The sequence below is a fragment of the Streptomyces viridochromogenes DSM 40736 genome, from assembly GCF_000158955.1.
Lineage (GTDB): Bacteria > Actinomycetota > Actinomycetes > Streptomycetales > Streptomycetaceae > Streptomyces > Streptomyces venetus.
Genome location: NZ_GG657757.1, coordinates 1 through 56278, shown reverse-complemented (window position 1 = coordinate 56278; position 56278 = coordinate 1). Strand labels below are relative to the sequence as shown.

55 protein-coding genes and 8 pseudogenes (1 of these 63 cut by a window edge) are annotated in these 56278 nt (G+C 68.7%); 39 read left to right on the top strand and 24 right to left on the bottom strand.

The window, feature by feature from the left end:
- A protein-coding gene (locus SSQG_RS00290) for a radical SAM protein (RefSeq protein ID WP_003987627.1) crosses the window boundary here: on the top strand, nt 1-705 show its 3' portion. The gene continues 372 nt to the left of window position 1, outside the view; only the last 705 of its 1077 coding nucleotides appear in the window; the start codon falls outside the window, past its left edge; its stop codon occupies nt 703-705.
- Between the two features lie 548 nt (nt 706-1253).
- On the opposite strand, the gene SSQG_RS42050 is transcribed toward SSQG_RS00290, so the two are convergent.
- Nucleotides 1254-1565 (bottom strand): hypothetical protein, encoded by a 312-nt coding sequence (locus SSQG_RS42050; protein ID WP_039931685.1) that lies wholly within the window; start codon nt 1563-1565, stop codon nt 1254-1256.
- Here SSQG_RS42050 and SSQG_RS43835 point away from each other — a divergent pair.
- A pseudogene (locus SSQG_RS43835) lies at nt 1521-1619 on the top strand (IS982 family transposase); the annotation flags it as partial. The gene SSQG_RS42050 and the pseudogene SSQG_RS43835 overlap by 45 nt on opposite strands.
- Nucleotides 1620-1658: 39 nt before the next feature.
- Here the strand turns inward: SSQG_RS43835 and SSQG_RS38635 are convergent.
- The 3 genes and pseudogenes from SSQG_RS38635 to SSQG_RS41245 all read right to left on the bottom strand — a co-directional run bounded on the left by SSQG_RS38635 (nt 1659) and on the right by SSQG_RS41245 (nt 3563).
- Nucleotides 1659-2502 (bottom strand): annotated as a pseudogene (locus SSQG_RS38635) (IS5 family transposase).
- A gap of 55 nt (nt 2503-2557) precedes the next feature.
- Nucleotides 2558-2818, bottom strand: coding sequence for a hypothetical protein (locus SSQG_RS00265; protein ID WP_003987623.1), 261 nt, complete (start codon nt 2816-2818; stop codon nt 2558-2560).
- 181 nt (nt 2819-2999) lie between these two features.
- Nucleotides 3000-3563 carry a hypothetical protein gene (locus SSQG_RS41245; protein WP_158680967.1) on the bottom strand — a complete coding sequence of 188 codons (564 nt, stop codon included), beginning with the start codon at nt 3561-3563 and terminating at the stop codon, nt 3000-3002.
- Between SSQG_RS41245 and SSQG_RS40250 the strand changes: the two are divergent.
- Together SSQG_RS40250 and SSQG_RS00250 are read left to right on the top strand one after the other, a co-directional pair.
- Nucleotides 3497-3671, top strand: a pseudogene (locus SSQG_RS40250) (isochorismatase family protein); the annotation flags it as partial. The gene SSQG_RS41245 and the pseudogene SSQG_RS40250 sit on opposite strands and share 67 nt — an antisense overlap.
- A 717-nt stretch (nt 3672-4388) precedes the next feature.
- A complete protein-coding gene (locus SSQG_RS00250; protein WP_003987621.1) occupies nt 4389-4685 on the top strand; it encodes a hypothetical protein in 297 nt (98 codons plus the stop codon).
- Nucleotides 4686-4769: 84 nt separating this feature from the next.
- Here the strand turns inward: SSQG_RS00250 and SSQG_RS00245 are convergent, their stop codons facing one another.
- From SSQG_RS00245 to SSQG_RS42310, 5 genes and pseudogenes are all read right to left on the bottom strand, one after another.
- Complete coding sequence (locus tag SSQG_RS00245; protein ID WP_039931680.1) at nt 4770-5966, bottom strand: pentapeptide repeat-containing protein; 1197 nt, start codon at nt 5964-5966, stop codon at nt 4770-4772.
- An 853-nt stretch (nt 5967-6819) separates the two neighbouring features.
- Nucleotides 6820-7535 (bottom strand): annotated as a pseudogene (locus SSQG_RS00240) (transposase).
- Entirely contained in the window at nt 7489-7605 is a 117-nt protein-coding gene (locus SSQG_RS42315; protein ID WP_244298996.1) for a DUF6207 family protein, read from the bottom strand. Before SSQG_RS42315 ends, SSQG_RS00240 begins: the two are co-directional and overlap by 47 nt.
- 489 nt (nt 7606-8094) lie before the next feature.
- Nucleotides 8095-8514, bottom strand: coding sequence for a peptidase inhibitor family I36 protein (locus SSQG_RS00235; protein WP_039931679.1), 420 nt, complete (start codon nt 8512-8514; stop codon nt 8095-8097).
- A gap of 67 nt (nt 8515-8581) precedes the next feature.
- A complete protein-coding gene (locus tag SSQG_RS42310; protein WP_003987617.1) occupies nt 8582-8803 on the bottom strand; it encodes a hypothetical protein in 222 nt (73 codons plus the stop codon).
- Nucleotides 8804-9752: 949 nt separating this feature from the next.
- Between SSQG_RS42310 and SSQG_RS41240 the strand changes: the two genes are divergently transcribed.
- Together SSQG_RS41240 and SSQG_RS00225 are read left to right on the top strand one after the other, a co-directional pair.
- A complete protein-coding gene (locus SSQG_RS41240) occupies nt 9753-10130 on the top strand; it encodes a hypothetical protein (RefSeq protein ID WP_003987615.1) in 378 nt (125 codons plus the stop codon).
- A gap of 372 nt (nt 10131-10502) precedes the next feature.
- On the top strand, nt 10503-11036 hold the full coding sequence (locus SSQG_RS00225) for a hypothetical protein (protein ID WP_003987614.1): 534 nt from the start codon (nt 10503-10505) through the stop codon (nt 11034-11036).
- 8 nt (nt 11037-11044) lie between these two features.
- Here the strand turns inward: SSQG_RS00225 and SSQG_RS00220 are convergent.
- Nucleotides 11045-11215, bottom strand: a pseudogene (locus tag SSQG_RS00220) (transposase); the annotation flags it as partial.
- A gap of 3 nt (nt 11216-11218) precedes the next feature.
- Between SSQG_RS00220 and SSQG_RS38630 the strand changes: the two are divergent.
- A pseudogene (locus tag SSQG_RS38630) lies at nt 11219-11561 on the top strand (transposase); the annotation flags it as partial.
- Nucleotides 11562-11613: 52 nt separating this feature from the next.
- Here SSQG_RS38630 and SSQG_RS00215 read toward each other — a convergent pair.
- Both SSQG_RS00215 and arsM read right to left on the bottom strand, forming a co-directional pair.
- Complete coding sequence (locus SSQG_RS00215) at nt 11614-12312, bottom strand: alpha/beta fold hydrolase (protein ID WP_003987611.1); 699 nt, start codon at nt 12310-12312, stop codon at nt 11614-11616.
- A gap of 724 nt (nt 12313-13036) precedes the next feature.
- Entirely contained in the window at nt 13037-13930 is an 894-nt protein-coding gene (arsM, locus tag SSQG_RS00205; protein WP_003987610.1) for an arsenite methyltransferase, read from the bottom strand.
- A 107-nt stretch (nt 13931-14037) separates the two neighbouring features.
- On the opposite strand from arsM, the gene SSQG_RS00200 reads away from it, so the two are divergent.
- The 3 genes from SSQG_RS00200 to SSQG_RS00190 are packed head-to-tail and all read left to right on the top strand — an operon-like array spanning nt 14038 to nt 15594.
- Nucleotides 14038-14412 carry an ArsR/SmtB family transcription factor gene (locus SSQG_RS00200; RefSeq protein ID WP_003987609.1) on the top strand — a complete coding sequence of 125 codons (375 nt, stop codon included), beginning with the start codon at nt 14038-14040 and terminating at the stop codon, nt 14410-14412.
- The gene (locus SSQG_RS00195; RefSeq protein ID WP_039931675.1) at nt 14409-15140 is read left to right on the top strand and encodes an aquaporin; all 732 of its coding nucleotides are present in this window, start codon (nt 14409-14411) and stop codon (nt 15138-15140) included. The genes SSQG_RS00200 and SSQG_RS00195 overlap by 4 nt, the downstream gene beginning before the upstream one ends.
- A gap of 31 nt (nt 15141-15171) precedes the next feature.
- On the top strand, nt 15172-15594 hold the full coding sequence (locus SSQG_RS00190) for an arsenate reductase ArsC (RefSeq protein ID WP_039931674.1): 423 nt from the start codon (nt 15172-15174) through the stop codon (nt 15592-15594).
- A 212-nt stretch (nt 15595-15806) separates the two neighbouring features.
- On the opposite strand, the gene SSQG_RS00185 is transcribed toward SSQG_RS00190, so the two are convergent.
- Complete coding sequence (locus SSQG_RS00185; RefSeq protein ID WP_003987607.1) at nt 15807-17177, bottom strand: FAD-binding oxidoreductase; 1371 nt, start codon at nt 17175-17177, stop codon at nt 15807-15809.
- A complete protein-coding gene (locus SSQG_RS00180) occupies nt 17174-17875 on the bottom strand; it encodes a FadR/GntR family transcriptional regulator (protein WP_003987606.1) in 702 nt (233 codons plus the stop codon). The genes SSQG_RS00185 and SSQG_RS00180 overlap by 4 nt, the downstream gene beginning before the upstream one ends.
- 111 nt (nt 17876-17986) lie before the next feature.
- On the opposite strand from SSQG_RS00180, the gene SSQG_RS00175 reads away from it, so the two are divergent.
- The 3 genes from SSQG_RS00175 to SSQG_RS00165 all read left to right on the top strand — a co-directional run bounded on the left by SSQG_RS00175 (nt 17987) and on the right by SSQG_RS00165 (nt 23856).
- The gene (locus tag SSQG_RS00175; protein ID WP_039931673.1) at nt 17987-18601 is read left to right on the top strand and encodes a cysteine hydrolase; all 615 of its coding nucleotides are present in this window, start codon (nt 17987-17989) and stop codon (nt 18599-18601) included.
- 234 nt (nt 18602-18835) lie between these two features.
- Nucleotides 18836-20590 (top strand): AMP-binding protein, encoded by a 1755-nt coding sequence (locus tag SSQG_RS00170; RefSeq protein WP_003987604.1) that lies wholly within the window; start codon nt 18836-18838, stop codon nt 20588-20590.
- A 2-nt stretch (nt 20591-20592) separates the two neighbouring features.
- Entirely contained in the window at nt 20593-23856 is a 3264-nt protein-coding gene (locus SSQG_RS00165; protein ID WP_039931670.1) for a carboxyl transferase domain-containing protein, read from the top strand.
- 17 nt (nt 23857-23873) lie between these two features.
- On the opposite strand, the gene SSQG_RS43830 is transcribed toward SSQG_RS00165, so the two are convergent.
- From SSQG_RS43830 to SSQG_RS00140, 5 genes are all read right to left on the bottom strand, one after another.
- Nucleotides 23874-24371: a lantibiotic dehydratase gene (locus SSQG_RS43830; RefSeq protein ID WP_208865612.1), complete on the bottom strand. Its 498-nt coding sequence runs from the start codon at nt 24369-24371 to the stop codon at nt 23874-23876.
- Between the two features lie 436 nt (nt 24372-24807).
- Nucleotides 24808-25530 carry a hypothetical protein gene (locus SSQG_RS00155; RefSeq protein WP_244298995.1) on the bottom strand — a complete coding sequence of 241 codons (723 nt, stop codon included), beginning with the start codon at nt 25528-25530 and terminating at the stop codon, nt 24808-24810.
- 80 nt (nt 25531-25610) lie between these two features.
- Entirely contained in the window at nt 25611-25958 is a 348-nt protein-coding gene (locus tag SSQG_RS43825; protein WP_003987599.1) for a DUF6415 family natural product biosynthesis protein, read from the bottom strand.
- On the bottom strand, nt 25958-26380 hold the full coding sequence (locus SSQG_RS00145; RefSeq protein WP_003987598.1) for an ATP-binding protein: 423 nt from the start codon (nt 26378-26380) through the stop codon (nt 25958-25960). Before SSQG_RS00145 ends, SSQG_RS43825 begins: the two co-directional genes overlap by 1 nt.
- Before the next feature lie 317 nt (nt 26381-26697).
- A complete protein-coding gene (locus SSQG_RS00140) occupies nt 26698-27543 on the bottom strand; it encodes a hypothetical protein (protein ID WP_003987597.1) in 846 nt (281 codons plus the stop codon).
- A gap of 293 nt (nt 27544-27836) precedes the next feature.
- On the opposite strand from SSQG_RS00140, the gene SSQG_RS00135 reads away from it, so the two are divergent.
- The 5 genes from SSQG_RS00135 (at nt 27837) to SSQG_RS00115 (ending at nt 34381) form a co-directional block, all read left to right on the top strand.
- Entirely contained in the window at nt 27837-29213 is a 1377-nt protein-coding gene (locus SSQG_RS00135) for a cytochrome P450 (protein ID WP_003987596.1), read from the top strand.
- Entirely contained in the window at nt 29195-30472 is a 1278-nt protein-coding gene (locus SSQG_RS00130) for a cytochrome P450 (RefSeq protein ID WP_052310209.1), read from the top strand. The genes SSQG_RS00135 and SSQG_RS00130 overlap by 19 nt, the downstream gene beginning before the upstream one ends.
- Nucleotides 30473-30864: 392 nt before the next feature.
- Nucleotides 30865-31512 (top strand): hypothetical protein, encoded by a 648-nt coding sequence (locus SSQG_RS00125; RefSeq protein WP_003987594.1) that lies wholly within the window; start codon nt 30865-30867, stop codon nt 31510-31512.
- On the top strand, nt 31512-32750 hold the full coding sequence (locus SSQG_RS00120; protein WP_003987593.1) for a DUF6545 domain-containing protein: 1239 nt from the start codon (nt 31512-31514) through the stop codon (nt 32748-32750). Before SSQG_RS00125 ends, SSQG_RS00120 begins: the two co-directional genes overlap by 1 nt.
- 203 nt (nt 32751-32953) lie before the next feature.
- Entirely contained in the window at nt 32954-34381 is a 1428-nt protein-coding gene (locus SSQG_RS00115; RefSeq protein ID WP_052310415.1) for a cytochrome P450, read from the top strand.
- A gap of 276 nt (nt 34382-34657) precedes the next feature.
- On the opposite strand, the gene SSQG_RS00110 is transcribed toward SSQG_RS00115, so the two are convergent.
- Nucleotides 34658-35311 (bottom strand): hypothetical protein, encoded by a 654-nt coding sequence (locus SSQG_RS00110; protein WP_039931665.1) that lies wholly within the window; start codon nt 35309-35311, stop codon nt 34658-34660.
- A gap of 1100 nt (nt 35312-36411) precedes the next feature.
- Here SSQG_RS00110 and SSQG_RS00105 point away from each other — a divergent pair.
- From SSQG_RS00105 to SSQG_RS42305, 11 genes are all read left to right on the top strand, one after another.
- The gene (locus SSQG_RS00105; RefSeq protein ID WP_003987589.1) at nt 36412-37710 is read left to right on the top strand and encodes a hypothetical protein; all 1299 of its coding nucleotides are present in this window, start codon (nt 36412-36414) and stop codon (nt 37708-37710) included.
- Nucleotides 37711-37718: 8 nt separating this feature from the next.
- Complete coding sequence (gene trpA, locus SSQG_RS00100) at nt 37719-38543, top strand: tryptophan synthase subunit alpha (RefSeq protein ID WP_003987588.1); 825 nt, start codon at nt 37719-37721, stop codon at nt 38541-38543.
- 87 nt (nt 38544-38630) lie between these two features.
- Nucleotides 38631-39611: a hypothetical protein gene (locus SSQG_RS00095; RefSeq protein ID WP_158680957.1), complete on the top strand. Its 981-nt coding sequence runs from the start codon at nt 38631-38633 to the stop codon at nt 39609-39611.
- A 68-nt stretch (nt 39612-39679) separates the two neighbouring features.
- Nucleotides 39680-39979 carry a hypothetical protein gene (locus tag SSQG_RS00090; RefSeq protein ID WP_039931661.1) on the top strand — a complete coding sequence of 100 codons (300 nt, stop codon included), beginning with the start codon at nt 39680-39682 and terminating at the stop codon, nt 39977-39979.
- Nucleotides 39980-40185: 206 nt separating this feature from the next.
- Nucleotides 40186-40494 (top strand): hypothetical protein, encoded by a 309-nt coding sequence (locus tag SSQG_RS00085; protein WP_158680955.1) that lies wholly within the window; start codon nt 40186-40188, stop codon nt 40492-40494.
- Between the two features lie 17 nt (nt 40495-40511).
- Complete coding sequence (locus SSQG_RS00080; RefSeq protein ID WP_003987584.1) at nt 40512-41132, top strand: hypothetical protein; 621 nt, start codon at nt 40512-40514, stop codon at nt 41130-41132.
- 182 nt (nt 41133-41314) lie between these two features.
- The gene (locus SSQG_RS00075) at nt 41315-42073 is read left to right on the top strand and encodes an IclR family transcriptional regulator (protein ID WP_158680952.1); all 759 of its coding nucleotides are present in this window, start codon (nt 41315-41317) and stop codon (nt 42071-42073) included.
- 93 nt (nt 42074-42166) lie between these two features.
- Nucleotides 42167-42424 carry a hypothetical protein gene (locus tag SSQG_RS00070; RefSeq protein WP_106434129.1) on the top strand — a complete coding sequence of 86 codons (258 nt, stop codon included), beginning with the start codon at nt 42167-42169 and terminating at the stop codon, nt 42422-42424.
- Nucleotides 42421-42792: a hypothetical protein gene (locus SSQG_RS00065; RefSeq protein WP_003987581.1), complete on the top strand. Its 372-nt coding sequence runs from the start codon at nt 42421-42423 to the stop codon at nt 42790-42792. Before SSQG_RS00070 ends, SSQG_RS00065 begins: the two co-directional genes overlap by 4 nt.
- A gap of 173 nt (nt 42793-42965) precedes the next feature.
- Nucleotides 42966-43247: a bifunctional DNA primase/polymerase gene (locus SSQG_RS40800; RefSeq protein WP_338117235.1), complete on the top strand. Its 282-nt coding sequence runs from the start codon at nt 42966-42968 to the stop codon at nt 43245-43247.
- Between the two features lie 21 nt (nt 43248-43268).
- Nucleotides 43269-43838: a helix-turn-helix domain containing protein gene (locus tag SSQG_RS42305; RefSeq protein ID WP_078506742.1), complete on the top strand. Its 570-nt coding sequence runs from the start codon at nt 43269-43271 to the stop codon at nt 43836-43838.
- Between the two features lie 30 nt (nt 43839-43868).
- Here the strand turns inward: SSQG_RS42305 and SSQG_RS00055 are convergent, their stop codons facing one another.
- Nucleotides 43869-44447: a hypothetical protein gene (locus SSQG_RS00055; protein ID WP_003987579.1), complete on the bottom strand. Its 579-nt coding sequence runs from the start codon at nt 44445-44447 to the stop codon at nt 43869-43871.
- A 307-nt stretch (nt 44448-44754) separates the two neighbouring features.
- Between SSQG_RS00055 and SSQG_RS00050 the strand changes: the two genes are divergently transcribed.
- The 6 genes and pseudogenes from SSQG_RS00050 to SSQG_RS42045 all read left to right on the top strand — a co-directional run bounded on the left by SSQG_RS00050 (nt 44755) and on the right by SSQG_RS42045 (nt 50305).
- The gene (locus SSQG_RS00050) at nt 44755-45519 is read left to right on the top strand and encodes a hypothetical protein (RefSeq protein ID WP_003987578.1); all 765 of its coding nucleotides are present in this window, start codon (nt 44755-44757) and stop codon (nt 45517-45519) included.
- A gap of 18 nt (nt 45520-45537) precedes the next feature.
- On the top strand, nt 45538-46293 hold the full coding sequence (locus SSQG_RS42300; RefSeq protein ID WP_244298992.1) for a DEAD/DEAH box helicase family protein: 756 nt from the start codon (nt 45538-45540) through the stop codon (nt 46291-46293).
- A gap of 195 nt (nt 46294-46488) precedes the next feature.
- Nucleotides 46489-47253 (top strand): annotated as a pseudogene (locus tag SSQG_RS43820) (helicase-related protein); the annotation flags it as partial.
- Between the two features lie 780 nt (nt 47254-48033).
- Entirely contained in the window at nt 48034-48219 is a 186-nt protein-coding gene (locus SSQG_RS00040; protein ID WP_003987576.1) for a hypothetical protein, read from the top strand.
- Between the two features lie 200 nt (nt 48220-48419).
- Entirely contained in the window at nt 48420-49154 is a 735-nt protein-coding gene (locus SSQG_RS00035) for a hypothetical protein (RefSeq protein WP_039931655.1), read from the top strand.
- 374 nt (nt 49155-49528) lie between these two features.
- Entirely contained in the window at nt 49529-50305 is a 777-nt protein-coding gene (locus SSQG_RS42045; RefSeq protein WP_208865611.1) for a hypothetical protein, read from the top strand.
- 107 nt (nt 50306-50412) lie between these two features.
- Here the strand turns inward: SSQG_RS42045 and SSQG_RS42285 are convergent.
- Together SSQG_RS42285 and SSQG_RS00025 are read right to left on the bottom strand one after the other, a co-directional pair.
- Nucleotides 50413-50627: pseudogene (locus SSQG_RS42285) on the bottom strand (DUF6207 family protein).
- A gap of 118 nt (nt 50628-50745) precedes the next feature.
- Nucleotides 50746-52044, bottom strand: a complete 1299-nt coding sequence (locus SSQG_RS00025) for a competence protein CoiA family protein (protein ID WP_003987573.1) — start codon at nt 52042-52044, stop codon at nt 50746-50748.
- Nucleotides 52045-52295: 251 nt separating this feature from the next.
- Here SSQG_RS00025 and SSQG_RS00020 point away from each other — a divergent pair, with 251 nt between their 5' ends.
- Both SSQG_RS00020 and SSQG_RS00015 read left to right on the top strand, forming a co-directional pair.
- Nucleotides 52296-52997, top strand: a complete 702-nt coding sequence (locus tag SSQG_RS00020; RefSeq protein WP_003987572.1) for a hypothetical protein — start codon at nt 52296-52298, stop codon at nt 52995-52997.
- A gap of 162 nt (nt 52998-53159) precedes the next feature.
- A complete protein-coding gene (locus tag SSQG_RS00015; protein ID WP_003987571.1) occupies nt 53160-53450 on the top strand; it encodes a hypothetical protein in 291 nt (96 codons plus the stop codon).
- Nucleotides 53451-53661: 211 nt separating this feature from the next.
- On the opposite strand, the gene SSQG_RS00010 is transcribed toward SSQG_RS00015, so the two are convergent.
- The gene (locus SSQG_RS00010) at nt 53662-54117 is read right to left on the bottom strand and encodes a hypothetical protein (RefSeq protein WP_003987569.1); all 456 of its coding nucleotides are present in this window, start codon (nt 54115-54117) and stop codon (nt 53662-53664) included.
- Between the two features lie 287 nt (nt 54118-54404).
- On the opposite strand from SSQG_RS00010, the gene SSQG_RS41230 reads away from it, so the two are divergent.
- Nucleotides 54405-54608 carry a hypothetical protein gene (locus SSQG_RS41230; protein ID WP_158680940.1) on the top strand — a complete coding sequence of 68 codons (204 nt, stop codon included), beginning with the start codon at nt 54405-54407 and terminating at the stop codon, nt 54606-54608.
- 111 nt (nt 54609-54719) lie between these two features.
- Complete coding sequence (locus tag SSQG_RS00005) at nt 54720-56204, top strand: NF041680 family putative transposase (protein WP_003987568.1); 1485 nt, start codon at nt 54720-54722, stop codon at nt 56202-56204.
- Nucleotides 56205-56278: the final 74 nt, after the last annotated feature.

Sequence of the window (56278 nt, the reverse complement as noted above, 5' to 3'; positions counted from 1 at the left end):
GTCCTGCCCGCCGCCGCGGCAGCCGGCCTCGACCGCATCAACCTGTCGGTGTTCGGCACCACCCCGGCCGAGCTCGCCGCCGTCCAGGCGCCGCGCCTTGCCTCTCCGAAGCTTGCCGAGCGCAAGTTGGCCGCCCTCGACGCGACGATCGAGGCCGCGACCGCGCACGGCATCAAGGTCTCCGCCAACATCGTGATCCCCGACCGTGGTCACGTCGACCGCGTGCTCCACATCATCGAGCGACACGGCCGCTCCGTCGTAGTACGGATGCTCGTGTCCCTGGAGGACGGGGGCGCCTCCGTGGCCGCCATGCAGAACGTCGTCGACCACCTGGGCGCCGTGCCCGTCCGGCGCATCATCACAGCTGGAGCATCCGACCAGCGGGTGCCGTACCGCCTGCCGGACGGGCGCACGCTGTACGCGAAGAGCATCCGGCCCGTGCGCCTACCAGAAACGTGCGCCGACTGCCGGTTCAACAACCCCGACGACTGCCAGGAGGGGTATTACGGGGTCCGGCTGTACCGCGCTGCGGGCGGCCCGTTCATGGTCGGTGTGTGCATCCAGCGCATGGACCTGTGCCTGTCACTCGGCGGGTTCGTGATGAGCCAGCGCTGCCGCGAGGTAGCGACCTTCCGCGACGACGAGGCGGCCCGGCTGACCCGCCTACACGCCACGCCAGCAGCAGCCAGCGAACCGCAAAACTGAAAGGCCCACGCGCCGCGGCCCCGGCCGACGCCTCCCCCGACGCCGACCCGGGCCGCACAGTCGCCCGCCCGTCCTCTGCACCCCCGCCCTCGTTGGCGAGAGGGCGGGCGGGTCGTCGCACGGGTGGGTGCGGGCGCTGACTCCCGCCCCTCCCCGTGTGCCGCTACGACATCAACCGTTGCCTTGCCCGAGGTAGTGCTGCACGTTGCCACCGCCTCTCGCCACGGACCCGGATGATGTCGGCGAGGACGTCATCGAGTCTGCTGCCGCCGGAGCGAATCACCAGCTCGACCTTCTGCACCCTGCTCCCGGCCGGCGTCGGCGTGTACCGGGCGCCGCCCGGAGCGGGGGGCGTTGAGCATGGACGCCCAGGCGCCCTGCTGCATCATGCGGCGGGTGTCCGGCCCCGAGTACACGCGGCTGCCGAACGGCAGGCGGACGAGCTCCGGGGCATGCTCGCCGACGAGCGTCCACGAGCCGCGCGCACCACCCGACGCGGCGCCCACGATCCCGCCCGCCGCGCGCATGCCGAAGCCGCGCTCGATGGCCTACTCCATCGCTGCGGCGAGCTTGTCCATCGCCGTCCCCAGCTTCGTCCGCTGCGTCGTCAGGGACTTCACGAGCTTGTCCTGGTACGCGATCGCGTTCTTGTACACGGCGTCCGACGTGGTCTTGTCCGCCGCCGACGTGCTCTGCGACTGAAGGCCGTTCATCGACTTGATCTCCGACGACGACGCCTGAAGCAGCGCCCCCGCCGTCTCCAGCCCGCCGCCCTCGATGCCGGCCTCCGCGATCTGCTGAAGCAGCGCCGGAGACAGGCCGGCCAGCGGATCCTGGCAAGGACCTGCGCGATCTGGCACTACCGCAACACCGGCGCACCCGTCACCAGGTCCCTCATCGCCTACGACCACTGAGCCACATCGGAACTACTCGTCTAGGCAGTTTCTTTCGGATCACCGCGCGGACCAGATGAAGATGGCGGCGATGTGGAGTCCGGCGAGGTAGATCGTGGCGGTCTTGTCGTAGCGGGTGGCCAGACCGCGCCACTGCTTGAGCCTGTTGATGCACCGCTCGACTGTGTTGCGTTGCTTGTATGCCTCGCGGTCGAAGGCCGGCGGACGGCCGCCGAGGCGGCCGAGCCGTTTGCGGTTCGCGGCCTGGTCGGCGGGCTGCGGGATCACTGCCCGGATCCCACGCCGCCGCAGATGACCGCGGATCGCCCGGGACGAGTACGCCTTATCGGCCAGGACCATTTCCGGAGTGGTCCTGGGTCGGCCGACCGGCCGCGGCACTCGCAGGCGGGCCATGACCTGGTCGAAGGCGGGGGCATCCCCTGCCTGCCCGGGCGTGAGGACGAAAGCGAGCGGACGGCAGCGGCTGTCCGCGGTGAGGTGGATCTTCGTGGTCAGACCGCCGCGGGACCGTCCGAGGGCATGATGGTCCGGCTCGCCGGCTGGGGCCCCTTTTGACGGGCCCCGGCGGCGGGCTGATGAGCCCGGACGATGGTGGAGTCGACCGCGACGACCCAGGCGAGATCGCCTTCGGCGTCGGCCTCGGCCAGCAGAGCGGTGAACACGCGCTCCCAGGTGCCGTCGGCGGCCCACTTCCGCAGCCGATTGTGGACCCCTTCCACGACCCGAAGTGCTTGGGCAGGTCCATCCAGGGTGTGCCGGTGCGGTACTTGAACGCGATCGCGTCGATCGACTGCCGGTGATCCCGCCACCGCCCACCCCGCCTCGGAGTCCGGTCCGGCAGCAACGGCTCGATCCTTGCCCACTGGGCGTCACTCAACGACACGCATCGGTCAACGATCAGATGACCCAATTGAAACGGTCCGGCGCACTGTCACAGGTCAGACCAGTTCGAAGGCACGCCGGAAGACACCGTATTCCCCAGGCGTCTCCCAGCACGTGTAGTGGCAGCCAAGAAGATTGGGCAGGGCAATCCCCAATTGCTCCGCCAGCACGTCGGCCCCGGTCTTGAACATTCGAGACGGCTCATCGACGGCTTGACAATGAGCAGTTGCTCCACGCAGTTCGATAACGACGTACTCCATGCTCCTGCCAGCGCTGACCACCGGTTCCTCGTGGTTCTGCTCGTGCTGGGCATCCATAACCTGCCCACAGAGCCCGCACCGCAAGTTGTCGTGTGAGGCATGCACGGCAGGCATCGTACGCCTCGCTCGAACACGTGCGGCCCCCGTCCCCACCGGGTATCGGCTCGCCAACCGCCTATACTCCCGTCACTGATCCGGAGGAAACGTCCTAGCGCCGCAGCGGGCTCAGTCGTATGCCTTAAGGCACAGCAGTGTGGCGTCGTCGTCCACCTTCTGGGACCAGTATGTGTTCGTATCGTACTGCCCGGCACGGCAGTCCGGTGGTGGCGCTCGCCGTTGCCCGGTAGATGGCTGTGATGACGAAGATGCCGTTGTACGCGCTGGGGACCTGTCTGTCGGTGCAGTTCACGGACGACAGCAGCGCGATGCTGGCAGAGTCGCCGTCGTTGTTGGCGAGCAGGCAGTCGCCGTTGTGGTACTGGCCTTCGCGGCAAAGCGCGGTGCGCTCGCCGCTGCTGCTGGAGTAGTACGACCAGGTCGCCTGGTCCCGGGCGCTGGCGCAGTCGCTGGTGGTGCGGTAGACCCGCACGCGCGCGGTGCTGCAAGGCGCCGTGTTCGGCTCCTCTTCGCTCCAGTCGTACTTTTCCTCGCCGCCGTACCCGGTGTCGACGACGTCCAGGCAGTCCCCGACCGAGACGGCCTTGAAGGCATCCTCGGTGGGGTCCGGCTCCGGCGGGCATCGCCACGGACCACTGCGTGCGTGCCACCGCGCTGGACGCTGTGAAGGCCGGCTTCCGCGCACGGGTACGCGTGGACTATCGGAGTCGCCCCGGACACGACGGCCGCGGCCATGGACGACTTCCACCAGGCAGGTATCGCCGTATCCGGTGCGGCTTCACTACCGCAGTAGTCCCACTCGGGTCATGGTGACAACACATAGACGACCGTGAGCAGGTAGGCAGTCCGCGCGCCAGGCGAGCAGGCGGTATCGCAGCAGTACTTCGTTGAGGGGCTGCATGCGTTGAAACAGCTCCCACAACTCATCCGGCACCATGCGCTCGACCATCACCCCATGGTGCTGAGCCGAAGCCCGATGGTCGTCACTACCGGCGGCCGTTGACCTGCGGCTTCAGGGTGACTAGGGGCGGGGCGGTCGGATTCGAACCGACGTCCTCCGAGATGATGTCGCGGCGCACTACCTCTGTGCTACGACCCCGCCTTGTTGGTGATCATAGTCCTCACCCACGGCGACGAACAGGCGATATCAGCTGCCGGTGTCGCGACCGGCACTCCGCCCGTCTCCCTCTCGACCCCCGGCGCATGCTTCGGTGACAGGAGCATGCCGGTGTGGCAATTATCGAGCCTCGGTTCGAGTGCAGCCTGTCCAGCACTCCAAATGAGACGAAGTCTTGATCCTGGCGGTGGACGTCACCCACTGGCTCCAGCCGGATCCGCCGACCAGCGCGGGCGGTTTGTTCTGTTATGCGGACGGCCATAGCCGGCGCTCGTCGGACCAGTTCGTGTCGGGCTGGCCCGACGCATCGTCGCCGCGCTGGAGTCAGACCGGACCTCGTGATGCCAGATCCTGGGCACGTCGATCCGCGGGTCGCTGCGGACGCTGATTCCCATGTCCCACACCGCCGGCGAGCTGGTCCGGCTCGTCAGTGACTGCCTCGGGCAGGTCTTCACCGAGCGCGACAGCGATTACCGAGGCGTCTACCACCTCGCCAGCAGCCCCAACGGACGAATCGAGATCCAGCCCGATTCGATCCCCGGCGACGACGGCGAAGACGACCTCTACACTCCGGAACACCCAGCGGCCCAGGTGCTGTTGTTCACCACCACTCCGGCCGCGGACCCGGCGCTACAAGCCCGCCTGGGCTCCATCGAAGGGCTCATCCACCTGAACCACGAGACCGTGTGAACAGCTACTGATCCACAGCTTTTGACTACTGCTCCTGTGCACTGGCGGGCCGCCGTTACGCCGTCAGCAGGCGTCACGAGGTGACTATGTTCCACCGGCGACCCAGGCTGCCGACAGGGTCAACCCGGTCGGCGAGCCAGAACCTGTCGCCGGGACCAGGTCAGACGGGGCAGGGCCACTTGCGTTGCTGAAGTCGACCGTGCCGCCCGAGAACGTTGCTTCGCGGAAAATGATGGCACCGTCTGAGAGTTCCGCCGAGTAGAAGATGACTTCACCGCTGGAGAACTCCACCTGCACAAAGCCGAGCCTCCCGCCGCTGACTGTCATCTGGCGGAAGTCGACCGTGCCGCCGGAAAACGTCGCCTGGCGGAAGTTGATCACCCCGCCGGGGGCCGTTGACTGGAGGAAGCTAACCGTTCCAGCGGAGAAGTCAGCCCCGCTGAAGTCGACCTCGCCGCCGGAGAACGTCGCCTGACGGAAGCTCACCGTGCCGCCGGAAAATGATACTCCACTGAAGTAGACCGTGCCGCCGGAGAACGTCGCCTGGCGGAAGCTGACCCTGCCAGCGCAGAAGGTCGCCCCCCTGAAATCGACCGAGCCCCCCGAAAACGCTGCCTGCGAGAAGTCTCCGCCGTCGAACGTGACCCCGGTGAGGTCGAAGTTGTGGCCTTGCCAGGAGTGCTTATGCTCAAGCGGCAGGCGGAGGTGGTCACGGATCAGCCGGATGACAGTGTGCCGGACTTCCCGCAGGGCCAGGTAGGTGTGCCGGCCGTCCGCGTCGCCCACCGGAAGGTCAGTTTCGGCGGTGTAGGGCAGCCGAAGATACGAGCACAGAACATCGATGCAGGTCTGGCGCAGCGCGCGGGTGGGGGCGTCGTCAGCGAGCCCGGCCAGAGCATGCACGCCACCGAGGCGAACCGCGGCGGACTCGTTTCCGAGTTGGGAGACAGCGGTGGTGAAGCGTTCGGTGTGCAGGCGGGTGGCCTCGCGCAAGGCACCGTCCTCGTCGATCCGCTGGCGGCGATAGGCCACCACTAGGGCGACCAGGGCACCCGCGCCAGCCACGACACCAAAGGAGAGCTTGACCAGGTCGAAGAGGGTCTTGGAGTCGAGGCGTCGCTCAGGCTTCAACTCGCGGGCGCCAAGGAGGTCCCATCCGGTGTAGAAGACCGCGGAGGCCACCAGAACCGCTGCGGTGAAGGCCAGGACCAGAACGACACTGATGTGCCAAAGGCGCAGACTGCGCCTTTCAGCATGGCGCTGGAGCAGGCGTGGGATCATGACTGACAGGACTACCCACCGGAGCTCCTGGTTGCAATGGGCCTCAACCGACTCACGAACCGCGCCAGCACCAGCCAGCCGACCGCCGCCGACTACCGAAGTCTGCGCGCCAGGCGCTGGGAGTGGGCGCGGCCCACTGGCGAAACCATCGAGAATCCGCAGTACGGTGGCCGATGAGCAAAACTGCAGTGCTGGCGCAGACACCGAGTGGTGCTGAGGAATGGATCGTGCATGCCGCCGACGAGGAGCCCTGGGAGATCCGGGCTGTGGCTCCTGACGGGCGTTCATTCGAGGCCACCAGTACTGATCTGTTCCATGCACTTCAACTAGTGAGAAGCGAACTCGCACCTTGGGGTGTGCAACTCCTCTGCAATGGCGCAAGATCGAACGCTCGACCGTCGCCCCAGACAAGCGGGGCTGGTGGCGGTATGGTGTATCTGTTGCCTTCTTTGAGGAACCCCAGGGTGGAAGATTTGGTTCCGCTTCTGTCTCCAGCTCGCGCAGACCAAGTGACTTCAGTGGCCGAACAGGAGGCGTTTTGGTCGAGGTACTGCTCATCGACCACGCGATCTGCGCTGAGGGCACTTAGCCCGATCGCCGCACTGAAGCGGCTTGAGGCGAAATTCCGCATGCCCCCCGCGTGGGTCGCCGAAGTAAGAGAGGGTGTCACGATATGGAGCTATGTTCGCCATTGAGGAACCTTTTCGTTGGGGAAATGATGAACGAGTACACCTGACCGTTGTCAACTCGCTGGAGGATGAGGCGAAATCCGGAACAGAGATTAGTGGCTAAGGGCTGTCCCGTAAGTGATCGGCAAGCCGGTTCAGACGCTCATCAGTGCTTTGCGGTTCACCTATCCGGCGAGGGCGAGATTGTGCAGGCGGGCAACGTCAAGCATCGCGTGGTGGACGCCTTCGCCTCTGGGGCGGCAGTCGCGGAGGATCTTCCCGGTCTTCATACTGGCGAAGGTGTGCTTTACGCGGGCCTGGACCTTGCGGTGGGAGGCGTTGTGTTCCTCCTTCCATGCCTGGAGCTCGACCTGGCCGTGACTGCGGCGGTGAGGGATGACCGGGCCCGTGCCCTATAGCCGCCGTCCGCGATCACCATCGTGTTGCCAACGGCGGCCTTCGCGCCCGACAGCTCCCACGCCTTGCAGTCGTTGCGGTTGCCGGGCACAGGCCGGCCGACGGCCCCTACGAGACGAGTGTCAGCGTCAATGACGACCTGATGGTTGGTGGAGTACCGGTAGTTCTTCGACTGCTCGGCGACCTCGTGGTCTCGGGTAGGGACCAAAGTGCCGTCCACGATCAGCACGGTACCCCTGCGGAACCGCCTGCGAGTCTGCAGCGCGAACGACGGCCCGAGGCAGCGGATGATGCGGTCGGCCGCAGACTTCGAGATGCCGAACAGCGGTGCGAGCTGTCGCAGGGGCAGATTCGTGCGCCAGTAGGCGGCAACCAACAGGGCACGGTCCTCCAGCGGTAGTCCCCGGGGCCGGTCCTTGCGGACCGGGTCGGCACCCTCACGCCGCAACGCGGTGATCAGCCTGGCGAACTTCCGCGGGCTCAGCCCAGTGAATGGCGACGTCGATCACGGCCAGACCTGGCTGTGCCACATGCGCTTCGTTGATCGGCTTCATGCAGGGGCACTACGCCCAAGGGCCCGCGGAAGTTCTCCGATCTCGGCGTCCTTCACGCGGCTGAGTAGATGTCGGAGGTCGCGGCGGCCACCGAGGCCGCGTCGGTCGTGAGGGAGCTGCGCAGTGAGCGCATGAGCAGAAGTCCGGTTCACCAGCCTCTCGCTCGGGTCAGCGGGAGGCCCGCCGGCGGCCCTTGGGGCTGCGGTCCGGGCCATGATCTGTCGTGCCGAACACCGTGGCGCAGCGTCGGAATACGGGTCTGGTCGGCTGTGTTGGCAGGAATGTGGTTGTGGAGGGGACCGTGTCCCCGGGCCTCATCTATTGCCTGCTGGGAAGATCGTTCGGCTGAAGCCCTGCAGAGCCTTCGCCGCGTAGGCGACCGCCCTTTACGACCGCGCATGCTGATCAGCCCCGCTTCGGTGATGCTTGCCGGGCGGGGCTGACTGCTGCGCACGAACTGGGCGCCTGGGTCGGTGGGTGGGGGCGGGGTTAGCCGCAGTCGTTGCGATTGTTTTTCAAGGAGCGGGTCTGGTCGTTGAGGTTGTAGCCGCGCAGGTCGTGGATGGAGCCGCCGCTGCGGGTGACGCACACGTGCCGGCCGCTGTGGTTGCGCTTCTCGTACACGCGGGCGGTGCGGTCGGAGTTGTTGCGGATGGAGCTGCCGCGGTCACGGATCGCCGAGGGCAGGTCCTTGACGCTGCCGTCCACGGCACCGGGCTGGCCTCCAAAGTTGATCTCGGGGTAGATGCGCACGTAGCCGTAGGGGCAGTCGATGGCGGCCCTGACCGCGCTAGGGGTGCTGGAGGCGGAGGCGGGAACGGCCATCGGAGCGAGGGCCAAGGTGGCGATCGCCGCGGCCCGCATCAGGTTCTTGATCACGCGGCAGCGCGCGTGCTGGTGCGGGATCATCCCTGGTCCTGTGACGATGGGTAGATCCGCCACAGCTGGGAGAGGTTCGGTCCGCCCCACATACGGGTCAGGCCCACCAGCCGGTCGTTGCCTTGGAGGTGGTCGGCGATGCCAGGGTGTAGCGCGGGTGCACGACTGAGACCAGGTAGAAGTCGTTGCCTCGCTCTGCGTGGGCGACCAGCCGCCAGTGCTGGTTGAGGTTGTCGGTGCGCTCTTGCAGGGTCACGGTGTCGGGCGGGTTGGCCCCTGCGGTCAGGCAGCGCTGGTTGGCGTAGGACTCGATCCGCACGGTGCCGTCGGCGTTCTGCCGCAGGAAGCACCGGTGCGAGTTGTTGTCCTTGGCGAACGGGTCCTGGGCCCAGGTCTAGGTGTGGTTGCCGACACCGTCGTGCCAGTCGTTGCACATGAAGTAGGTGCCAGTGACGTGGTGAGTCATGATCACCGATCCGCCCGCGAGCAGTACGAGGTCGGTCAAGTCAGTGCTCCCCAGCCTCGAGAGTCCTTCACAGGAGAGGGCGCTCCTGAAACCCAGCGTAGCCAGCCGGCTGTTGCTCCACCGCATGCCGAACCGATCGTTTTACCAGGCCAGAGCCTGTCCGGGAGGCCTCGAACGCGTAACCGGCCCTGCTTGGCCCCCCTTGACGGAGCGTCACTCACAGGTCGCGCACGCGGCGCAACGGCGCTGCAGCGCACCGCTGGATTCAAACGGGCGCGTGTGAACGCCTCGCCGCACGCACGAGCGGCAAGAACGAGAAACAGACAGCGGTCCCGACGATGCGGCTGTCTCATGCACGGTCCCTGTCACGACGAGGTGCCGGGCACGGGACGGCCGGTAACGCCACCGGGGGACCGGTGCGCCGTTTGGTGGCCGTTGCAGCCGCCAGGTCCCATCGGCGATGGCGAGCGGTTCGGGTTCGGGAAGGTGCTGCGGAACTCCACGAGCGCACCCGGCTGTCCCAGGCGCAGGAAGATCGTGCGCTAACGGAATCTGAGGCGGAGAGGGTCTTGTCATCCGACGAGCTCCCTCAGATTCTGCAACGGCTTCCTGGAGATTGCTGGTGAACGGGATGAGGCAGGGAGACCGATTCATGCTCTATTCACCCTGCTCGGCAGTCGGTCAGGATTAGACCGGTTTCGGCGGTCGGTCAGTCGACGGCGAGGCCGAACCGCATCTGAGAGCGGAAGCGTCCGCTGAGACAGAGGGAGGAACAATGCGCCTGTTATCCAGGAGAGCAAGCATGGCGATGACCGCAGGCACGGCCGCTTTGGCGCTGACCATGCCAGCCTCTGCGGCTTCTGCTGCGTCGGCAGACGCGTCGGACGTGTCGGGCGATGCAACGGCTCTGGCTTGTCCCACGACATGGTCTCCGAACCCCGACTGGTACGACCCGACCTCGGGCTCGGTCAAAGAGCCGACCGCCCCACTGCGGCCAGGTCCCTATGCCGACTGCGGTACGAGGGAGACCCTGCAGCAGGGCTGGACTATGGTCATCTACTGCTACTACAAGAACGACTACGACAAGACCTGGTACTACGTCAGTGCCTACCCGAACTGGACCCGCGGCTGGATCTACTCGGGGAACGTGAGGCTTGAGGGCATCGTGTGGCCCTGCTGAGCCTGTTGCCTGGCCTAGTATCGGGCCACTGGCCCCTGTAGTTCTAGCGCGGCCCCTTGGTTCGGTACTCGTACAGCCGCCCTGAAATCTTCGTCCCTCTCAGTCTGGCTACGGTGGCCGGATCACTTCAGGCACCTGCAAGACCCCGGGTCGTACGCCCGATTCCGGCCACCCTCCGCCCTGCTGCTTGCGGTCGTCTTCCCACGGGCATCAATCACGGCGGGGGAGGCCGAAATGAGCGCACTTGATCCGCGGGGACAGGCTCGGTTGGCGCGACTTCGAGCCAGGCGGGACCGGGTTTCGGCCGGGCGCAGAGACACGAGGCGAGATCGGTTTCAAGTCGACTGGACCAAGATCGGCACAATCGTCGCAGTGCCCGTTGCCATCGGCTCGCTGCTCTTCACGGGCGTAGCGACCTTCTACCAGGCGATGGTCTCGCGGAATCAGCTTGAACAGTCGCAGGAGGACGCCCAGCGTGCCGCCCGTGCCCAGGCAACACGTCTATCTTTCTGGTTCGACACCACCCCAAGCGATCAGCGTCTGCACTTGATCAACGGGTCACCTGATCCGGTAACAGATGTCGACGTTGTCTTGGAAGACCTGGATGCCGAAGGCAAGGCGAGGACCAAGTATCGGGTGTACCTGGGGGTGGTGAGCCTTGCGCCGTGCACTGAACTCATCGTTCCAAGGAAGTCCATTGGGATTGCAGACGGCCCAGATCGAGAGCTGGACTTCTTCCGAATCTTGGAGATGAGATTCACCGACAACGACGGTCTTCGCTGGAAGCGGGCCAAGGGCGGCCCGAGGCGCACTGATTCGGGCGATCCACCTTACGACCGTGCTGTTCTCCCGCAGCGATGGCAGGTCAAGACAGTGGAGTCGTGCGGATTCGGCAACTCGAATTAGAACTCATCTCATTTGGTGAGTCTGCGGTAGCAGATCAGGGTGCAGGCGATGCTGGTGAAGGTGAGGAAGTGGTCGGCTTTCCGTTCGTAGCGGCGGTGCAGGCGTAGGCATCGGGCGAGCCAGGCCATGGTGCGTTCGATGGTCCAGCGGTGGCGGCCGAGTCGTTGCGAGGTCTCGATAACAAGGTTCGTGTCCCGCGTCTTGGGCCGGGCAGGCCGCGCATCCGGCCAGATCGCGTGCGCGCCGACAAGGCGTACGCCTCCCGGAAGAACCGCGCTTACCTGCGGCGGCGCGGGATCCGCTGCACCATCCCGGGCAGGCCGACCAGGCCCGCAACCGCAAGAAACACGGCTCGCGCGGCGGGCGGCGCCGCAGTTCGACCCGCAGGACTACAAGTCTCGGCACGCCGTCGAGTGCGGCATCAATCGCCTCAAAAGGCACCGGGCCGTGGCCACGCGGTACGACAAACTCGCGGTCCGCTATGAGGCGACCGTCCTCGTCGCGGCCATCAACGAGTGGCTGTGATCAGGGCAGTTGATACAACGCTGGCAAGGAGTCCGCAAGCATGAATCTGCGGTCATGCCCCGGCTATGTCGAGGAGGACCCGCGTCAGTTCGCGTGGCTGGGAGAACATCGGCCAGTGGCCGGTGTCCATTTCGATCAGCCGCCAGTGCCCGCTGGTCAGCAGCTTGGCTACGTCGTCGCTCGGCTCGGGGTCACCGAGCGTGCACTTGATGTAAGTCGCCGGGAGGTCGCCGAGCGGCCTTTCCAGCACGGCGGGTTCGGTCAGCGTGGCACCCGGGTGCGGCGTCGCACCGCCCACGATCCGTGCGATCTGCTCATCGGTGAGACCGTGGCCCTCGAAGTGGGCCGCGGGCGCGACCGGCCAGAACCCTGCGTTCTCGGCGATCGATGCCCTCACCATCGCCCCGCCGTCCGGCCAGGCGGAGACGAACGGTTCACCATCGGCCGGAACACTGGAGTCAAGGAAGACCAGGTGCGCTAGCCGGTCGCCGATCCGCTCGGCGGCCTGACCGCTCGGGACACCCGAGTAGCTGTGACCTACCAGAATGACTTCACGCAGGTCCTGGCGCTCGACCTCATCAACGATGTCCTGCACGTGGGTCTGCTGACCAGCTGGCACACCTTGCTTCTCAGCGAGACCGGACAGCGTCAGCGGGTGGACGCCATGGCCGGCCGCACGCAGATGCGGCACCACATCGTCCCACGCCCACGATCCGAGTCGCGCACCCGCAATTAGCACAAAGTTCGCCATGGCCGCACCGTAGCGGAGCGGCTCGACGACCGCTCCGGAAATACTTTCGATACACGCCCTAGGACTGCGCCCGCGTACGCGAAGGAAAATCACCCGCCCGGGTGCCGCTCCAGACCGGGGCGGACCGCCGCGGTGGGGGCCGACCACAGGTCCGACCATGAGGCCGACCATGGCGGTCGCGACCCCCGACCACGGCGGGACGGGCGGGATGGGCGGCGCGGCCGCGACCGGGGATCGGGGCGCACTCAGCCGGTTGCGCGTCGGCCGGGGCCGCCGCGCCTCGCCGCCGTCAGCCCGGCGGCGGAGCCGGGACGGAAGTCGCCGGCGCCCCGGTGCTGTCCTTCCGGTGCCGAGCCCCACCAAGGGGTGAGGCGGGAGAGTCCTGCCGGATGGAGGTACCGCTGTGATCGTCCGACTCCTGGGTGGCCCGCTCGCCGGTCGCATATTCACGACCATCGACGCCCCGTGGGCCGGAGGCTGGCTCACGGCCGGTGACGCCGACGGGGACCTGTACGTCCCAGTGCATTGCGATGTCGTGACGGGTGTCGTCCTGGCGGAGATCCGAGCCACCGCACCGCGTCGCCGGTAGCCGCCGACAGCGAGACCCCGGGCATCGAGGGGCCCGGGGTCTCGCTGTCGGTTCGGGTGACTGGCGCCCCGCTGGTCGGCGTGCGGGGCCGCGATGGGCGGGGCTCGTGGTGTGCGGGCCCTGCTCCGCGGGGCCTCAGTTCTGGCAGCCGCAGCCGGATGCCGTCTTGGCCTCGGTGACGGTCAGGGAGGGGTCGGCGGAGGTCTCGCCGGAGGTGCAGCAGGCGTTGACGCCGCAGCACGCGTCGGCCGACTCGGTGGCCTCGGTGGGCGTGGTGGCGGCCGTCGGCTTGGTGGCTCGGACGATGGCGGAGTGCATGCCGTCGGCGACCTGGTGGGTGGGGGCGATCTCGATGCTCGTGAAGCCGGCGGCTTCCAGGCCCTGGCGGTATTCGGCGAAGGAGAGGGCGCCGGCGATGCAGCCGACGTAGTCGCCGCGTTCGGCGCGCTGGTCGGTGGTGAGGGTGTCGTCGCCGACGACGTCGGTGACGCCGATGCGGCCGCCGGGCTTGAGGACGCGGAAGGTTTCGGCGAAGACGGCGGGCTTGTCGACGGACAGGTTGATCACGCAGTTGGAGATCACGACGTCGATGGTGTTCGCGGGCAGCGGGATGGCTTCGATGGTGCCTTTGAGGAACTCCACATTCGTCGCGCCCGCCTTCTCCGCGTTGGCCAGGGCCAGCGCGAGCATCTCGTCCGTCATATCCAGCCCGTACGCCTTCCCGGTGGGTCCGACGCGGCGGTCGGAGAGCAGGACGTCGATGCCGCCGCCGGAGCCGAGGTCCAGGACGCGCTCGCCGTCGCGGAGTTCGGCGACGGCGGTGGGGTTGCCGCAGCCGAGGGAGGCGGCGACGGCTTCGGCGGGCAGGGCGTCGCGTTCGTCGGCGGCGTAGAGGGTGGAGCCGAAGTTCTCGTCGACCTCGACGGGCTGCGGCCCGCAACAGGCGGCGTGGCCCTCGGTGACCTTCACGGCCGCCGCGGCGTAGCGCTCGCGGACGGTTTCCCGCAGGTCGGTGGACTGCTCGCTCATGACTCACTCCTGGGTGACGGGGCATGTGGCGGTGCCCCGGAACGGCTTGTATTGACGTTCGTTGATGCAACCTTGCGCCTTGAATCGAAAAACGTCAACATAGAGTCATGTCGAAACAAGAGCTTGAGGTGATCGGCCAGGGCGCCGACGGCTGCTGCGACGGTCTCGCGTCCGCACCGCTGGACGATGAGCGCGTGGCTCAGCTGGCGAAGGTGTTCAAGGCCCTCGGGGACCCGGTCCGGCTGCGGCTGCTGTCGATGATCGCCTCGCGGGAAGGCGGCGAGGTCTGCGTGTGCGAGATGACGCCCGCCTTCGACCTGTCCCAGCCGACGATCTCCCACCACCTCAAGCTGCTGCGCCAGGCCGGCCTCATCGACTGCGAACGCCGCGGCACGTGGGTGTACTACTGGGTGCTCCCCGGCGCCCTGGACCAGCTGGCCGCATTCCTGACCATGCCGCAGACCGCAGGAGCCACCGCTTGAGCGCATCCCTCGGCCGCCGCGTCGCTGCCGAAGCCCTGGGGACCGGGCTGCTGGTCGCGGTCGTCGTCGGCTCCGGCATCCAGGCCACCGAACTCACGCGGGACGTGGGCGTACAGCTGCTCGCCAACTCCCTCGCCACCGTCTTCGGCCTGGGCGTGCTGATCGCCCTGCTCGGACCGGTCTCCGGGGCTCACTTCAACCCCGCCGTGACCCTCGCGGCCTGGTTCACCGGCCGTGACCGGGACGGCCTCACCCTGCGGGACGTCGCCGCGTACGTGCCCGCCCAGATAGCGGGGGCGATCGGTGGGGCGATCCTGGCCGACGCAATGTTCGCGAGGCCGCTGGTGAAGCTCTCCACCCACGACCGGTCCGCCGGCCACCTGTGGCTGGGCGAGGTCGTCGCCACGGCCGGGCTGATCCTGCTGATCTTCGGCCTGGGCAGGATCGGCCGCGCCGCGATCGCCCCCGCGGCGGTGGCCTCCTACATCGGAGCCGCCTACTGGTTCACCTCCTCCACCTCGTTCGCGAACCCGGCGGTGACCATCGGCCGCGCCTTCACCGACACCTTCGCCGGCATCGCCCCCGCCTCCGTCGTCCCCTTTATCGCAGCCCAACTACTCGGAACCGCACTCGGACTGAGCGCCGTCGCCGTGGTCTACGGCCGTCCCGTTCCCGCCGGGGACGAGGTCGTCGTCCCGCATGGCGAACCTGAACTCGCCTCCTCCTGACCCGCCCCCTCTCTCAAGAAAGACTCCTGCCATGAGCGCTCCCGCCCCGCGTGCGTCGGTGCTGTTCGTCTGCGTCCACAACGCCGGCCGCTCCCAGATGGGCGCCGCCTTCCTCACCCACCTCGCCGGCAGGCAGGTCGAGGTGCGCTCGGCAGGCTCCGCGCCCGCGAACACCGTCAACCCGGCCGTGGTCGAAGCCATGAACGAGGTCGGCATCGACATCTCCGCCCAGAAGCCGAAGATCCTCTCCACCGAGGCCGTGCGGTCCTCGGACGTGGTGATCACCATGGGCTGCGGGGACACCTGCCCGGTCTTCCCCGGCAAGCGGTACCTGGACTGGCAGCTGGACGACCCGGCGGGCCAGGGCGTGGACGCCGTGCGGCCCATCCGGGATCAGATCGAGCAGCGCGTGCGCGGTCTGCTCGCCGAACTCGGCGTCCCAGCAGCCGCATGACGCCCGAGCACACCGACCAGATGCATTCGTCCGCGCGGACGAAACACGCCCAGGGGCAGGCGGGTGAGGTCGGTGCATCGGGGACAAACTCGCCCTCACTGAGCTGATCGCTGCCATCGCGACGATCGTCAGGCACGGCTCCGCCGCGCGCGACCAGCCACGATGGCGCCGCAGATGAACCACGGCACAGTGCGGCCCTTCCAGCGGAGCGCTCAGTACGCGCGGTCCGGGTTGAGGATCCCGTTCGGGTCGAAGACGGCCTTCACGCCGGTCATCAGCTCACGCTCGGTGGGGCCGAGTTGTGCGTCGAGGTAAGGCGTCTTGAGCGTGCCGACGCCGTGCTCGCCGGTGATCGTGCCGCCCAGCGCGAGTGTGGCGGCCACGATGTCGTCGAAGACGGCCCGCGCGCGGTCCGTCGCGTCACGGTCGGTGGCGTCGTAGACGACGGTCGGGTGCAGGTTGCCGTCGGCAGCGTGGCCGAACGTGCCGACCACCATGCCGTGGTCGGCGGCCGATCGCTCGATCACGGCGAGCAACTGGGGAAGGTCCCGGACCGCGACACCCACGTCGTCGAGCAGCGTGGTGCCCAGCCTCTCCAACGCCGGGTACACCGTGCGTCTGGCCTGCATGAACATCTCGCCTTCCGCCGGATCGGCGGTGTGCAGCACCTCGGTGGCCCCGCCGGCTTCGGCCAGCCTGGCGCAGGTGGCGGCTTCCCCGTCGGCGGACGGCCCGTCGCACTGGACGACAAGGAGTGCTCCCGCCGACTCGTCCAAGCTCATCCGGGTCAGGCTGTTGACGGCGCGTATGCAGGTGCGGTCCATGAGCTCCACCGCCGCCGGGTCGGCGACGGCTGCGATCTGCAGCACGGTGTCGACTGCGTGCTGGGGCGTCGGGAACGCGGCCACTGCCGTCGCGGTGGCCGCCGGGAGCGGTCGCAGTCGCACGGTGGCTTCCACGATCACCGCCAGGGTGCCTTCGGAGCCGACGAGGAGCCGGGTGAGGTCGAGGCCGGTGACGTTCTTGCGGGTCGACGGACCGGTGCGGATCAGCCGGCCGTCGGCGAGGACGGCTGTCAGCGCGGCGACATGGTCGCCGGTGACGCCGTATTTGGCGCAGCACATGCCGCCGGCGTTGGTCGCCAGGTTGCCGCCGATGGTGGAGATCGCCTTACTGCCCGGGTCCGGTGGATACCACAGGCCGTGCTCGCGGGCGCGGGTGTCGAGCTCGCCGGTGAGCACGCCCGGCTCGACGGTCGCCGTCCGGCCGGGCACGTCGAGATCGAGGACGCGGTCCATCGCGGCGAGCGAGAGGACGACGCAGCCGTCGAGCGCGTTGGCACCTCCGGCCAACCCGGTGCCGGCGCCTCGGGTCACGACCGGGGCGTGATGGTCGCCCGCGGTGCGCAGCGTGGTGATCACGTCGTCGGTCGAGCGGGCCCGCACCACCGCGGCCGGGCGTCCCGCGGGCGCCAGCAGGCACTGGTCACGGCGGTAGGCCTCCATCGCGGCCGGGTCGGTGACCACCCGGCCGGGCAGCGCGGCGGCGAGGGCTGCGCCGACGTCCGCGGCCACGCCGGTCATGGCGTCTCGGGCGTGTAGAAGCCGCTGATGTGATGCACGGCCAGTTCGGCGGCGTGGTCGGTCTCGCCCGCGTCCAGCGCGTCGACGATCCCCTGGTGTTCGGCCAGCAGACGCGCGAGCACCGCGCCCGGATCGGCCACTGCGGCGAGCGCGTCGAGCAGGTAGCCGGCGATGCAGTCACGCAGCACGCCGATGACGAACCCCAGCGCCCGATTGCCGCCGGCGTAAGCGAGTTGGACGTGGAAGTCGACGTCGGCGGCGTGGAAGGTGTGGATGTCGGCGTTCTCCACCGCTGCGGCCATGGTGGCCAGGCAGGACCGCGCCGTAGCGGGTACCGAAGTGTTCTGCCGTATCGCCTCTGCCTCCAGCAGCACGCGCAGGGCCACCAGGTCGGCCAGCGGGATCGCGCCGACCTGCAACGCGGTGCTCAGCGCCAGGCCCGCCGCCCCCGCGGTGCGCTCGTGGGTGACGCGCGGGCGCGCGGTGGAGACGGTGTCGGCACCGCTGATCAGGCCGTGTGCCTGCAGCACCCGGAGCGCCTCACGGATGGTGGAGCGCCCGACCCCGAAAGACTGGGCCAGTTCGGTCTCCGTGGGCAGCTCGGCGTCGGCGGCGAACGTACCGTCGAGGATGGCCGTGCGCAGGCGCTGGGCCACGTCGAGGCTCAGGGGCATGCGCGATACCGGCGAGATGGTCATGCACCCACGCTAGCCTCCTGGCTGCTTGTCAGACAAGCTGTTAAAGTGCTGCTCGCTGTGGGCCAGGACACAGAAGGCCCTCCCTCGAAGACGCGGAAATCAGGTGTCGCCATGACCGAACAGCTCCAGTTCGACCCGGCCAAGACCGCGATGGTGCTCATCGAGTACCAGAACGAGTTCACCAGCGACGGCGGCGTGCTGCACGGGGCGGTCGCTGACGTCATGCAGCGGACCGGCATGCTTGCCAATACCATCGCCGTGGTCGACGCGGCCAGGCGGGCCGGCGTGACGATCATGCACGCGCCGATCACGTTCGCGGAAGGCTACGCCGAGCTGACCCGGCACCCCTACGGCATCCTCAAGGGCGTCGTGGACGGGAAGGCCTTCGTGAAGGGCACCTGGGGCGCGGCCATCGTCGACGAGCTGACTCCGGCTACCGGGGACATCGTCATCGAGGGCAAGCGCGGGCTCGACACCTTCGCCAGCACGAACCTCGACTTCATCCTGCGCAGCAAGGGCATCGACACGATCATCCTGGGCGGCTTCCTCACCAACTGCTGTGTGGAATCCACCATGCGCACGGGATACGAGCACGGTTTCCGGGTGATCACCCTGACCGACTGCGTCGCCGCCACCTCGCAGGAGGAGCACGACAACGCCCTCTCCTACGACTTCCCGATGTTCTCGCTCCCGATGACCTCTGCCGACGTCATCGCCGCTCTGTAGTCCCACCGCCGCCCGCCCCAGCGGCTGGGCCGGGCGGACCGGGCACGACCGCTGGAGGGAGACCTACCGTCGGCCACTCGCCGACGGTCACCGGCCCGGCCTCGCGCAGCTCGACGAGACCGAAGCCCCGGGCCTGCCCCACCGTGTCCGCACCCTTGTCCCGGCCCGCGGGCTCCCTTACCGTGATGCGCACATGCCGACCGGTTGGTATGCCAGAGACAGGTGGAGGCCGTCGTGGCGGACAACGCGCGCGTGGAAGAGTACTTGGCCGATGTACGAGCCCGCCAGCAACGCGTATGGCCGGCCTCGGTGCCGAGGGAGGTGGTGTACCCGCTCGGGCAGCGGCCGCTCACCGACCACCTGCGCCACTGGGCCCGGCGCCATCCCGACCGCGTCGCGATCACCTTCTACGGCGAACAGATCACCTACGCGGCGCTGGAGGACCTGACGGCGCGGCTGTGCGGCTGGCTGCAGCGCGGCGGCGTACGCCCCGGAGACCGCGTCGGGGTGTTCCTGCCCAACTGCCCGCAGTTCGTCGTCGCCATGCTCGGCATCCTGCGCGCCGGAGCCGTGCACGTCCCGGTGAACCCGATGTTCCGGGAGCACGAGCTGCGGCACGAGCTGACCGACGCCGGCGTGGAAGTCCTGATCACTCTTGACACCCTGCGACCGCTGGTCGAGACGGTGCGGCCCGACACCGCCGTACGGAGCGTACTCGTCACCAGCCTCGCCGACATGCTCCCCTCCGACCCGGTGCTGCCGCTGCCGCCCGGCCTGGCGGATGCCGACCCGGCCGGCAGCGAGTGGGAGCGGGCCGTCGGCGGCGCCCGCGGCCAGGACCAGCCGGCCGACCTGGACGCGCTCGCCGCGCTGAACTACACCGGCGGGACCACCGGCCTGCCCAAGGGGTGCGAACACTCCCAACGGCACATGCTCTACACCGCGGCGACGGCGGCGGCCACCGGCGGCATGGACCTCTCCGGCGACAACCCCGACGTGCTGCTGATCTACGTGCCGGTCTTCTGGATCGCCGGCGAGGACTTCGGCATCCTGCTGCCGCTGCTCACCGGCAGCGGCGTCGTGCTGCTCACCCGGTGGGACCCCGAGGCCGTGCTGCAGGCGATCGAGCGGTACCACGTGACGCTGATGCTGGGCACGGTCGACAACTACGTCGAGCTGATGGAGCACCCCGGCCTGCCCGGCACCGACCTGTCCAGTCTGGCGCAGCCGCGGGCCATGTCGTTCGTGCGCAAGCTGACGCCGGCGATCCGGTCCCGGTGGAGCTCCCTGGCCGGCGAGCACAGCGTGCTGCAGGAGGCGGCGTACGGCATGACCGAGACACACACCGCGGACTCCTTCACCACCGGGTTCCAGGACGGGGACCACGACCTGCTGACCGAGCCGGTCTTCTGCGGACTGCCCATGCCGGGAACCGAGTTCATGGTGGCCGACGGGGAGAGCGCCGAGCCGCTGCCGCTGGGCGAGCGCGGCGAGATCCTCGTACGCTCACCCTCCCTGCTCACCGGATACTGGCGGCAGCCGGAGGCCACCGGCAAAGTCCTGCGCGACGGCTGGCTGCACACCGGCGACATCGGAATGATCGACGAGGACGGGTGCCTGCACTACCTCGGCCGCAACAAGGAGATGATCAAGGTCTCGGGTATGAGCGTCTTCCCGTCGGAACTGGAGGCGCTGCTGGCCCGGCACCCGGATGTGCTGACCGCGGCGGTGGTACCGATGGACGATCCCCATCGGGGCCAGGTGCCAATGGCGTTCGTCCAGCCCCGCCCCGGTGCCGCGCTCGACGTCGAGGGCGTGCGCGCGTGGGCGCGGGCGAACATGGCCCCGTACAAGGTGCCCGTGGTGAGGTGCGTCGACGTCCTGCCCATGACCACGACCGGCAAGGTGAAGAAGGGCGAGCTGCTGGAACAGGCCGCGCGCATCGCCGTGTCCCCTGCCGCTGACGGCGCTTACGGAAAGAACCGGTGACGATGGGGCTGGCCAAGCTTCTGGTCGCCAACCGCGGCGAGATCGCGGTACGGGTGATCCGCGCCGCCCGCGAACTGGACCTGCTGACGGTGGCGCTGCGCTCCCGTGACGAGGCGGACGCGCTGCATGCCCGCATGGCGGACGAGGTCCTTGTGCTCGACGGCGAGGGGCCGGGGGCCTTCCTGGACGCGGCGGCCCTGGTCGACGCGGCGGCGCGCACGGGCTGCGACGCGGTCCACCCCGGCTATGGGCTGCTGGCCGAGAACGCCGACTTCGCACAGCGGTGCACCGACGCCGGACTCACCTGGGTCGGTCCGCGCCCCGAGGTGCTGCGGACGCTCGGCGACAAGACCACGGCCCGTGAACTCGCCACGCGCCTCGGCGTGCCGGTGCTGCCGGCGACGTACGGCGACACCGGTGCCGAGGAGGCGCGTGCGTTCATGGCCGGCCTCGGCGAGGGTGCCGCGGTGATGGTCAAGGCGATCGCCGGCGGCGGCGGGCGCGGCATGCGCACGGTGTACGAGGCAGGGCAGTTGGAGGAGGCCGTCCGGCGCTGCCGTTCCGAGGCCTCGCACGCCTTCGGCGACGGCGCGGTCTACGTCGAGCAGTTGCTGCGGCGTGCCCGCCATGTCGAGGTGCAGGTGCTCGGCGACGGCACGGGCGCCGTCGTCGGCTACGGCGACCGCGACTGCAGCCTGCAGCGGCACCGGCAGAAGATCGTGGAGATCGCGCCGGCGCCCGGCCTCGACGAGGCGGTGCGGGCCGGGCTGCACGATGCGGCGCTGCGCATGGCCCGGGAGGTCGCCTATACAGGCCTGGGCACGTTCGAGTTCCTCGTGGACACCGGCGATGGCTCCCCGGGCTTCTACTTCCTCGAGGCCAACCCGCGCATCCAGGTCGAACACACCATCACCGAGGAGGTCACCGGCGTCGACCTGGTCAAGGCCCAGCTGCGGGTGGCCTCCGGCGAGAGCCTCGACCGCATCGGGGCGGGGCAGGCTCCCGCTCCCCGCGGCTGCGCGGTACAGGTGCGGGTCAACGCCGAGGCGGTCCGCCCCGACGGGACGGTGCTGCCCTCCGCCGGCACGCTGGACGTGTTCTGGCCACCGGCCGGGCCGGGTGTGCGCGTCGACACCGCCGCGTTCCCCGGCGGCCGGGTCAGCCCGCGCTTCGACTCGCTGCTGGCCAAGCTCGTCGCCCACGACGGCTGCGGCAGCCTGCCCGACACGCTCGCGCGCGCCCGCCGCGCCCTGGCGGAGCTGAGGATCGAGGGAGTCGCCACCAATGCCGAGGTGCTGCGGCGGCTGTTGGAGGCACCCGAGGTGGTCGCGGGGCGGCTGCACACGGCGCTCCTCGACGAACTCCTGCCCACACTGGTCCCGCAGGAGACAGACCCGGAGAAGGACGCGGGGACCCCCGACGCTTTCGAGCCGCAGGGCACGCTCACCGTCACCGCCCCCATGACGGCCACCGTCGTCGACGTCGCCGTCACCGAAGGCGAGCGCGTACGGGCCGGAAGCACCCTGGTGGTCCTGGAGTCCATGAAGATGGAGCACCTGCTCCAGGCGCCGGGCGACGGCGTGGTCCTGGCCGTACGGGCGGAGCTGGGTGAACTGACCGAGCACGGTCAGCCGCTGGTGGTGATGGAGGCCACCGGCGCGGCGGACGATGAGCCGCGTCCCGAGGAGCGGCCGGACCCGGACACCCCACGCGCCGATCTGGAGGAGGTGCGGGCGCGCAAGCGGTTCGGCGACGACGCCAGCCGCCCCGAGATGGTCGCCCGGCGGCACGCCGAGGGGCGGCGCACCGCCCGCGAGAACATCGCCGACCTGTGTGACCCGGGCAGTTTCGTCGAGTACGGCGGCCTGGCCATCGCCGCCCAGCGCAGCCGCCGCTCCCTGGACGACCTCATCCGCCGCACCCCCGCCGACGGTCTGGTCGGCGGCGTGGGCACGGTGGGGGCCGACCGGTTCGGCCCCCGGTCCGCCCGCGTGGTGGCGATGTCGTACGACTACAGCGTGATGGCCGGCACCCAGGGCATGACGGGCCACCGCAAGAAGGACCGGCTCTTCGCGCTGGCCGAACAGGCGCACCTGCCCGTCGTCCTGTTCGCCGAAGGGGGCGGAGGCCGGCCGGGCGATGTGGACGGCACGGTGGTCTCCGGCCTGGACTGCATGGCCTTCGCGCTGTTCGCGTCCCTGAGCGGGAAGGTGCCGCTGGTCGGCATCGGCTCGGGGCGCTGCTTCGCCGGCAACGCCGCGCTGCTCGGCTGCTGCGACGTCATCATCGCCACGCCCGAGGCCACCATCGGCATGGGCGGCCCGGCGATGATCGAGGGCGGGGGACTGGGCAGCTTCGCCCCGGAGGACATCGGGCCGGCCGAGGTCCAGCGGGCGAACGGCGTCATCGACCTCGAGGCCGAGGACGACGCGGACGCCGTCCGGCTGGCGCGCACGTATCTGTCGTACTTCCAGGGCCCGGTGCCGGAATGGGAGTGCCCCGACCAGCGCCGACTGCGTCACCTCATTCCCGAGAACCGGCGGCGGGCGTACGACGTGCGTGCGGTCATCGCCACTCTCGCCGACGCCGGGTCCGTCCTGGAGCTGCGACCGCACTTCGGACGCGGTGTCATCACCGCTCTGGCCCGGGTGGAGGGCCGCCCGTGCGGCATCCTCGCCAACGATCCACGGCATCTGGGCGGCGCCATCGACTCCGACGCGGCCGACAAGGCGAGCCGCTTCCTGCAACTGTGCGACGCGTTCGGACTGCCGTTGGTCTCCCTGTGCGACACACCCGGGTTCATGGTCGGCCCCGAGGCGGAGAAGACCGCGACCGTCCGGCATGTCAGCCGCATGTTCGTACACGCCTCGGCCCTCACGGTGCCCTTCGGCGTGATCGTGCTGCGCAAGGGCTACGGGCTGGGCGCACAGGCCATGGCCGGCGGCGGCTTCCGCATCCCCCGGTTCACGGTGGCGTGGCCCACGGGCGAGTTCGGGCCGATGGGTATCGAGGGCGCGGTGCGGCTGGGCTACCGCCGGGAGCTGGCGGCCATCGAGGACGCGGACGAGCGTGAGCGGGAGTTCGCCCGCAGGGTCGCGGCCGCCTATGAGCACGGCAAGGCCCTCAACGTCGCATCGGTCTTCGAGATCGACGACGTCATTGACCCGGCCGAGTCCCGACGCTGGATCAGCACGCTGCTGCATGACCCCGATCCTTACCCTGAACCCGGACAGCGCGGCTCGCGGCGCTGCGTCGACACCTGGTGAAGGCCCGCAGACGCCCGTCACACGGACCGCTCTTCGGTGGTCACCGTGTGTGGGGAATCGCCGTGAAGAACGCTGGGCGGGCAGAGCCGGTTTTCCCGGCGCACGACGCCCGTGTGGTGGAGGCTCTGGCGCAGCAGTACGTCGGCACGGACTTGCAGGTCTCTGCGTACGTGGTCGACCCACAGCGTGTCGGGGCGCGCAACAGGCTGATGGGCGGTACCGAGCGTGGCTGCGGTGGGTCCGACGCCGGCTAGGGCAACCCCTGCGAACAGGCCGAACGGTGTTGAGCGCCCGGTAGCCCGCAGCAGGTATGCGGCGACGGAATTAGTGACCTTACGAATCCTCTTTGGTTGGACGTCATCGCCTCTGAGGATCCGCTCGACATACCAGGTCAGTCCCGGGGATGCAGCGCATAGCGGCGTGACGAAGGTTTCCTCGGCCCACACGCGACCGAGCCATTGGCGGCAAGCCTCGACGGAGCTTGTGGTCGGCCAGTCAGCGGGGAGGGCATCCATGGGCATAGCAGCGGCGCGCAGGACGAGCGCGTCCCCACGTCGTCGGTAGATCGGTCGAGTCACGGGTGTCCCTTCTGCCGTGTGGCCGGCGCGGGCGGGTGTTGGCTCGCCCGCCCGCGCCGGCAACTGAGGTCAGCTCGATGTGCAGGAGGAGGCGCAGCTCGGCTTGCACCCCGTCGTTGGTGTCGCAGGCCTGGACGATAGGCGTCGGTGTGTAGGTGATGGTGGTGTCGAGCTCCCACTCGTCGGTGATCGGAACCTCGGCTGTCTTCGGCGCGAGCGGCATGGTGCCAGTAGGCATAGTTGTGCTCCTTGAGGAGTCGACCGCCCGTGGGACGGGGCGGGGGAGTCCGCAGGGCCCCCGTTGTGACCTGTCGTGATGGGTGAGTGCAGCTCACAACGGGGGCATGGTGCTGGCCGGGTCACCGGGCAGGGTCTACGCGACCAACGCCAGCTCGTGCAGAAGTTCCTCTATATCGACGATGCGGAAGGAACTGAGCCGGCGGATGAGCTGCGAGGCGAGAAAGGTGGGGATGTTCGGATGACCGAAGGGCAGTGGGTAGTCGGGGCTTGCGACGACGTGCACTTCGCTTCGTGCGTTAAGCCCGTAAAGGGTGCCGTGGACTCCGTACATGGGTGCGCTCCGGGCCAAGAAGACCATCGGGTTCTTCTCCATGTGCGGGCACAGCTCCGCGACGGCACGAATGTGCCTGCGGCACACCGGAGGCTGTTTGGTGTAGATCGTCGGCTGTGTGGGGTCCTCGTCTTTTGGACCGGCGAGGAAGACGAAGCCCAGCGGCGTCCGGGCGGGCCTCGCACACACCTGGCAATGAAGGGTCCGCATCGTGATCATTTGCCGGTAGGGGTGCATAAACTTCCACTGCGGCTCCCCGGTCGGCATCTGCCGCTCGTCCACGGGATTGAACCCACACCGTGCCCACAGCTGGCCTCGAAGGGGCCGGTCCCTAGGGTCCTCGTCGAGGTAGTACAACCGCGGCCCGGAGGGGTGCACGTGGATGACGAGGTTGTCTGGTGCGGCTTCCTCTCCCTTCCGCTGGATGATGAAAGGGACCAGTGCGGGGTCGGTCGAGGTGCGCACGGAGCGGTTCTTCTCTCTCGTAGGGACGGTGCAGGTTGGGGGGAGCAGTAGACCGGTCACAGCTCCTCCTTCAGGCACTGGACCCGCCACCAGGAGCTCCAGTGGCTCGTTGACGGACCAGGCCATCCGCCGCAGGTGCCCTAAGGCGGCCCGGAGCTCGCATGGCATGACCTCTGCGCACGCACCTCTCGCGCCTGTCGGATCAGTCGAGTAGCTTCGTCGTCCATCTGATGCGCCTCGGCGGCCAATGCAATGTCCACGAGCCGCATCAAGTGACCGCCGAGCCGCTCAGCGTGCCCCTCGAATTCGTCCGCACTCGGTACGACGTCGTCCGGGACGGCGCAGACATCGTCGAGTAAGGCCTCACCGTCGAACGGGGTCCACCGTCGGAACTTCGCAATCACATCCAACAGGGCGTCAACGTCAAGGGGTGGTTCTGCCTTCTGCGGGGTGGGCCCCGTCCAGCGGCGGATCGTGGCTGGTGGCATCACGACCGCTCCTCCGTTGGCACGGCGAGGTTGCACCACGTCAGGGTGCCGTCGTCGCTAGTGCCCCAGGTGCCGTGATGCTCCTTGGCCAAGGCCTCGACGAATGCCAGCCCGCGCCTTGATGTGTTGTCGTCGTCGGCGTGCTTGAGCGTGGCGTGACCGGACATGCCGTCGATGACGGCGACGCGCAGGAAGCCGTCTCTGACGCCGAGGTGCAGAGTGATTTTCGTGGCGCCGCTGTGCAGTAAGGCGTTGGTGAGGAGCTCCGACACAATGGTTCCCACGTCTTCGATCAGCGCCTGAAGCCCGCAGTGGCGGAGCCGAGCGGCAGTGATCCGACGCAATGTTCCTACTCGGCGCGCGTCTTCGGCCCGGGGAGCTTCATCACCACCGGGGTGAGCGACCTTGATGGTTTCGGTCATTAGTTCGCCACTGAGGGGAACGGCGCGAGGCGTTCGTACGGTTGTCGTCGTCATCACGTCCTCTTGAGGGAACGTGGAGCTGGCTGAGCAGCGTGAGCCGCGTTAGCGGCGTGGGCGTACGACGGCACAGGGCTGGGGTTTGACCCTGTGGCGCGGGAGCGGCGCCTTGACGGGTGCGCCTGGGCCACGAAGTGCGTCTTCATCCGGTCGGCTCCATGTCGAATGGCCAGTGACGACATGGTGGCCCCACAACTAGACCCCAACTATCAGGAGTTGATGATAGTTGGGGCCATAGATTCGCGAAGAGTGATGAAAGATCAGGTGACCTGCCCAGATGCGGCACTTAGCCAGGACCCGAACGACAGGAAGCTCTCCGGGAGACGGCGGTGGGCCGCCTCAAGGCCTGCGTACGTCTCCCGCACCGTCGGGTGGTACTTGGCTTGCTGCGGAGCCGCCTTGCGGGCCTTGCGGAGGTTCTCGAAGGACGCTTCGAGCTTCCCGGTCCACATCTGCGCCCGAGCGACCTCGGCGAAGAGGTGGCTGGTCCGGGACTTCGGCCAGTCCTGGGGGATGGTCAGGCCGCTTGTTGCCTCAACCGCCTCGCCGTACTGGTCGAGCTCGGCCAGCACAGAGACTCGATGCACCTTGACGTTGGTCGGGCCGAAGGTGAGGTAGTGCACTCTGACCGCTTCCCCGGTCTCCCCGGCGATCCGTTCGGCTTCTTCTAGGTGAGACAGGGCCTGGTTCGCGTCGTGAGCTCGGCCGGCCATCACCGCACCACCGAGGTGGAGCTGCCCGGTGACGACCTCGCGTTCCCGGGTCCCGTCCGCCTGCTGAAGGGTGGACAGTCCCCTGGTGACGAGTCGTTGCCCAATCTCGAACTTGCCCTCGCGCAGGTAGGTGAGCGCACGGAGGTACTGGTACATGCCGCCGAGGACGGCATCGGAGCCGCGCTGCGCGGCCCAGTCCATGCGGGCAAGGCAGAGCTGGGCGAGATCCGAAAACCCGAGCTTGGCTGAGACGTCGTATGCCGTGCGGTAGAACGACGCAAGCGTCAGCCACCCCTCCGTGCGGTTCAACGAGTGGGCCGCAGTGGTGCCCTCCTCAATGAGCCCCGCGACGTCGCTGGCGGCCTTCTTGATCTCCCCCGCACGGACGGCCACCAGGAGCGCCTCGGCGTCTTCCTGGAGCTCTTCGAGCCGCCGCGGTTGTACGTCCGGGTGGGGTCCGAGGTCATAGACGTCCAGGGCCTCCCGGATGGGCCTGATCAGGATGCCGAGTGGGAGGGTACGAACTGTTTACAGATGTTGACAAGTGGATCGCACTCCATCAAGATCTGAAGTCATCCGAGGCCGCAGAAGAGGTGCCCGTCGCCCCACGGCTTCCGGCCGCGAATGATCGCGGGCATGGCTACGCCTACCGTCCGCGGGTCCCGTGACGACTAGGAATCGGTGCGATGACCTACTCCCCTCACAGCGTCGGCTATCAGTCCGTTGCCTTACCGCTGCCCACGTGCCCGGAGCATCCCGGCCGCGTCCAACTGTCGGGCCTCAGCCTGGAGCCCACGGTCTACGACCGGATGAGGGAGGCCCAGGGCAATGTCGTGGAAGTCGAGTTGGAGGACCACGTCCCCGCGTACCTCGTCATCGGAAGTGAGGAGTTCCGGGAGGCATGCCGCAGAACTGACAGGTTCACTCCCGACTCCCGTGCCTGGAGTGAGTGGGGCCAGGTGAAGCCCGGTTGGCCCTGGAAGCCGCAGGTCGCCTACCTGCAAGGCAGCGCCCGGTTCGCCACCGGCGACGAGCACTGGCAACTGCGCAATCTACTCTCCTCGGGACTTGAGAAGGTCTCCACCGCCCAACTCCGCGCATTCACGGTTCGGGAGGCGGACCGGCTCATCGACCGTTTCTGCCAGTCGGGCAAGGCCGACCTCGTTGCCGACTACGCCATCCCGCTGCCCCTGTTGGTCATGCTCCGCCTGGTGGGACTTCCTCATGACGCCGGCCAGAGACTCCTCATGCTGATGCCGCGCCTGCTGGAAGGAGGAGAAGGTGCCCAGGCCGCCAACGATGAGATCAACAGCATCCTCGACGAGCTGGTTGCCGCCCGCCGAGACCAGCCGGCGAACGACTACACGTCCTGGCTGATCCACCACTCCAGCAGCGCCGATGCTCAGCAGCTCAGTGACGCGAAGGTACGCAACCTCGTCTGGACGACGGTCTTGGCCGGCTTCGGCGGGTGCGCGAACTGGATCTCCAACGTCATGGAGCAACTGGTCCGCAAGACCCGCTTCCAGGCACTCCTGGCCGCCGGAGAGGCAACGGTCGACGAGATCATGGTCGAAACCTGCTGGGACAACCCACCGGTGGCGAACGTTATGGGCCCCTTCGCTCTGACCGACTCCGTACTGGGCGGCCGGCTGATCCCTCGCGGCGCCATGCTGATCCGCGGCATCGCCGCCTCCAACACCGACCCGACACTCAGCGGCGACCGTCACGCGTGGACCCTCGGCAACGAGTCCCACAACGGGTGGGGCGCGGGCCCTCACGAGTGCCCGGCCCAGCGCACCGCCAAGATCATCGTCAGGACGGCGGTCAAGGCCTTCCTGGCCCGGTGTTGGGCTCCTGTGCTGGAGAACCCGGAAAAGCCCCCGAAACGCTCCTCGTTCATCGTGCGAGCGCTCGACGAACTGCCGGTCTCTTTCGCACCGAGCGTGCCCGTACTGGCCCGCCCCACCCCTGATCAAACGGCTCTTGGAGACGCTGGATGGAACTCTCGCTCCCTGTTCCCACGGCAGATGCTGGACGAGTTGCAGTGCCCATTCACGAGGTGACTCCCGCGCCGGAGACGGCGCTGAGCCTCGCACGCCCCGTCGCCACACTCGATCCCAATGCCCTCGACGTTCCCGCCGAGGGCGAGGCGCTGCGAAGGCTCGGACATGGTCTCGTGCCGGTCGCGCTGCCAGGCGCACCCGGACAGCCGACGGTCCGGGCCTGGGCAGTGACCGACCACGACGTCGCCAAAGCGATCCTGGACAGCAAGGACTTCGCCAAGAGCCCTGAAGCGTGGGAGGCCTACCCCGAACAGCTTCCCGAGCCCTTCCCCTTGCTGCAGGTGATCACAGCGCCGCTGCTCAGCAACGACGGATCCGACCACCGGCGGCTGCGCAGCCTGATCAGCAAGGCCTTCACCGCACGTCGTGTGGACGCGCTGCGCGGCCGCGTGGAGGAGATCGCGCAGGAACTGCTCGTCGATATCCCCACCAGCGAGAGGGTGGACCTGCGCCGGCACTACGCGCGCCCGCTGCCCATCCGCGTCATCAGTGAGCTTTTCGGCCTCAAGGACCTCGGTGACCGGGAGCGGCTGGCTGACGCCTGCGACGCCCTGCTCGACAGCCACGTCACCAAGGAGCAGGCCGGAACTGCCCACACGGTGATTCACGAAGTGATCAGCGGACTGATCGAGCGAAAGCGGCACCAGCAGGGCGACGACCTCACCAGCGCGCTGATCAGGGCTCGAGATGACGAGGACCGCCTGAGTCACCAGGAACTGCACGAGATGCTGTTCCTGCTGCTCATCGCCGGTATGGAGACGACGCAGAACCTCATCGTCAACGGTGCCCTGGCCCTGCTGGACCACCCCGCGGAGCTCAGCCTGTTGCTCGCCGGCGTTGCCAGCTACGCAACGGCGGTCAGCGAGACGCTGCGCTATGACAGTCCGCTGAACACGCTGATGTTCTACTTCGCCGTGCGCGACGTGACGATCGGTGAAGTGACCGTCTGCAAGGGGGAGGCGGTCCTGTTCTGCCTGACGGCGATCGGCCGGGATCCGCATACCGCACCCGACCCGGACGTCTTCCGGCTTGACCGCCCACCGGCGCAGATGCGGCACCTGTCCTTCAGCTACGGCCCGCACTACTGCCTGGGGGCGCAGCTCGCGCAGATGGAAGCCGAAATCGCCTTGCGGGTGCTGTTCACCCAGCGGACGGTGACCACGCAGGAGAGCCGGGCTTCTCTACCGCGGATGGCGTCCCTTTCGTCGCAGAGCGCGGCGTGTCTGCCCGTACAACTGGCTGACTGGCTCGCCGCTTAGCGGCGGCTCCGTAAAGCGTGCCGGCGGACGACCAATCCAGGGGTCGTCCGCCGGCATCTTCGTCGTGGCAGTGCAATCGGTCGAGAGCCTGGCCCGCCTCAGACTGCTTGCTGGAGCCATGACCATCGAAACAGACCACTTGGTTGGGTATTAAACGGGCCGTGCAGGCCGGTTTCGCTTCTTTCGCACCTAACGGAAAGAGTGCCACCAGGCCTTCCGGCCAGGTCTCCTTGCGTGATCGCGCATCGCGTGCCCCTCCGCTCCGCCAGCGAACCGCTGTCGCTGATAGCCTCACGGTGACCACGCAAAACAGACCATGCGGTAGGGGAGGCAAGGGAGCGTGGGTACGACGATCAGTACCTCCATTCTGCCGATGCAGTGCTCCTTCGATCATGAGTAAGCGCCGACGAGGATTCATACAGATTCTGCGCGCCGAGCTCACCGTTACCTGGGCCCGCGCCAGCGCCAGACGTCTCCTGCGGCAAGGCCGCCTGAAGCCGCACGAGGGACTGCAAACCCTCGTCGAGGCCGTCGCCCGTATGCGCGGCAAGCCCTTGATCGTCCGCTATGAGGCGCTGCTCGATGATGTGTCCGGGCTGTGTATCGAGACGAAGACAGCGGACATCATCCTGATCGACACGGCGGCTACCCCCCTGCTTGGACTGCAGATCCTGGGCCACGAGGTGCGGCACCTGCTCAAGGACTGCGGGAACCGTGCCCAACGGCTACGGCGCCGACTCGTCCGGCTGCTGGAACGCTGCCACCTGCGAACGCCCCGTCCTACGGTGGGCGATGACCAAGACCCCAACCATTCGCTGCTCTCCCCGCAGATGCTCGCCGGCCTGCTGCCGGCACTGCCGGACAGCGTCGTGCTGGATGTTCAGGAACGACGCGTCAGAGTGCACATGCGCGCCGGGGAACACGAGGATCTCGATGCGGCGGAGACCTTCGGAACGGAGTTGCTGGGGCTCCTGCCGCTGAACGCGGATACCGGATCCGGCGCCATCATCTCCTCTCTGGAGCGGGGGACCGGAATCTGATGCTGGACGCCGTGCTCACCGGCGTGAACTTGTTCGTCGCGGTCGTGTGCGCGGGTGCGGGCATCGGGAAGGCCGTGAACGCGCGCAGCAGGCCGGGCCTGCCTTTGAAGATCACTGCCTCGGTCCTGCTGTTCGCCTCGGCGGTCTATCTGCTGTCGGCCCCGGCTGTGTACCGGGCGGTGGGGGAGGCAGTCAGCTGGCCGAACGTGGCCTCGCTGCCGGTCAGTGTCTTCATTCTGCTGTGCATGGGGCACGCCCACCTGTTGACGATGCTGTGGCACCCTCGGCGCCGTACTGCGGATGCCCTGCGGCGGTCGATAGCCACGTGGGCCCCGATGTACGCGGTCGCGGTGGCCGCCATGGTCATCTTGTTCGTGGCCGCCGGCCCGATCGGGCCAGCCCGTCCGCTCACGTTCGCGGTGGCATTTGCACACCTGCCGTGGGTGCTTGCCTTTGAGCTGGTCTTTCTCACCGCACTGGTCGTGGGGATCATCGCGACGGTACGCCAGTGCCGCGGACCGGACGGCGTGATCGCGCTGCCCGAGCGCCCCGACCTCGCGCACAGCCTCAAACTCTTTGCCGCCGCCGTTGCCCTGGACCTCGCCTATGTCGCGGGAACGGCGATCGCCGTCATCGCAGCCTCCCGAGAAGATCACCGTTTCGACGTGCTCGCCGCGGCAGCCTGGGTGTTCGCCGGAGGCAGCGCTCTCGTCGCCAGCTACGGACTGGCCAAGCCAGCGCTGGCCGCCCGTGCTGCCGACCGCCGCGACCACCAGGCACTGATCCCCCTGTGGGAGGCCGTGGCCCTTCCCGGGCAGGCCGACCCTCTGCCCCCGAGCTGGCTCAACAGCCAGTTCGCGCTGACCCACATCGTGATCAGAATCCTCGACAACATCAGACTGCTTCGCCCGTGGACCCACCACGCGATCCACGACCTCGTCAAAGCCGAGTACAGGATGATCACCGAGACCACCGCCGACGATCTCGAACACCTCAGGGCGCTCGAGACCGCTGCCGCCCTGCAGTACGAGCGCCGTCTGCGGAGTGCTCCGGACGCACCCCGCGGCGGTGAGGCGGCACTGAGGCGGGCCTCGGCGGAGGCCGCCCATGGCCTTCCCACCGACGAGCGGGGCTACCTGCTGCGGGTAGCGGCTTGTGTGGATGATCCTGTCGTCACCGCGGTCGTGGACCGTCTCGCACCCCCGCCGTCGGCCCCCACCCCCACAGAGTCCCTGTAGCTGCATAGCGAGGTCGAAGCAGGAGCAACGGCCCTTCGACCTCGGCTCCTTCAACGACGTGTCGCTCATCAGATCAACAGAGCCGTCGACGCCGGACTGGCCGCCGCCGTTCAACGTCGTCAACCCCGGGTGAGCGGCGAGCGAGCGTCCTGACCGGGTGCACAGATTGCCTCAGCGTGGCCGACACCACGGCTGCGGCGGGCATGCCGCCGGTCACCTCATGGGCAGTGATCAGGGGTCATCCTCGTGGAAGGACTGTCGTGACCGCTGAGTCTCCCCCCATACCCAGGGCCGCGGGCTCCCTGCCGTTCCTGGGTCACATGATTCCGCTCATCCGCGACAACCTCGGTTTCATCGCCTCCCTCCGCCGCGACTACGGACCTGTCGTCGAGATCATCCTCCAGCCAAGGCACAGAACCGTCATCGTCCAGGACCCGGAACTCATCCAGGTCATGCTCAAAGACCTCAGCCCCCACCTCGACAAGGGCCGGTTCTTCGAGAAGATGGGCCAGCTCCTCGGCGACTCCGTGGTCACGGCCGCCGGGAAAGTACACCGCGACAAACGCCATCAACTGCAGCCCGCCTTCGCCCGCGACGAGATCGCCCGCTACGTCGACAAGATGCGCGACGAGGTCACCGCGGCCGTCGAGAGCTGGAAGCCAGGCCAGGCCTTCGACGTGCGGGAGGCAATGGTCAAGCTCTCCCTCGACATGCTCGCGAAGACCGTGCTGTCCGACAGTCTCGACGACGGCGCCTTTCGCCGCGTGCGCCAGGACCTGTCGGTCGTTATGGCCGGCGTCGGTGCCCGCGTCATGATGCCCGACTGGGTCGAGAAACTGCCTCTGCCCGCCAACCGCCGCTTCAACAGGGCCCGGGACGCCGTACGCGCCACCATCGAGGACGCCGTCGACAAGTTGCAGGCCGAACGAGGCGCCACCGGCGACCACGGCGCCGACGACATGCTGTCCATGCTCCTGCGCGCGAACATGACCAGGCATCAGATCTGCTCCGAGATCCTCACCCTGGCGGTGGCCGGCACCGAAACCACCGCTTCCGTGCTCTCCTGGACCCTCTACGAGCTCACCCGCCACCCCGACATCGAGGCCCGCGTCCTGGCCGAGCTCGACGAGGTCCTGGCCGGCCGCCCGGTCACCTTCGAAGACGTCGTCAGGGTCAAGGGCGAGGCCCGCCTGCCGTACCTGCAGCGCGTCCTCGACGAAGTGCTGCGACTTCACCACACCGGTCTCCTGGTGACTCGGCGCACCCTCACCGAGACCCGCCTGGGGGAATGGACGCTACCCGCAGGCACCGAACTCGCCTACTGCCAACACGCCCTGCACCGCGATCCGGACCTCTTCCCCGACCCGCTGTCCTTCAACCCCGACCGCTGGCTGGACACGAAGCAGCCGCCGCCCTCCGGTGCCTACCTGCCGTTCGGGCACGGCAAGCACAAGTGCATCGGTGACTTCTACGCACGCGCCGAGCTGACCACCGCCGTCGCCACGATCCTGCGGCGCAGGCGCTTCGATCTGGCCCCCGGCCAGACGGTCCGGCCGGTAGGAGGGGCGACGGTGCGGCCGGGGAAGATGGTGATGACCGTCCAGGCGCGAGAGGCGCCCGGCCGGGCCTGACACCTCGCAACCAGCACGTTCCAGCCAGAGCGCTGGCTGTTCGGTGTTCTGGCCACGTTGGCGGGGGAGGACCTCCCCGAACCCGTTGATCAGAAAGGACGCTGATGTTCCCACATCTCGCGTTACTCCCTCGGTGGGCCCTGCGGGCTGCCGCTGTCGGCCGCGTACTGGACAGGCTGAGGCGGCCGTTGAGGCGCCGCTAGGGCCATCGCGGATGCCGCCGCACGATGAGGGACGGCGGCATCCCTGTCCAGCCTGCGTGCCGGCGTGGCACGCTCACTTCCCGTCGCGAGGGGTCCGGGACTCCCAGGGGTTGTCGACCACGGCCAGCAGCGTGGGCAGCAGGTCTGCGAGCAGCCCGGGCTGCTTTGCGAGGTCGCCGGTGCTGCGTGCCGAAACGGAGGTGACACCTCGATTCTGAAGTGCCTGCAGTGTGTCCTGGGCAGCCCGGAGGGACGTCAGGCGGGCCCCGACATAGGCGGCGAGGGCCTCGCCCTCGCTCAGGGAACACCACCCGACGGGCACCTTGAAGTACTTCTCCAGCCAGGCCGCAGTCTGCCGGGTGGGCTCATTGCGGCCGTGGAGGAGATGATGCACAGCCGAGGCGGTGAGCTTGACCTTCTGCTCGCTTGCGATGGTCTCCGCGATGACCCGCAGCACGTGCTTCTTGCCGTTTGCGTCCCGGCGGGTCTCATGCAGGAAAGTCAGCCGCTCGGCGAAGGTCGCCGGGGCAGTTCGGGGAGGAGCGCCCTCGAGCCGAGCCTTGATGCGCTCAGGGGTAACTCCTGTCGCATAGCTCACCTGATCGAGGTCTGAGAGGACGTCGCCCCAGGACAGGCCGAGCTGCGCAAGGAGCTGGTTGCCCTCTTTCAGCCAGGGTGTGAACTGGTCCTCCACCACGGCGGCCGGCTCTGGGGCGGCATCTGTCACCTGTAGCTCTCCATCGGTGGCCCGGCGTTTCAGTGGGGGTGCCACGAGAGTACCGCGCACGTGGTCCGCAGAATCGGCTGCTCCTTGATCGTACGGGCGACGCACCTCCTCACGCCACAGTCGTTTACAAATGTTGACAGCGGGGCTGCGGGTACAGAAAGATCGAGCTAGCTGCGGTTCACATGCCGTGGCCGCAATGACGTTGGCTGTTGCTTCCACAAGGACGGCTTCCACAACTCCACCACCAGACCCAGACCAACGCATTGGGGTGCTCACTGGCGCGAGCGACCGCGCCGGGAACCAGGTTGGCAGCGGCGGCTACCGAGAGCTTCTCGGACGCTGCGGCTGGCTGGACCGCGGGGGAGCACCCTGCGCGACTCAGGAGCTGTTGCCCGTGCTTACCGCTGCCGCGACCGGAGCAAGACCAGGGCCGCGAAAGTAGGCCGAGCCATCCTGCTCTTGGGCTGATCGTCCCGTACGCCCTGTGACACGAGCGTGGCCGCCCCCTGTTGGCGCAGGAGACGGCCACTACACCTGACTCAGCCAGAGTCATCGCACCAGAGACCGAATTCAAACCCGCAACCCTGGGGCGCTCCGGCAGCGTGTTGCGACCACGCCGCCAAGACCAGAGTAGACCTGCCTGCACGAGCTGAGGGATCGTTTCCCCAACCACCGCAGGTACTGGATGGAGCTCCCCCCACCCAAGGGGATCCCGCATGCGCATGATTCGTCCATCCCTCCGCGACCGGCCCGTGCCGGAGCGAACCGCGCGCCGGCCGCATCGAATTCGATACGCCCTCACATCACCCGCGGCCAGCGCCGGGTAGAACGCGAGAGCGTCCTCGACGAGCACGCGAAAAGTTGTCGATCCGGCGGCTGCCAGGAGCTACGGACTCCCACAGGCCTTGACCTGCCGCCCTTTGACGCCCAAGGTCGGCCGAGTGCTGAGCTCCGGCTCCAGCCGCCGCGTTTCCTCCACGCCTGCGGTCTCGGCCTGAGCGGGGTGCCGCTTCCCCCCTGCGGCGCCCCGCGCATCTCCCTCACCCGACTCACGTCGCGTCCGGTCTGCCGCGACTCCTTCGACCTGGAGCCCTGTCCCCATGGCCATCCCCTCAGCGGCGCTCGAGGCCGGAACTGGCTCCGCCGCTGCCGCCGGCACGGTGGCAGTGGTCGCACCAGACAACGAATGCCGCTACGCAGCGGCCCTCGTCTGCCAGGGCTGGCAGCCCGTCGCCGTCGACCTGGCCCCCAGACTTCGGCCGCCCGCCGCGTCCACAACGCCAGACGCCCCCGGTTACGCACATCGGCTGGAACACACCGGCTCTCTCAAGCACACGGTGAAGTCCCTGCGCGAACTGGAAGTGTCCGCCGTGGTTGCAGGCAGCGCGGCAGGCATCCCCCTGGCCGAACGGGTAGCAAGGACGCTGCGCCTCACGGGAGCCGACCCCGACGCTTCACTGCTGCGCCATGACCGCGGTGCACAGGCCGCGACCCTGGAGCAGACAGGCCTCCCGGCCCTGCGCAGCGTGCGGACCACGAGCCTGGCCGAGGCGCTCACCTGGGCCGAGAACCACCGCCTGCCCGCATACATGCTGGCTCCGGCCGCGGCCGGAGTACCCGTGGAGCCTGTGGTGTGCGAGCACGAGGTCCAGATCAGTGCCACCTGGCCCAGCATGAGGCGCGAAGCCGCCCACCACTCCGGCGACGAGCACCTGGTCGTGGCCGAGTATCTGTCCGGACGCCGCTACCTGGTGAACAGTGTGACCCGGGTGGTTGACGGCCAGGCCGACCACGTCGTCACTGACGTCTGGGCCGAGACGCGCGCGTCCAGCGGACGGCTGGCCCGCACCGATCTGCTGAGCCGGCATCAGCTGCTCACCCGCGCGCTGCACATGTATGTACTTCGCGTACTCGATGCCCTCGGAGTGGTCTGCGGGCCGGTCACCAGCCGGATCGCCTACGCCGCCGACAGGGGACCGGTACTCCTGTCCGCTGTGGCCCTCCCGGACACCTCACCGGCGGACAGAGCGCTGCGTGAGGCCACCGGCCACGACCGTCTCGCCGCGGCACTCGACGTGGTAATCCCACCCGCTCCCGGCCAGCTCATTTCCGCGCCGACCGGCCACCGAGTCACCCGCGTGCATCTTCACCCCCGCCTCAGCGGCCGGATCGACCCGTGGACCGCACGCATCCTGCGGGGACTGCCCACTGTGGCCGCCGTGAGCCCCGACCTCCAGGCGACCGCGCCCGCCGCCCCACCGGCCAGGACAGAGGTCGTGCTCAGCAGCAGCGAACCGGACGCCATCGAAGGCGACTACCGCATCATCCGCGCCCTGGAGCGCGAATGCCTCTACCTTGCGGCCGCCGACGCCCCCCACCGGTTCGAGAGGCCCACGTGATCACGTCCATGCCCCCGTCCTGGGCTGCCGCCCGTCTTGACTACGCCCTCGCGACCAGCCGCTCCGAGCAGCGGGCCGCGCTGGGTCTGTACCTGCCAGTCGGCTACCCCTCCCGCACCGCGAGCCTGGACGCGCTGCACCGGATGGCGCAGCACGCCGACGTGCTGGAACTCGGCCTACCGCACAGCGACCCCCACATGGACGGCCCGGTGATCCAGCAGTCCAGTGCTCAGGCGCTGGACCGCGGCTTCGAGATGATCCATCTTTTTGAGGCGGCAACGGAGCTCACCGCGTCGAGCACGACCGCCCTGGTGGTGATGTCGTACTGGGACCCGATCGCGCGCTTCGGCCCCGAACTCTTCGCGGACCGGTTGTGCGTGGCAGGCGTCGGCGCCGTTTTGATCCCTGACCTTCCCGAGCATGCGACCGCCACATGGCAAAGCGCAGCCCGGGAAGCGGGCCTGCACGCGATCCCCCTGGTCCCGGCCCATGCGTCCAACGCCCGCCTGGCCGCGATCGGGGCCACGTCCAGCGGCATGGTCTACGCGCCCGCAACCCCCGGCCGTACCGGTGCCCAGCGGCCGCTCAGCCCGTACCTGCCCCGCCTGGTACGCCGTCTTCGAACAGCCACCAGACTGCCCGTAGCAGTCGGCATCGGGATCAGCACTCCAGAGCACGCCGCCCAGGCCTCCGCCTACGCGGACGCCGTGGTGGTCGGCTCAGCGGTCATCCGCCACATGCAGGCCCGGCCCGACGCACCCGCCGAAGCCGCCGCAGATACGGCCCGCGCCTTCGCCGGCGGTGTGCGCCGAGCCTCGAATCCCCTGAGCTGACCCACCTGCCCCATCCCCCCACATCACCGTTCCAGGAGGAGGAACCCCATGCATCGACCCGCCAGGCAGCCCACGCGTCTGCGTCGAATGACAGTGATCGCCATCGGCGTGACGACCGCGATACCCCTCACCGCCTGCGGCGCAGGCACGGACACCGACTCGACCGGTGCGCGCACGAGTTCCGCCCCCAAGGGCGTGGTGACGCAGGCGGCCGCCAAGAAGATCGTCGACCGCTACGAGCAGGTCAACAACAAGGCCAACGTCACGAAGAACAGCAAGTTGCTGGCCACTGTCGAGGCCGGCCAGGTCAACGAGCAGTCCTCGGCAGAGTACGAGCAGATGCACACCTGGACGGAAGCGGCGCAGAAGCGGTACCAAAAGCCATTTTTCTACACGAACCGGAAGTACTACATCCCAGCGGCCGGATCAGCTAGCTGGTTTGCGATGCAGGGGACGTCCACCAACGAAGGGGCGAAGGGGCTGATGGTCTTCGACAAGGTAGGGGGCACCTACAAGGCCGTCGCTGCCGTCTGGATGGCTAAAGGCGCAGCGGTCCCGGAGATCGCCGTCGACCGCAACGGAAATGCCGAAGCCGCCGATCCGACCCGGCATGTCGGGGCGCTCGCCCCCAACCAGCTCGGGGTTGCCCTGGCGGATCTGCTGGAGACCGGTGGCAAGAAGTCCGGCGCGAAGCTGGCTTCGACGACCACCACCAAGGACTACGTCGACAGCTACCGCGAGCGGAACCGCAGCACGCCGAAGGAGGACCTGAGCTGGCGGACCATGAACTACTTCGAAGCCGATCCGGCGCATCCGAAGGTCTATGCGCTGAAGACGGCCGACGGCGGCCAGTTCGCCCTCTTCCCCGCCGCTTTCAAGGCTGAATTCCTGCACAGGCAGTTCGCGAGCGGCGGCGTGATCATCCCGGGTGACGTGTCGAGGATCTACAACCCGAAGAAGCGCGCGGTCATGATCGACATGTATCAGGTTCAGGCCGCCGCGGCGCTGAGCCCGGGTAGCAAATGGCGGGTCTTGGGCGCCGAGGACGAGATGGTGGACTCCAAGTGAGTCCCCAGGACAACCCCTTCGATCCAACTGGCGAGCGGGGGCACCTCGCCTCACCCAGCAGAACCTGGGTGCAGACGCGTGACGCGCACCTCGCCTCCTTCATCGCACAGCGACTGACACACGTCAGCGCCACCGGCTGCACCGAAGAGAAGAAGACTGCCGCCGGCATCCAGAAAATCTTCGACCGCTGGAACCGACTCCGCGAGACCCCCGAGACGGGCAGCGACCTGTCCGCGACAGAGATCAGTCTCCTCGGATGGAGCCTTCGCTGCCTGGCCTGTGCGGCGTGGAGGGGGGCGCCGGGATGGGATCCATCGTTCCACCCGGAAGCGACCGGCCCGGCCTCGTGGGAGGTGCTGCTGTCATGACGGCGCCGTCCGACCCGGGCCAGCCCGGCCCGGGATCGCGCCTGGTGCCGGAGTACACGCCACCTCCCTAGTACGTGGATCCGGACAGTACAGCCTGGTACTCGGTAGCGCCTGCGGCACCGGAGCCGTCCGATGCATGCCGAGACTGCGGAGCCCTCCCGACGGCGCAGATCCGGGTGCGCGCGCACGCCGGTCTGCTGCTGGTCATGCGGGATCAGACCCTGGACGGCCCGTACTGCGCCACCTGCGGCAACGCACGCATACGCGCGATGACGACCCGGACGCTCTGGCAGGGCTGGTGGAATCCCCTGTCCCTCGTACTCGGCGCGCCCTTGACGCTGTGCCAGAACTGGTCGTCCTACCGACAACTGCGACGCCTGCCCCCACCGGTCCCAGTACCGGGCCGCCAACAGACCTCCCTGGGCCGACCTGTCCTCCGGCGCCCACAGGCCTACGTCGCACTCCTGCCCCTCATCACGGCCACCTGGCTCATCACCAGCGCCGTAACCCACTAAGAAAGGCACACACGCACATGTTCGTTCGCACAACTCGCCCGGCTCTCGCTGCGGCCGTCGCCGCCCTGGCATTGACCCTCACCGCCTGCGGCGGCGGAGACACCGCCGCGAAGAGCCCGGCCCCGGCTGGCGAGAAGGTGAGGGACACGCCCTCGCCCTCACCTGCGTCCGGCGGCGAGATGGAGAAGGACGAGAGCGCCATGGGCAAGGTCGACGAAGACCCCGGCACGGTCACCTACGACATCCTGCCCATGAAGGTCGACGTGAGCACCGAGGCCGAGGTTCAGAAGCTCGTCAGCCCCGAGGACAAGGGGCGGGCGAAGGGACTGGTGATGGCCACGGCCCACGTGCGGTACACCCACAAGGGCGGCCCCGCGCTCACCGACGGCAGCGACGCTGACGACGCGACCACGATCTGGGCCGACGGCGTGCGCGGCACAGTGTTTTCGTTCGCGCCCGAGGACGCTCCGGGCTGCGAGGACCGCTACGACGTCGACGACTGGAAGCCACGCGACAGCCACGTTTTCTGCGAGACGTACCTCGTCCCCGCCACTGCCAAGAGCATCGAAGTCCACTGGTCCGAGGGCGAAGCCGACGGCGAGCCGTACGTCTGGAAGTTCAACGCCAAGAGCGCCTGACTCAGGCAGGCGGCCGGGCGGCCCGCCGCCCGGCCCGCCGCGAACACTCCCGGCATCACCGCGGGGCGTAGCCGATGGCACAACGAGGGGGTCAGGTGGCCGGCACCGCAGCAGAGAAGGCCCACGAAATGGAGAGCCGAGGAGGAGCCGCTCGACAGGGCGGAACCGCTCACGCACGAGTGGTGGAGGCCTTCACGTACCTGCCTGGCCCCGATCACGGCCCGAGCGAGATCGCAGCGGCTACGGGCCTTTCTCCCACGGTGGTCTACCGCATCGTGCAGTCGGGCATCCCCGTAGGCCTGTTCGTCCGCGGGCCGGCCGGCCGATACTGGCTCGGGCCCGGAGCGGCACAAGTCGGGATGCGCGCGATGGCGGCGGCCGCACTCGAACCCGGCGCGGCCCGTCCGATCCTCGACCGCCTCAGCCGCGCCCTCAACGGGCTCTCACTGCTATGGGTTCTTTCCGCGCATGGGCCTGGACGTGTGGTTGCCGAGGCCGCAGGGCGTTACGGCTTCGACGCCCTGGGCCTGAGTATCGGCGACTTCATCCGGCTGGGCAGCACGCTGCGTACTGGTGCATCCGGGCGCGCGATCGCGGCGCATCTGCCGTCTCACATGGTCGACGCCATCGCGGCGGAGCCGCTGCCCCCCTCCGCAGGCCCGGGTGTTCTCCGGGCGCCACGCGACTTCCGTTCGGCTCTGGAGGATGTCCGTCAGGCCGGCTATGCCGTGGGCCGTGAGGAGATGCCCGGCTGGCCCGAGGTCGCAGCACCGGTCATGTGGGGTGACGTCGTTTACGGGGCCGTCGCCGTACTGGTGCCCGCTCCTTTGATGCCGCGGGACCTGGCGGCTCCGGTCGCGCTGACGACGTCGGCCGCTGGCAAGATCACCCGCCTCATGTCACGTGGCCATGGCACCGCCTCCCTGTTGCCTCACGGGTAGCTGGCAGCGAGCACGGGGAGCGTCCGCCAGGGCTGGCGCCACCGCTGAAAATCGCCTCTCGAACCCGTGCTACCACCCTGCTACCATCAAGGGGTGACTTCCACCAACAAACAGACCCAGGTCCGGCTGAAGGAGGATGTGCTGGCAGCCGGAAAGGCCGCTGCGGCCGCCCGCCATCTGGACTTCAACAAGTACGTGGAGCGGCTCATCATCGAGGACACCACCGGCGCCCGCGCTGCCGGCATGGCGGCCGCCCAGCGGCTCATCGATCAGCACGGCGCCTTCCTCGACGACCTCGAACAGCAGCTCGACGCCCCGTACGCCGACCCGCAGCCCGGCGCCGCCGCGTGATCCTGCACGTCGACGAATCCTGGATCCTCGAAACAGCGGAGCGTGCCGGGCAACGCGACCCAGCCGCCGACGACTACGGCGTGCCCATCGCCGCGGTCGCCCGCCACCGCGGCGAACTCCTCGACACCCCCGTCTACGACGGCCCCTATGCCCGCGCCGCCGCCCTAGTGCACACCCTGGGCCGCTGCCGCTGGCTGGAACGCTCCAACCTCACCGTCGCCTGCGCCGTCGCCGTCATGTACCTCGAAGCCAGCAACATCCCCGTTAACCCCACCCGCGAACAACTCACAGCACTCGCCCACGAGCTGAACAACCCGCGCTGCACCGCCGACCGGATCGCCTCCTTCCTGCGCACCTGGAAGCCCTGATCCCGAAGCGCGCAACTGCGCGCCTCGTCCACCAGCTAAGGCCGGCCGAGCCCGGGTTATCCGTTCTCGCCGTCGGGCACTCGAACGTGATGTCTGCTCGTTGGCCGCCTTCTCTACGCCCTTTAGTCTGTGTCCGTCGTTGAGCCGCGTCGGTCGCTGATTGAGGGTAGAAGATGCCTGCTGAGCTGCAGCTTCCTCGCAGCGACTCAACAGAGCCGCCCCCCCCCGTAGGCCTTCAGTCGGCATGCCCACGCACCGGCCGACTGCCCCTGCCCCGCGCGGGCCGCTGGTGCCACAGCTTCCACGCGGCGACTCTCAATGAGGGCTGCATACAGCGGTGGTGGGGACAGCACCCCGAGTACGGCATTGGAGTCTCCTGCGGCCCGGCTGGCCTGGTGGTCATCGACATCGGCGCTCACGGCTCTGAACTTCCCGTACAGGACCGCACCCGATGACACCAGCACCCTGCGCGTGGCATCCCCTCTGGAGGGGCGGCCTTCGTCCCCGCCCTTCCCCAGGTCCTGGCCGCCCTCGAGACCGGCGGCATCACCGACCTGCCCGAACTCGCCGCCATCGCAGCCCGACACACCAGGCGGCGCACCACCGCCTCCGGCGCCCGCGCCCGCGTACGCACCAAGGCCGTCCTCATCACCCCCACCGGCACCGGAACCGGTCGCGCCGGTGCCCAGGCCATCGCCTCCGGCTCCGCCCGCCTGCGCCCCCTGATCGCCGAAGCCGCCCGCCGCGGTCTGCGCCTGGCCTTCACCGTCCGCCTCGCCAAAACCGGCTACCTGCACCCCTCCGGCAGCCGCACCGACTCACCCGGCATCCGCCGCGACGTCACCCAGCGCGCCGACCACACCGAGGAACGCTCCTACGGATCCGCCCAGACCGGCGGCTTCGACGCCACCGACGTCGCCCGCCGCGTCGACGCCGCGGCCGGCGACGTCACCGCAGCCGTGCACCAGTGGCTGGTCGAGACCGGGCGCATCCGCCCAGACGCCCACATCACCCACCTGGAGATCCGCACCTGGGGCCCCCGCTGACGAGGCCCGCACAGTCCACCCCGGCGCACTTCAGCGATCGGCGGCCTCAGGCTGAACCTCGGCTTCGGGCGCAGCGGCCGGATCCGAGGCAGGAGCGGCGTAGAAGACGGACCTGCCCTGCTTGGAGCGCTCCGCCTGGCTCTTGGCCACCAGCCCCTCAAGCGTGACGCGCACGACCTTGGCCGCGATGTCACGGTCGGGGTGGGCCTGGCCGAGCGCTGTGGAAATCTCTGCTGCGGAGCGCGGTTCATTCTGCTCGGCAAGGTGGTGGCGAAGGAGCTCCACCAGCGTGGGCTGAGCCGTGTTCGCAGAACTCGCCGCCTTGGCTGCGGGCTTCTTCGCCGTCTTCTTTGCCGGCGCTGCGGTGGACGTGCGCGCCTTCTGCTTCCCGCCGGGCGCGGCGTCGGCCTTCCTTCGCCGGGGAGAGGGAACCGTGGTCTGAGGCTCGACTGCAGGCTCCACCGGGGCCGTCGGGATGCCGAGGACCTGCCGCATGTTCACCAGCACGGCGTGGTCATCCTTGAGGGAAGCAAGCTGCTCCTGCAGGGAGGCGATTTCCGCACCGATACGTTCCTGCTCCTTGAGGTTGGTCTCGAGATCGCCGGTCACCCGGGCGATGTCTCAATGTACGCGGCCCATACGCTGTTAGTACGCGATAGGTGCGTTTCAGGGGGAGGGTAAGGGACGTGTTCGAGGGGGAGCGGGTGGCGGCAGCAAGTGACGGCTGGGCGGGCCTGGGCTGGGACTGGACGGATGCCGACGACATCCGTCGGCGCCTGGAGCAGGGAGCTGATCCGAAGAACTGGAACGGGAAGCCAGGCCCCATGCATCGGGGCAACGGGTGGTTCGGCTCCCCGGAAGGCTGTAACGGAACTTGCCCCGCCGCGTAGCGGAATGTGACCACCTGGAGAACGGGGTGACGGCACTGTGGGAAGCCGTCCTGTCCCGCAAGCCGGCCAACGCACGGGCGCTCGCCGCCGCCGGGGCCGATCCCTGGCGGCTGTCGCTCGGCGGCTGGTCGCCGGGGCGGCTGAGCCTGGCCGGACCGACGCCCGAGCTGTTCCCGGTGCCGGAAGGGGTGTCCCTGAGTGACACCGAGCGGGCGGCGGCGCAGGAGGCCCACCGGCTCACCGCGTCATTGGGCGAGTTCTACTACGACGGCACGGGCCTGGCCTGCGTGTCCGGCATCGACGCGGCCGAGGCAGTGCGCCGTCTTCAAGCGACGCCGGTGGTGGACGACGGCCTCCTCGACGTGCTGAACGAACTGCTGGAAGACCCTTACGCCTACGACATGGACGAAAGCCTGCACATCGTGGGCGTGACGTCCGTGCCGGGCGGCTGTGTGGTCACCCAGCCCTGGGGATACGCGCCGCAGATGCCGGGCGTGCTGGCCCGGTTGTCCGCCGGCACCGCCTGCTACGGCCTCTACGCCAATCCCAAGAGCGGCAACCAGGGCAGCATCGCCCGGCATGGAACGGTCGAGGGCTCAGACCTGCACCCCGGCGGAGGACCGGACGAGAACGACACCTCCGCGCAGGTGCTGGCCTCGTACCTCTACCAGCACGACGCCGTCGCCTACGCCTGCGCCTTCGCAGGCCTGCGCCCGACCGACAGGCGCGCCGTGACCGGACCGCCCGATGTGTGGGTCGAACTGCCCCGCCGCGACTACTGGAGTCACTGACTCGAAAGAAGAGCTGACATGACTGTGGTGGAACTGCCGCGCCCCGGCCGCCCCGAGCCCGCGCGGCTCTTTCCCGACCAGGCCGAAGCGGTCAAGCGGCTGGCCGGGCACCTGCGGCGCCCCGGGACGCGAGGGCTTCTCGTGGCAGCGACGGGCACCGGTAAGACGGTAGTGTCGATCCGGGTGGCGGACGAACTCGACGCCAAACTCGTGCTGTTCGTCGTGCCCACGCTGGACTTGGCAGCCCAGACCGCTCTGGCGTGGCGCCGAGACGGTCACGGCGAGCACATGGTGATCGCCTCCTCGATGGACACCGCCGGCCACGAGGATCTCGCGGCCGCACGCGTCGGCTCGACCACCAACCCGCACACACTGGCCGCCCTGATGTCGGTCGTGGGGGAGGAGCAGGACCAGATCCCGGCGTTGACGGTGATCTGCACCTACGACTCCCTGGACAAAATCGAGCAGACCCGCAGCACGAAGTACACCGTGCCACCGTTCGACCTGGCCATCATGGACGAGGCGCACCGAATCGGGGGCCGGGCCGACAAGAAGTGGGCGATCGTCAACGACGCGCAGCGGATCCGCGCGGACCGCCGCCTCTACATGACCGCCACCCCCAGGATCTTCGCCGCGCCGGAGCTGGCGGACTCCGCCGACCTCACCCGCCCCCGCCGCCACCACCGCGGCGCCGCGGACGGGGACGCCTTCGCCAACAGCATGGACAACGAGGCCGTCTACGGCAAGAAGATCTTCGAGTGCCCCCTCGCGTAGGCAGTGGCCGACGGCCGCGCGGCGGACTACCGCATCGTGGTGCCCACCCTCACCGACGCCGACCTGCGCCGCCGCCTCAACCTGCCCTCCTCGAGCAGCGCCCCCGCTGCCTTCCGGCCCGGCGACAGCACCGGTGACCAGGAGCAGGACAGCGCGCTGCGCACCACCGCCCTGCACCTGTCCGTCCTGCGCGCGATGAGCGAACACGGCCTGAAGAAGGTGCTGGTCTTTTTCAACCTGGTCTCCGACGCCCGCCGCTTCGCCCGCGAACTCCCCCACACCCTGCGCCTGCTGCGCCAGACGGACCCCGACCAGTTCCCCGGCATCACTCCGGACGTGTTCTTCGTCCACGGCGAGCACACCTCCGCCCAGCGCGCCGACACCTTCGCCCGCTTCGCCGCCGCCGACTGCGCGATCCTCGCCAACGCCCGCGTGATCGCGGAAGGCGTCGACATCCCCAGCGTCGACGGCGTTGGCTTGGCCGACCCCACCCGCAGCGCCATCCGCTGCGCCCAGGCCCTGGGCCGCGCGCTGCGCAAGGACGTATCCGGCAAGACCGCGAGCCTGATCGTGCCCGTCTACGTCCCGCCCGGCGCCGACGGCGAGAACATCCTCGGCACCGCCTACGAACCGGTCTGGGCGATCGCCTGCGCACTGGCCAGCCACGACCACCGCATCATCGAACGCCTCCCGGACAAAGCCAACCGCCTGCCGAAGGAGACCAACGACGTCATCCAGCGCCGCTGGTACTTCGACTTCACCGTCCACCCCGAACGCATCGCCCAAGCGATGGATCTGGCGTCCTTCGACCCCCGCGACCCGGCCGTCTCCCGCTCCCGCCGCCTGGGGCTGGCAGCCGCCCAGTCCTACCGCGACGAACACGGCCACCTCGACGTCCCCGCCGACTACACCGACCCCACCGGCTACCGGCTCGGCACCTTCATCACCACCATGCGCGACGCCCGGACCGCCGGCCGCCTCGAAGCCGACTGGACCGCCGAACTCGACGCTCTCGGCATGATCTGGGACAAGCACGACGCCGTCTGGCGCGCCCGCCTCGCCGCCCCCGCCACCACTCCCGTCGGCGCCTGGCTCGCCGAACAACGCCACCTCGCCACCAAGAACACCCTCGATGCCGCCCGTGCCGACGCCCTCACCGCCCTTGCCCCCCGACTGGCGCCTTCCCCACGGCGCGGACTGGCAACGCAAATACCACCTGCTGCGCGCCCACCTCGCCTCCGGCGCCGACCCGGCCGCCCTCACCCGCGAGACCCTCCTGGCAGGGGTGAAGATCGGCTCCTGGCTCCACCGCCAACTGACCACCTGGCCCTCCCTCCACCCCGGCCAGCAGCACCTGATGACGGCTCTCGGCCTCACCCCCGACACCAACCCACTCGCCCCGGCCCGCCGCGCCCGCCGCACCTTCGAACAGACCGTCCAGCTCCTGGAACTCTTCCTCCACCGCGAAGGCCGCGCCCCCACAGCCCGCGAGACCATCCGCGTCGACGGCGACACCGTCAACCTCGGCGCCTGGCTCGCCAAAGCCCGCACCAAGCACCGCTCCGGCCAGCTCCCCGAAGCTCACGCACACCTGATCGCCACACTCTTCGACGGCGACTGGACCACCGAAGCCGCCCCCCCCGCCGTCCTGACCTGACCACCGCCTCCCACGCGCCGTGACCGGGGCCCGTAAGCTGCGCCGGTCCGGCGTACCGCACGCTGAAGGGAAACCGCCCCACCGTGTTCCAGCAGACCCCCGTCTATGACCGCCTCGTCGCCGAACGCGGCGACATCCCCGTCCAGGTCCGCGGGGAAGCCGACCGGATCCACCGCGACCTGGCCCAGGTCCTGCGCCAGACGTCCACTCCCTGGTCGAGCACCCCGCCAAGCGTCTTCGAACCGAAGCAGCCTCCCCGCCCTCTGTAGGCACGCAGCCATTGCCGCTGTCCGGAGCTGTGCGGCCAGACAGCAGGTCCAGGTGGTCACCCAGCCCGCCCCTCCTCGTTGAAGAAGGGGACAGCAAGGGCCGAAGACAGAAGGGCGGGTGGCGACGTGACACAGCCGGCACCGCACCGGCAACCGTTGTGGCGGCGCTACCAGGAGCCGGACGACCGGGGCTTGATCACGTGTGCGACGGAGTACGCCTGATCACCGATCCCGGGCCCGATGATCCGGGGCAGACCATCGCTCTGGCGATCGTGGGAGCCGAAACGGCCGAAGGACTTGCTGCCGCCCTGGACGACGAATGGGCCCTGTACACGCCGCAGCAGGCCGCCGTGACGGCCTCCGCTCTCTTCGCCCAGATCGCTGCGGCGGGCGCGGCGCTGGAGGAGCTGAGCGACCACCTGGACGCCATGGCCGAGCGCGGGGAGATCACCGTCCCCGACTACGACGGGGCAGGGGAAGCCGAGCGCCTGTGCACCGCCCAGAGCGTCCTCGGCGCGGCAGGACAGGAAGCCTTTGGCGCCATCGACGCGCGCGACTGCGACGGGGCCGTTGACATCCTGGCCACCACTTCCTACACCGGAGCGTTGCCCGGCAGCACTCACGAGACGTACATCCAGCTGGCAGCCCTGCTGGACGACGCCGAACTCATCCCCGCATGTCGACCGCCCGCCGAAGAGGTCTGTGCAGCCCAGGACTACGAAGACGGCTGCGGCTGCCACATCGAACTGACCGACCACGACGGCATCGTGTGGGACTTCCACCGCTCGGACGGCACCTGGTACGTCATGCCCCTGGCCGACGCCACACCCAGCGGCCACCCTCTCACCGGAAGGGAACTGTCCATGACACAGACGTGCCCTCATCCCCAGCATCTTGCGCTACTGGTCCAGCAGACCCTGGCCGGCACTGTCTGACAACGCACCCCCTACCGCGTTGTGCCACCGCCTTCTGCGCCCGGACCGTCCAGCTCGACCGGTGCCTGTGAGGACGTGCGGGTCGGGACGCTGCCGGGGGATGCCTGGGCGGGTCCGTTCCGGACACGGCCGACGGGCGGCTGCGTACCCATGCTCCGGTCGGGGGCACGCGGTGCATACGTCGGCCCGGTGGCACGGCCCGGGACCGGCGCCGGACGTCCCGGCCAGGAAGGAGGGGGGCGGCGATCTCGCGGACGTCGAGCCGCGCATCGCATGTGGGCCTCCGTGCAGGGCGTGCCCGAGGAGCTGGTGCCCGCCGGGTGAGGTTGGCGGAACTCCTATGCGGACGGGCCGCGGTTGGAAGACTCTTGGTTATGAGCAACACGACTACTGCGGGCGTGCAGCCGTACCCTCCAGGCACGCGGTGGATCTTCCGATCCAAGAACGGGTACGTCCACACCGAGGAGCTGGCGCTGTCCTGGCTCGTCGGGCGCGCCGGGCCGATCTGTGAGGACCCCTCGGCGGAAGGGCAGCCGGCGGACGTCCTGTGGCGCTACTGGGCAAAGGACGCCAACCACTATCACGAGCGGTGGCCGGAGGCGTTCCGGCCGGGCGAGGTGCACATCTCCTGGCGGGTGGTCTCGCCGACGCCCGACAGTGGGGTGTTCGAGGGGGCGCCCTACACCCGCGACCCGCGTCATCTGCCGCGCCAGTCCCAGGTGGACGAGGAGCAGGACGACTTCCTGGCCCACTACTCGTTCCCGACGCACGCCGTTTCCGGGGAGCGCCTGAACTGGCTGCGGCTGCCCGTGCTGGACCGGGCGTGGCGCGAGGACCGGGAGGACGTCGGCGGCTTCGTCCAGGAGGCGTCCGGGTGGAAGCCGTCGCCGCTCCAGCTGGCCATGGACGTCGTACAGGTGGCGCGGTGCTCGGGGCTGTGGACTCCAGAGCTGGCGCTGATGAGCGGGGACTTGGACGACGGTGAGCAGTACGAGCTGGGCAACTGGCTGGCCGAGCACCGGGAAGACATGGACAGCGACGTGTTCGACGCGCTGTACGCGAAGCTCGGCAAGCACCACCAGCGCGACTTGGACGCCTCCATCTCGGACTGGGCCGACAGCGCCGTGGGCGATGCGAGTTGGAGGGGCTGACCTGCCGGAAGACAGTGCGTCTTCGCCACGGGTCAGCCGACGGTGAGTTGGAGGCGCTGTACCGGGTGAGCTCGGCCAGCTCAGGTTCTCGCAGCCGGCTTCGGGCCTCACAGCTGTGATCCGAGCTCCTGGCGGACATCGAGGTAGCAGCGCAGCCGTAGACCCGGCTCGCCTGGCACTCGAATCGCCGGTCCGCCGACGCGGTCGGCCAGCGCCCGGCAAGCAGCGCCTGAACGGTGAACGCGGTCTGGTGGTCACACGCTGCGACGTCGACGACGGCCAGGCCCGGCTGCGCCACGTGCGCTTCGCTGATCGGCTTCATGCCCGGCACGACGCGGCCGTGCTCCTGCAAGTTCCCGCCCGCTGGCACGTTCACTCGACCGAGTAGGCCATCACCGGCACCGAGCCCGCCGCACCCCGCCTCTGCGGTCGATAGGAGCTCACCCGCCCGAACCTGATGGGTTTCGCGTCAGCGTCGTGGTCCGGGGGCCGACCCGTTCGTAGGCGCAGTGCTTGGTGACCGGGTTCAGGACGGCGACTTTCAGCGGGCTCTGAGCGGCCTCCTCGATAGGCAAGAGCCAGGCCTGGCCGGGGACCAGGATGGTCAGGTCCGCAGGCCACTGGGCGAGCGCTGAGGGGTCCGGGCACGCCACACCGGCCAGCTGGAACGCTGACCCTTCGCGCGGCCGGCTGTAGAGGAGCAGCCCGTTGCCATGGGCGGGGCTCTGCTCACCGCATGCCACGGACTTGCCGGAGGCGGAGCAGACCAACTGCATGAACGCGGGCCACAGTGCAGCCTTGATGCCCGCGTGCTCGAAGAAGGCCGCCAACCGCTCCTGCTCCGCCTGCTGCTCCTCGTGCGCCTGTTCCTCGGCGGCCAGCCGACGGTCCTCGGCAGCCAGTCTGCGCTGCTCCGCGGCCAGTCGGGCTCGCTCGGTGGCAGCAGCCTGCTCCTGTGCGGCCTGTCGGCGTTGCGCGGTGGCAGCCGCCTGATGGACAGCTTCGGCATCGGCCTCCAGCCGGGCCCGGGCGATGGCCAGGTGGACGTAGGAGCGGGCGGTCCACCACACCGTCCCGTCCGGGCCGGTATGGGCATGGACCCGTCCCTGGAGAATCCACCGGATCGCATCGTCCAGGGAGCAGCTGATGTGGGTCCACGCTGCTTTCGTCTTCACCGTGCGTGGCGCGGCCCAGGTGTAGCGCGCCATGCCATAGCGCACCGTCCATGCGTCCCCGCGGTTCCTGGGAGGCGCTAACCGCAGGGAGGGCACGCCGCGCTCCCACGGCCGCTTCTCCAACGAGATCCAGCACACCGCCACACCGTCCACCGCGTAGCGGTCCGTCCGCATCCGCGCGTCCTGCGGCGTCATGGGCGACAACTGCGCCTCCAGCGCCATGAACGGCCGGTCCTGCTCATCGAAGACCAGCACGTCGGCACGCCAGGTCCGGGCCTGATTGCCGACCTCCAGCTCAGCTCTGAAACCCGCCGCCCGGGCGGCGGTGGCCAGCTCCAGCTTCAGCAGGTGATGCTCCGGCGACTCGTTCGCCAGCGCGCAGTCGCGCGGCCGCACCTGGTGGTAGAAGTGCCTGGCACGGTGCGGGGAGACGCGCGCGAACACCCTTCCCCGGCACTCCGGACACGCAAGCTCCAGCCCTTTCACGCGGTGGACGTCCGCCCAGGACCGGCCACACCCAAGATCGTCCAGCGACGCATCCAGCCGGCCCCAGCCCGCATGCACAGCGGTGTACCCCAATCAGCCCCCTCCCGCGTGGCCCGAGAAGGACAGCATCCCCTCGTTCCGGGACGGCGATACACCGGATGAGGACGGCGCGGCTCCCGCCGGGCGGGTCCAGTCTCTCCCCACGACCGACTCGACCCGGTGGGGGTGCCCACGTTTCACAGAGGGGACGGCCCGGTCCGGCCCATGAGCTGTCCCAAGGACCCCGCCCCGCCGCTCGCTGCGCCTCACCGCCCAGAGCTGTGCCCGCCGTGATTGCCATCGCCGCCCACAGCCGAGATGCAGTCAGATCGGCTCCCGACCGCACCACCAACTCACCGCTGTCAAGCCAGGGATACGGTGGCCGGGTGAACGGATCGAACGCACCGGCCGACTCAGCGCCCACCTGGCGGCCCGACGTGCCGGGTGCCTTGCTGTCCCTTCTGGGAACCGATGAGAGGGCCGTCGCGTTTTTTGCCGGCGTCGCGGATCTCGACGCGACGGACCCGGACTCTCACGAGTTGGAAGAGGGGGTCCGGCTCGCCTCCGGGGCCCGGCTGGAGCAGTTCGCGCGTGCCGGGTCGGGGGACGCGTTCTGTTTCGTCGGCGAGGGCGGTGAGGAACGCCCCGTGGTGTACGTGGGCCTTGACGGCGAGGCCGGCCTGCTCGCGCTCGGACTGCCGGAGTTGGTGCAGCTGTGTCTCGTGGCGCCGTGGTGGCGAGACGCTCCAGGCCGGACGCCCGAAGAACTCCAGGTGGTCGCCGACGAGTATCGGGAGGACCTGCCCGACTTCGCACGGCGACGGGACCGTGCGGCCCGGGCGCTCGGTATCGACCTGGATGAACTGCCATCCGAGGCGACGGTCCTGGCCCGGCTCGTGGAGCGCTCCCGGGGACCGGTAGCAGCGGCTTGCCTCGTCGTCGGGTACGAGGGCGATCCGCTCGACCCCCTTTTCAACACCGCCTGCCCCTGATTGACCGGCCACCGGGTCCGGCAGGCCCCCGGCTGGTGCGGGGGTGGTCGACGCCCCCGGCGCGCCAGACGCCGGTGGGTGATCTTCGCTGTGACGTACAGGTCGCGCGGGCCTATTGATCGTTTCGGCGACAGCCCGCTGCGACGCTCGTAGGATGCCTAAATGCCCAAGCCGTTACGGATGAGCCGCCGCCTGTGGGTTGCCGTGTGGGCGGTGCTGTGCGTGGCCGGTATCGCTGCCACCGCCGCACTGAACGCCTTTCCGGCGCCTGACCCGCAGCCCGAGAAGCCCGTCAGTGCCGAGTGCGCCGAGTACATCGCGGACATCGAGGCGCAGTTGGCCAAGGCCAAGAGGGAAGGCAACGAGGACGGCGTGCTGGCCTTCACTCGATCCCGGGTCGGCGCGGACGACTGCAGCGATGAAGTTCTCGACCACTTCAGCGGCGACCGGTGAGCCGCCGTACAGGGCTCGTCGCGATGGCGGGGCTGATCTGTGCCGGTGCGGTGGCGTTCATCGCCGTGAGCGCCGAGAGGGATCCACAGCCCCCTCCGCCGCGGGTGTACTCCTCCTGCCTGGCGGCCGACACCAAGCCGATGCCTGTGGGCGATGACCCGTGCGACGGCCGTTGAAGAAGCACTGAGCTTTTTCTTTAACCTCCCGCGTTTCAACGGAGGTGTGGTTGTTGATACACCAAGACTGGAACGTGGGGAGCAAAGGAATCGACTGCGGCTTGGAGGCGGTGGGGGTCGAGACGCCAGAAGTTGATGGGCCGGCTCGCGCGGAGAAGCTCGTACTCGACGTGGGGCACGGTGCGAGCTGCCTGTGCGGGAGTCATCTTGCGGTTCGCCCCCGGCAGTTCCGGGGCTCCCGCCCGGCGGTGGACGCCGACGTAGTCCATTGAGGGACCAGCCATGCGCTGCTGCCACACGACTACCGATGTGATGTCCTCCCACGGCACGAACGCCGTCTGAGCTTTATAGCGGGCTGGCGCACCGCCGAGCAGAATGCCCGTGCTGTCGACGCAGAACGCGACCAGGCGCTTCCAGCCCACGCCGGCGAGGAGTTGGAAGGGCGTGCGGGTGAAGTACGCCTCGTAGACGGCGGGATGTGGATCAGCCATGGTCAGAGACTAGCGGGACGGCCCTGCCCGCCCCGCCGCCCCTGCCGGCTGGTTCGCGAAACTAATCGCGCCTTGAGGCGGGGAGGCGTTCTTGTTCCTGGTCGGACTCCTGCTGATCTTCCCCAGCAAGGCCGACCAGCGCCGGTTCGAGAACGCAGCCAACATCATGAGAATGCGATCCGGCACAGCGCCCCCTCGCCCTGAGCTTGTTCTTAAGGTACGGCCGACCTTGAAGGTTGGCCGTATTGAAGCTCGTCCCCGGAGGGCTGCTTCGGCACCATGATCGTGTGACGAACAACGAGGAAGCCCGAGTACCGTCCATCAGCACAGGGCTTGTTGCAGGCATGCTGATCGGCATTCCAGTTGGGCTCGTGCTCGGGCTGGCTGTTTTCGACAGCATGGCGATGGGCTTGGTGCTCGGCGGTGGTGCAGGCGGAGTCCTTGGTGTCACTTTCCGCGCGTCGCGGCGCTCGCAGCGCCAGTCCCCGTGAGGACTCCGCATGGCTGCTCAGCTCGATCCGTAGCTCCGGCGCCGAACGGCATCTCGAACTGGGTCGCTCACCTGGGTATTCTCCGGACGCTGAGGCGGCCTTCGCCTGATCATGTGCTCCGACCAAGGTGCACTAATCAGAACGAAGGCCGTGAGGGTGAGTCTGCTGCCTGAAGCTGTTCCAGGAGAAGCGTTCGCGGAAGCGTCACGCTTCCGGGCCGAGTTGTACGAGTGTCTGACCGTCCGGGGCGATGAGCTGTTCGAGCTGGTGGACGCGGTGTTGTGTGCGCCGGGTGCCGTGCACTCGGCGGTGGAGCTGACGCTGCTGCCCGAGCACCGCCGTGGGCACGGCGCGATGTACGACGGCCTCAATCAGGGCGGGATCGACACCGGCCGACTGCGCTCGCTGCTGGCCGGGCTTCCGCTGCCCCGGTTTCCGGACGGGCGGCTGGTCCTGGCCGTGGACGTCTCTCCATGGCTGCGTTCGGACGCGCCCTGCTCTCCCGAGCGGCTGTTCTGCCATGTCTACGGCCGGGCGAAGACCGCCTCGCAGTTCATCCCCGGCTGGCCGTACTCCTTCGTCGCGGTGCTGGAGATGGGCGCCACCTCCTGGACTCAGGTCCTGGACGCGGTCCGCCTCGGCCCGGCCGATGACGCCACTGCGGTCACGGCCGCCCAGCTCCGCGATGTCGTCGAACGGCTCATCGCCGCAGGCCAGTGGCAACCCGGCGAGCCGGACATCGTCATCGTCACGGACGCCGGATACGACGTCACCCGCCTGGCCTGGGTCCTGCAAGACCTGCCCGTTGAGCTGGTCGGGCGGGTCCGCGGCGACCGCGTGATGCGGCTACCGAAGCCGCCCCGGATCTACGACCCCAAGGGCGGCCGGCCACCGAAGCACGGTCCGGAGTTCCGCTTCGCCAGGCCGGAGACCTGGCCCGAACCAGCGGTCACCACACGCACCGCCACGGCGAACTACGGCAAGGCCGTCACCCAGGCATGGGACCGCGTGCACCCGCGGCTGACCCACCGGGCCGCCTGGCTCGACCACGAAGGCGAACTCCCACTGATCGAAGGCACGTTGGTCCGCCTGGAGGTCGAGCACCTGTCGAAAGGCCGGGCGGCTCCAGCGGTGTGGTTGTGGTCCTCCAAGACCGGTGCCACCGACGCGGACGTCGACCGGGCCTGGCAGGCCTTCCTCCGCCGGTTCGACCTGGAGCACACGTTCCGCCTGTTCAAGCAGACCCTCGGCTGGACGAAGCCCCAGCTGCGAGAACCGGAAGCCGCCGACCGGTGGACCTGGTTGATCATCGCCGCCTACACCCAGCTCCGGCTCGCCCGCCCACTGACCCAGGATTTGCGGCACCCGTGGGAGAAGCCAGCCGCACCGAATCGGATCACCCCCGCCCGGGTCCGCCGGACCTTTCGGAACCTCCGCCAGCACATGCCCTGCCCCGCCAGAGCGCCGAAACCCTACCGGCCCGGCCCCGGACGGCCACCCGGCACGAAGAACAGACACCGGGCACCCCGCTACGACGTGGGCAAAACCGTCCGCCGCAAGAAGACTCTTATCGCCCTACAATGGTTGAAGAGTTAAAGAACAAGCTAAGTTCGGGGCCCGGCTTAAGGGGATCGCAGCGTCCAAGACGCAGCGATACCACCGTGACGCGG

Excerpts from the sequence above, each read along its gene's own strand:
- SSQG_RS00265 (WP_003987623.1), bottom strand. The coding sequence starts at position 2,818 with ATGGATGCCCAGCACGAGCAGAACCACGAGGAACCGGTGGTCAGCGCT.
- SSQG_RS00250 (WP_003987621.1), top strand. The coding sequence starts at position 4,389 with ATGTCCCACACCGCCGGCGAGCTGGTCCGGCTCGTCAGTGACTGCCTC.
- SSQG_RS00245 (WP_039931680.1), bottom strand. The coding sequence starts at position 5,966 with ATGATCCCACGCCTGCTCCAGCGCCATGCTGAAAGGCGCAGTCTGCGC.
- SSQG_RS42315 (WP_244298996.1), bottom strand. The coding sequence starts at position 7,605 with ATGAAGCCGATCAACGAAGCGCATGTGGCACAGCCAGGTCTGGCCGTG.
- SSQG_RS00235 (WP_039931679.1), bottom strand. The coding sequence starts at position 8,514 with ATGATCCCGCACCAGCACGCGCGCTGCCGCGTGATCAAGAACCTGATG.
- SSQG_RS41240 (WP_003987615.1), top strand. The coding sequence starts at position 9,753 with ATGGCGATGACCGCAGGCACGGCCGCTTTGGCGCTGACCATGCCAGCC.
- SSQG_RS00215 (WP_003987611.1), bottom strand. The coding sequence starts at position 12,312 with ATGGCGAACTTTGTGCTAATTGCGGGTGCGCGACTCGGATCGTGGGCG.
- arsM (WP_003987610.1), bottom strand. The coding sequence starts at position 13,930 with ATGAGCGAGCAGTCCACCGACCTGCGGGAAACCGTCCGCGAGCGCTAC.
- SSQG_RS00200 (WP_003987609.1), top strand. The coding sequence starts at position 14,038 with ATGTCGAAACAAGAGCTTGAGGTGATCGGCCAGGGCGCCGACGGCTGC.
- SSQG_RS00190 (WP_039931674.1), top strand. The coding sequence starts at position 15,172 with ATGAGCGCTCCCGCCCCGCGTGCGTCGGTGCTGTTCGTCTGCGTCCAC.
- SSQG_RS00185 (WP_003987607.1), bottom strand. The coding sequence starts at position 17,177 with ATGACCGGCGTGGCCGCGGACGTCGGCGCAGCCCTCGCCGCCGCGCTG.
- SSQG_RS00180 (WP_003987606.1), bottom strand. The coding sequence starts at position 17,875 with ATGACCATCTCGCCGGTATCGCGCATGCCCCTGAGCCTCGACGTGGCC.
- SSQG_RS00175 (WP_039931673.1), top strand. The coding sequence starts at position 17,987 with ATGACCGAACAGCTCCAGTTCGACCCGGCCAAGACCGCGATGGTGCTC.
- SSQG_RS00165 (WP_039931670.1), top strand. The coding sequence starts at position 20,593 with ATGGGGCTGGCCAAGCTTCTGGTCGCCAACCGCGGCGAGATCGCGGTA.
- SSQG_RS43830 (WP_208865612.1), bottom strand. The coding sequence starts at position 24,371 with ATGGATGCCCTCCCCGCTGACTGGCCGACCACAAGCTCCGTCGAGGCT.
- SSQG_RS43825 (WP_003987599.1), bottom strand. The coding sequence starts at position 25,958 with ATGCCACCAGCCACGATCCGCCGCTGGACGGGGCCCACCCCGCAGAAG.
- SSQG_RS00145 (WP_003987598.1), bottom strand. The coding sequence starts at position 26,380 with ATGACCGAAACCATCAAGGTCGCTCACCCCGGTGGTGATGAAGCTCCC.
- SSQG_RS00135 (WP_003987596.1), top strand. The coding sequence starts at position 27,837 with ATGACCTACTCCCCTCACAGCGTCGGCTATCAGTCCGTTGCCTTACCG.
- SSQG_RS00125 (WP_003987594.1), top strand. The coding sequence starts at position 30,865 with ATGAGTAAGCGCCGACGAGGATTCATACAGATTCTGCGCGCCGAGCTC.
- SSQG_RS00120 (WP_003987593.1), top strand. The coding sequence starts at position 31,512 with ATGCTGGACGCCGTGCTCACCGGCGTGAACTTGTTCGTCGCGGTCGTG.
- SSQG_RS00115 (WP_052310415.1), top strand. The coding sequence starts at position 32,954 with ATGCCGCCGGTCACCTCATGGGCAGTGATCAGGGGTCATCCTCGTGGA.
- SSQG_RS00105 (WP_003987589.1), top strand. The coding sequence starts at position 36,412 with ATGGCCATCCCCTCAGCGGCGCTCGAGGCCGGAACTGGCTCCGCCGCT.
- trpA (WP_003987588.1), top strand. The coding sequence starts at position 37,719 with ATGCCCCCGTCCTGGGCTGCCGCCCGTCTTGACTACGCCCTCGCGACC.
- SSQG_RS00095 (WP_158680957.1), top strand. The coding sequence starts at position 38,631 with ATGACAGTGATCGCCATCGGCGTGACGACCGCGATACCCCTCACCGCC.
- SSQG_RS00085 (WP_158680955.1), top strand. The coding sequence starts at position 40,186 with ATGCGGGATCAGACCCTGGACGGCCCGTACTGCGCCACCTGCGGCAAC.
- SSQG_RS00080 (WP_003987584.1), top strand. The coding sequence starts at position 40,512 with ATGTTCGTTCGCACAACTCGCCCGGCTCTCGCTGCGGCCGTCGCCGCC.
- SSQG_RS40800 (WP_338117235.1), top strand. The coding sequence starts at position 42,966 with ATGCCTGCTGAGCTGCAGCTTCCTCGCAGCGACTCAACAGAGCCGCCC.
- SSQG_RS42300 (WP_244298992.1), top strand. The coding sequence starts at position 45,538 with ATGACTGTGGTGGAACTGCCGCGCCCCGGCCGCCCCGAGCCCGCGCGG.
- SSQG_RS42045 (WP_208865611.1), top strand. The coding sequence starts at position 49,529 with ATGAGCAACACGACTACTGCGGGCGTGCAGCCGTACCCTCCAGGCACG.
- SSQG_RS00015 (WP_003987571.1), top strand. The coding sequence starts at position 53,160 with ATGCCCAAGCCGTTACGGATGAGCCGCCGCCTGTGGGTTGCCGTGTGG.
- SSQG_RS00010 (WP_003987569.1), bottom strand. The coding sequence starts at position 54,117 with ATGGCTGATCCACATCCCGCCGTCTACGAGGCGTACTTCACCCGCACG.
- SSQG_RS00005 (WP_003987568.1), top strand. The coding sequence starts at position 54,720 with ATGTGCTCCGACCAAGGTGCACTAATCAGAACGAAGGCCGTGAGGGTG.